Origin of the sequence: Gordonia tangerina, assembly GCF_021556435.1 — a bacterium.
GTDB lineage: Bacteria > Actinomycetota > Actinomycetes > Mycobacteriales > Mycobacteriaceae > Gordonia > Gordonia tangerina.
Genome location: NZ_JAKGCU010000008.1, coordinates 1 through 57671, shown reverse-complemented (window position 1 = coordinate 57671; position 57671 = coordinate 1). Strand labels below are relative to the sequence as shown.

The 57671-nt window shown below is 66.9% G+C and carries 51 protein-coding genes, 1 tRNA gene and 2 pseudogenes (1 of these 54 running past the window's edge); 32 read left to right on the top strand and 22 right to left on the bottom strand.

What is annotated here, in order from left to right:
• Positions 1-829, bottom strand: the 5' portion of a protein-coding gene (locus L1892_RS11085; RefSeq protein ID WP_235723647.1) for an AfsR/SARP family transcriptional regulator. 2453 nt of this gene lie to the left of the window's left edge; only the first 829 of its 3282 coding nucleotides appear in the window; its start codon is at positions 827-829; its stop codon lies beyond the left edge, outside the window.
• Positions 830-932: 103 nt separating this feature from the next.
• Between L1892_RS11085 and L1892_RS11080 the strand changes: the two genes are divergently transcribed.
• Positions 933-1451 (top strand): SRPBCC family protein, encoded by a 519-nt coding sequence (locus L1892_RS11080; RefSeq protein ID WP_235723646.1) that lies wholly within the window; start codon positions 933-935, stop codon positions 1449-1451.
• A gap of 4 nt (positions 1452-1455) precedes the next feature.
• Here the strand turns inward: L1892_RS11080 and ilvA are convergent, their stop codons facing one another.
• Genes ilvA through L1892_RS11065 form a run of 3 tightly spaced genes read right to left on the bottom strand, consistent with a single transcriptional unit; the run spans position 1456 to position 5268 of the window.
• The gene (ilvA, locus tag L1892_RS11075; RefSeq protein ID WP_235723645.1) at positions 1456-2652 is read right to left on the bottom strand and encodes a threonine ammonia-lyase; all 1197 of its coding nucleotides are present in this window, start codon (positions 2650-2652) and stop codon (positions 1456-1458) included.
• A 16-nt stretch (positions 2653-2668) separates the two neighbouring features.
• Positions 2669-3841: a cystathionine gamma-synthase gene (locus tag L1892_RS11070; protein WP_235723644.1), complete on the bottom strand. Its 1173-nt coding sequence runs from the start codon at positions 3839-3841 to the stop codon at positions 2669-2671.
• Positions 3842-3873: 32 nt separating this feature from the next.
• Positions 3874-5268, bottom strand: coding sequence for a cystathionine beta-synthase (locus L1892_RS11065; RefSeq protein ID WP_235723643.1), 1395 nt, complete (start codon positions 5266-5268; stop codon positions 3874-3876).
• 123 nt (positions 5269-5391) lie between these two features.
• Here L1892_RS11065 and L1892_RS11060 point away from each other — a divergent pair, with 123 nt between their 5' ends.
• Together L1892_RS11060 and L1892_RS11055 are read left to right on the top strand one after the other, a co-directional pair.
• Positions 5392-6330: an SGNH/GDSL hydrolase family protein gene (locus L1892_RS11060; RefSeq protein ID WP_235723749.1), complete on the top strand. Its 939-nt coding sequence runs from the start codon at positions 5392-5394 to the stop codon at positions 6328-6330.
• Positions 6331-6340: 10 nt separating this feature from the next.
• Positions 6341-7564: an acetyl-CoA C-acetyltransferase gene (locus L1892_RS11055; RefSeq protein WP_235723642.1), complete on the top strand. Its 1224-nt coding sequence runs from the start codon at positions 6341-6343 to the stop codon at positions 7562-7564.
• Between the two features lie 109 nt (positions 7565-7673).
• On the opposite strand, the gene L1892_RS11050 is transcribed toward L1892_RS11055, so the two are convergent.
• From L1892_RS11050 to L1892_RS11035, 4 genes are all read right to left on the bottom strand, one after another.
• On the bottom strand, positions 7674-9194 hold the full coding sequence (locus L1892_RS11050) for an MDR family MFS transporter (RefSeq protein ID WP_372475000.1): 1521 nt from the start codon (positions 9192-9194) through the stop codon (positions 7674-7676).
• Positions 9195-9434: 240 nt separating this feature from the next.
• Positions 9435-10292 (bottom strand): Bax inhibitor-1/YccA family protein, encoded by an 858-nt coding sequence (locus L1892_RS11045; protein WP_235723640.1) that lies wholly within the window; start codon positions 10290-10292, stop codon positions 9435-9437.
• A 130-nt stretch (positions 10293-10422) separates the two neighbouring features.
• Positions 10423-11109: a TetR/AcrR family transcriptional regulator gene (locus tag L1892_RS11040; protein ID WP_235723639.1), complete on the bottom strand. Its 687-nt coding sequence runs from the start codon at positions 11107-11109 to the stop codon at positions 10423-10425.
• Entirely contained in the window at positions 11063-13366 is a 2304-nt protein-coding gene (locus L1892_RS11035; protein WP_235723638.1) for an MMPL family transporter, read from the bottom strand. The genes L1892_RS11040 and L1892_RS11035 overlap by 47 nt, the downstream gene beginning before the upstream one ends.
• A gap of 180 nt (positions 13367-13546) precedes the next feature.
• On the opposite strand from L1892_RS11035, the gene L1892_RS11030 reads away from it, so the two are divergent.
• Both L1892_RS11030 and L1892_RS11025 read left to right on the top strand, forming a co-directional pair.
• Positions 13547-14665: a phosphotransferase family protein gene (locus L1892_RS11030; RefSeq protein ID WP_235723637.1), complete on the top strand. Its 1119-nt coding sequence runs from the start codon at positions 13547-13549 to the stop codon at positions 14663-14665.
• Positions 14662-15786 carry an Rv3169 family protein gene (locus L1892_RS11025; protein ID WP_235723636.1) on the top strand — a complete coding sequence of 375 codons (1125 nt, stop codon included), beginning with the start codon at positions 14662-14664 and terminating at the stop codon, positions 15784-15786. Before L1892_RS11030 ends, L1892_RS11025 begins: the two co-directional genes overlap by 4 nt.
• A 123-nt stretch (positions 15787-15909) precedes the next feature.
• On the opposite strand, the gene L1892_RS11020 is transcribed toward L1892_RS11025, so the two are convergent.
• On the bottom strand, positions 15910-18177 hold the full coding sequence (locus tag L1892_RS11020; protein WP_235723635.1) for a hypothetical protein: 2268 nt from the start codon (positions 18175-18177) through the stop codon (positions 15910-15912).
• Between the two features lie 421 nt (positions 18178-18598).
• Here L1892_RS11020 and L1892_RS11015 point away from each other — a divergent pair.
• The 4 genes from L1892_RS11015 (at position 18599) to L1892_RS11000 (ending at position 20666) form a co-directional block, all read left to right on the top strand.
• Positions 18599-18672 (top strand) — tRNA-Leu (locus L1892_RS11015).
• Between the two features lie 25 nt (positions 18673-18697).
• The gene (locus L1892_RS11010; protein ID WP_235723634.1) at positions 18698-19327 is read left to right on the top strand and encodes an amidohydrolase family protein; all 630 of its coding nucleotides are present in this window, start codon (positions 18698-18700) and stop codon (positions 19325-19327) included.
• Between the two features lie 421 nt (positions 19328-19748).
• Complete coding sequence (locus L1892_RS11005; RefSeq protein WP_235723633.1) at positions 19749-19919, top strand: hypothetical protein; 171 nt, start codon at positions 19749-19751, stop codon at positions 19917-19919.
• A 249-nt stretch (positions 19920-20168) separates the two neighbouring features.
• Positions 20169-20666, top strand: coding sequence for a hypothetical protein (locus L1892_RS11000; protein ID WP_235723632.1), 498 nt, complete (start codon positions 20169-20171; stop codon positions 20664-20666).
• Positions 20667-20676: 10 nt separating this feature from the next.
• Here the strand turns inward: L1892_RS11000 and L1892_RS25090 are convergent.
• Positions 20677-20811, bottom strand: a pseudogene (locus tag L1892_RS25090) (mycothiol transferase); the annotation flags it as partial.
• Between the two features lie 712 nt (positions 20812-21523).
• Here L1892_RS25090 and L1892_RS10990 point away from each other — a divergent pair.
• The gene (locus L1892_RS10990) at positions 21524-23122 is read left to right on the top strand and encodes a hypothetical protein (protein ID WP_235723631.1); all 1599 of its coding nucleotides are present in this window, start codon (positions 21524-21526) and stop codon (positions 23120-23122) included.
• Between the two features lie 379 nt (positions 23123-23501).
• Positions 23502-24971 carry an alpha/beta hydrolase family protein gene (locus L1892_RS10985; protein WP_235723630.1) on the top strand — a complete coding sequence of 490 codons (1470 nt, stop codon included), beginning with the start codon at positions 23502-23504 and terminating at the stop codon, positions 24969-24971.
• 29 nt (positions 24972-25000) lie between these two features.
• On the opposite strand, the gene L1892_RS10980 is transcribed toward L1892_RS10985, so the two are convergent.
• Positions 25001-25459 (bottom strand): QcrA and Rieske domain-containing protein, encoded by a 459-nt coding sequence (locus L1892_RS10980; protein WP_235723629.1) that lies wholly within the window; start codon positions 25457-25459, stop codon positions 25001-25003.
• 167 nt (positions 25460-25626) lie between these two features.
• Here L1892_RS10980 and L1892_RS10975 point away from each other — a divergent pair, with 167 nt between their 5' ends.
• The 8 genes from L1892_RS10975 to L1892_RS10940 all read left to right on the top strand — a co-directional run bounded on the left by L1892_RS10975 (position 25627) and on the right by L1892_RS10940 (position 33770).
• A complete protein-coding gene (locus L1892_RS10975) occupies positions 25627-26517 on the top strand; it encodes an AAA family ATPase (RefSeq protein ID WP_235723628.1) in 891 nt (296 codons plus the stop codon).
• Positions 26514-27608, top strand: coding sequence for a vWA domain-containing protein (locus L1892_RS10970; RefSeq protein WP_235723627.1), 1095 nt, complete (start codon positions 26514-26516; stop codon positions 27606-27608). The genes L1892_RS10975 and L1892_RS10970 overlap by 4 nt, the downstream gene beginning before the upstream one ends.
• A gap of 161 nt (positions 27609-27769) precedes the next feature.
• Complete coding sequence (locus tag L1892_RS10965) at positions 27770-28249, top strand: (2Fe-2S)-binding protein (RefSeq protein WP_235723626.1); 480 nt, start codon at positions 27770-27772, stop codon at positions 28247-28249.
• A complete protein-coding gene (locus L1892_RS10960) occupies positions 28246-30654 on the top strand; it encodes a xanthine dehydrogenase family protein molybdopterin-binding subunit (RefSeq protein WP_235723625.1) in 2409 nt (802 codons plus the stop codon). Before L1892_RS10965 ends, L1892_RS10960 begins: the two co-directional genes overlap by 4 nt.
• Positions 30651-31505 carry an FAD binding domain-containing protein gene (locus L1892_RS10955; protein ID WP_235723624.1) on the top strand — a complete coding sequence of 285 codons (855 nt, stop codon included), beginning with the start codon at positions 30651-30653 and terminating at the stop codon, positions 31503-31505. The genes L1892_RS10960 and L1892_RS10955 overlap by 4 nt, the downstream gene beginning before the upstream one ends.
• A gap of 2 nt (positions 31506-31507) precedes the next feature.
• Positions 31508-32194, top strand: a complete 687-nt coding sequence (locus L1892_RS10950) for an SRPBCC family protein (RefSeq protein WP_235723623.1) — start codon at positions 31508-31510, stop codon at positions 32192-32194.
• A 110-nt stretch (positions 32195-32304) separates the two neighbouring features.
• Positions 32305-33489 carry an alpha/beta hydrolase gene (locus L1892_RS10945; RefSeq protein WP_235723622.1) on the top strand — a complete coding sequence of 395 codons (1185 nt, stop codon included), beginning with the start codon at positions 32305-32307 and terminating at the stop codon, positions 33487-33489.
• A 50-nt stretch (positions 33490-33539) separates the two neighbouring features.
• A complete protein-coding gene (locus tag L1892_RS10940; RefSeq protein WP_235723621.1) occupies positions 33540-33770 on the top strand; it encodes a hypothetical protein in 231 nt (76 codons plus the stop codon).
• A gap of 25 nt (positions 33771-33795) precedes the next feature.
• On the opposite strand, the gene L1892_RS10935 is transcribed toward L1892_RS10940, so the two are convergent.
• Positions 33796-34704: an alpha/beta hydrolase gene (locus L1892_RS10935; RefSeq protein WP_235723620.1), complete on the bottom strand. Its 909-nt coding sequence runs from the start codon at positions 34702-34704 to the stop codon at positions 33796-33798.
• 64 nt (positions 34705-34768) lie between these two features.
• Between L1892_RS10935 and L1892_RS10930 the strand changes: the two genes are divergently transcribed.
• Positions 34769-35926, top strand: a complete 1158-nt coding sequence (locus L1892_RS10930; protein WP_235723619.1) for an MFS transporter — start codon at positions 34769-34771, stop codon at positions 35924-35926.
• A gap of 18 nt (positions 35927-35944) precedes the next feature.
• Here L1892_RS10930 and L1892_RS10925 read toward each other — a convergent pair whose 3' ends face one another.
• Positions 35945-37081 (bottom strand): TDT family transporter, encoded by a 1137-nt coding sequence (locus L1892_RS10925; protein WP_235723618.1) that lies wholly within the window; start codon positions 37079-37081, stop codon positions 35945-35947.
• Between the two features lie 126 nt (positions 37082-37207).
• On the bottom strand, positions 37208-37528 hold the full coding sequence (locus tag L1892_RS10920; RefSeq protein WP_235723617.1) for a putative quinol monooxygenase: 321 nt from the start codon (positions 37526-37528) through the stop codon (positions 37208-37210).
• A 159-nt stretch (positions 37529-37687) separates the two neighbouring features.
• Here L1892_RS10920 and L1892_RS10915 point away from each other — a divergent pair, with 159 nt between their 5' ends.
• Positions 37688-39112 (top strand): aldehyde dehydrogenase family protein, encoded by a 1425-nt coding sequence (locus L1892_RS10915; RefSeq protein WP_235723748.1) that lies wholly within the window; start codon positions 37688-37690, stop codon positions 39110-39112.
• A 106-nt stretch (positions 39113-39218) separates the two neighbouring features.
• Here L1892_RS10915 and L1892_RS10910 read toward each other — a convergent pair whose 3' ends face one another.
• Positions 39219-40628 carry a carotenoid oxygenase family protein gene (locus L1892_RS10910; protein WP_235723616.1) on the bottom strand — a complete coding sequence of 470 codons (1410 nt, stop codon included), beginning with the start codon at positions 40626-40628 and terminating at the stop codon, positions 39219-39221.
• Positions 40629-40933: 305 nt separating this feature from the next.
• Between L1892_RS10910 and L1892_RS10905 the strand changes: the two genes are divergently transcribed.
• Positions 40934-42427, top strand: coding sequence for an alpha/beta hydrolase (locus L1892_RS10905; RefSeq protein WP_372474999.1), 1494 nt, complete (start codon positions 40934-40936; stop codon positions 42425-42427).
• Between the two features lie 18 nt (positions 42428-42445).
• Here L1892_RS10905 and L1892_RS10900 read toward each other — a convergent pair whose 3' ends face one another.
• Complete coding sequence (locus tag L1892_RS10900) at positions 42446-43279, bottom strand: alpha/beta hydrolase (protein WP_235723615.1); 834 nt, start codon at positions 43277-43279, stop codon at positions 42446-42448.
• 13 nt (positions 43280-43292) lie between these two features.
• Complete coding sequence (locus L1892_RS10895) at positions 43293-43709, bottom strand: hypothetical protein (RefSeq protein ID WP_235723614.1); 417 nt, start codon at positions 43707-43709, stop codon at positions 43293-43295.
• A 136-nt stretch (positions 43710-43845) separates the two neighbouring features.
• Between L1892_RS10895 and L1892_RS10890 the strand changes: the two genes are divergently transcribed.
• The 4 genes and pseudogenes from L1892_RS10890 to L1892_RS24880 all read left to right on the top strand — a co-directional run bounded on the left by L1892_RS10890 (position 43846) and on the right by L1892_RS24880 (position 45610).
• Complete coding sequence (locus L1892_RS10890; protein WP_235723613.1) at positions 43846-44817, top strand: pirin family protein; 972 nt, start codon at positions 43846-43848, stop codon at positions 44815-44817.
• Positions 44814-45266 (top strand): MarR family winged helix-turn-helix transcriptional regulator, encoded by a 453-nt coding sequence (locus L1892_RS10885; protein ID WP_235723612.1) that lies wholly within the window; start codon positions 44814-44816, stop codon positions 45264-45266. The genes L1892_RS10890 and L1892_RS10885 overlap by 4 nt, the downstream gene beginning before the upstream one ends.
• Positions 45263-45370, top strand: a pseudogene (locus L1892_RS25015) (pirin family protein); the annotation flags it as partial. The gene L1892_RS10885 and the pseudogene L1892_RS25015, both read left to right, overlap by 4 nt.
• Positions 45371-45409: 39 nt before the next feature.
• A complete protein-coding gene (locus L1892_RS24880) occupies positions 45410-45610 on the top strand; it encodes a pirin family protein (RefSeq protein ID WP_308191699.1) in 201 nt (66 codons plus the stop codon).
• Between the two features lie 18 nt (positions 45611-45628).
• On the opposite strand, the gene L1892_RS10875 is transcribed toward L1892_RS24880, so the two are convergent.
• The 3 genes from L1892_RS10875 to L1892_RS10865 all read right to left on the bottom strand — a co-directional run bounded on the left by L1892_RS10875 (position 45629) and on the right by L1892_RS10865 (position 48217).
• The gene (locus tag L1892_RS10875; protein WP_235723611.1) at positions 45629-46558 is read right to left on the bottom strand and encodes an LLM class F420-dependent oxidoreductase; all 930 of its coding nucleotides are present in this window, start codon (positions 46556-46558) and stop codon (positions 45629-45631) included.
• A 27-nt stretch (positions 46559-46585) separates the two neighbouring features.
• Entirely contained in the window at positions 46586-47584 is a 999-nt protein-coding gene (locus tag L1892_RS10870) for a cation diffusion facilitator family transporter (RefSeq protein ID WP_372474998.1), read from the bottom strand.
• Between the two features lie 132 nt (positions 47585-47716).
• A complete protein-coding gene (locus L1892_RS10865; protein WP_235723610.1) occupies positions 47717-48217 on the bottom strand; it encodes a mycothiol transferase in 501 nt (166 codons plus the stop codon).
• 82 nt (positions 48218-48299) lie between these two features.
• Between L1892_RS10865 and L1892_RS10860 the strand changes: the two genes are divergently transcribed.
• Positions 48300-49709, top strand: coding sequence for a YibE/F family protein (locus L1892_RS10860; protein WP_235723609.1), 1410 nt, complete (start codon positions 48300-48302; stop codon positions 49707-49709).
• 44 nt (positions 49710-49753) lie between these two features.
• Here L1892_RS10860 and L1892_RS10855 read toward each other — a convergent pair whose 3' ends face one another.
• Together L1892_RS10855 and L1892_RS10850 are read right to left on the bottom strand one after the other, a co-directional pair.
• The gene (locus L1892_RS10855) at positions 49754-50614 is read right to left on the bottom strand and encodes a serine hydrolase (protein ID WP_372475003.1); all 861 of its coding nucleotides are present in this window, start codon (positions 50612-50614) and stop codon (positions 49754-49756) included.
• Between the two features lie 158 nt (positions 50615-50772).
• Entirely contained in the window at positions 50773-51471 is a 699-nt protein-coding gene (locus L1892_RS10850; protein ID WP_372474997.1) for a TetR family transcriptional regulator, read from the bottom strand.
• Between the two features lie 158 nt (positions 51472-51629).
• Here L1892_RS10850 and L1892_RS10845 point away from each other — a divergent pair, with 158 nt between their 5' ends.
• The 5 genes from L1892_RS10845 (at position 51630) to L1892_RS10825 (ending at position 56891) form a co-directional block, all read left to right on the top strand.
• Complete coding sequence (locus L1892_RS10845; RefSeq protein WP_235723607.1) at positions 51630-52706, top strand: ferredoxin reductase; 1077 nt, start codon at positions 51630-51632, stop codon at positions 52704-52706.
• Between the two features lies 1 nt (position 52707).
• A complete protein-coding gene (locus L1892_RS10840; protein ID WP_235723606.1) occupies positions 52708-53910 on the top strand; it encodes a fatty acid desaturase family protein in 1203 nt (400 codons plus the stop codon).
• Positions 53911-53947: 37 nt separating this feature from the next.
• Entirely contained in the window at positions 53948-54436 is a 489-nt protein-coding gene (locus L1892_RS10835; protein WP_235723605.1) for a hypothetical protein, read from the top strand.
• 57 nt (positions 54437-54493) lie between these two features.
• Positions 54494-56326: a DNA helicase RecQ gene (gene recQ, locus L1892_RS10830; protein ID WP_235723744.1), complete on the top strand. Its 1833-nt coding sequence runs from the start codon at positions 54494-54496 to the stop codon at positions 56324-56326.
• Between the two features lie 67 nt (positions 56327-56393).
• Positions 56394-56891 (top strand): DUF4395 domain-containing protein, encoded by a 498-nt coding sequence (locus tag L1892_RS10825; protein WP_235723604.1) that lies wholly within the window; start codon positions 56394-56396, stop codon positions 56889-56891.
• The last annotated feature ends 780 nt before the right edge of the window (positions 56892-57671 follow it).

The following is a 57671-nucleotide window of genomic DNA, read 5'->3' as shown; positions in this document are numbered from 1 at the left end:
CGTCCACCATCAGCCCCACGGTGTGCCCGCGCCGCGGAGCAGACGGGCTCCGCGGCACCGGTGCCGCGGCGTCGCCGGAGCGTTGGTCGGTCGCCAGCAGGTCTGTGTTGAGTGCGATCGCCTGCGGTCCCGGATCGACTCCGAGGTGCTGCGACAGCGTCCGTCGCAGTCGGGTGAATACCGCCAGGGCTTCGGCCACCCGACCCTGCCCGGCCAACGCCCGCATCAGATCCACATGCGCCGTCTCGTCCAATGGGTCAGCGCGACAACGCGAGTCGGCGATCTCGCGGGCCACCGCGAAGTCGCCCTCGGCCAGTGCACGCGCCACGCGTCGCTGGTCGAGCGACGACCGCAATCCGTCCGCGCGACGCCGGATCTCGGCGGTGAGACCTGATCCCGCATCATCGCCGAGATCGTCGCCGGGCACGCCTCGCCACCACCTGGCGACCGCATGCAACGCCGCGCTGTCCGGGTCGTCGAGCAGATCGGCGACGATGTCACAGTCGGTTCGGCAGTCGACGAGGCGATACCCGTTGACCCCACCCTGCAGGCGGCCGGTGCCGAGTAGCGGTCGCAGCCGCGAGATCTGGGTGTGCAGCGCCGACATCGGAGACCGGGGCGGCGCATCTGTCCACACATCGTCGATGAGCCGTTCCGCCGATCGTGTTCGACCGTCCGCGAGCGCAAGCGACGCCAGCAGACGGCGGGCGCGCACACCTGCCACCGTCACCAATGTGTCAGGATCGCGAGCTCCGACGCCCACGGCCACCGGGCCCAGCAATCCGATCACGGTGACCGCGTCGGGGGCCGGCGCCTCGGAGTCAGACACCCAGCCAGATTAGCGCCCGGTCGGATCGGTGCCACATCTCGTTGACCGGCGCAAGGACCGAGCGACCACGGTGAGCCGAGGTGACCGTGTATGAATGAAGGCCATGGCGCGCAGTTACCCACTCGAGTCCATCGACCTCGACTTCTTCGACAACGCCCCGGTCACCTACCGCATCGACGCGCATCTTCCGGTCAGTCCCCGGCGAGCCTGGGTCGAACTGACGCGACAGCACACCCTGGATTGGTGTCGGGCGATCAAGTCGATCGAGTTCGTCTCACCCCCGCCCTACGGTGTCGGCACCAAACGCAAGGCGGCGCTGGGGCCCGGATTCGCCGGGTTGAACGAGCACTTCTTTGTCTGGGACGAGAACGCCGACACCGGCGAGTACCGCAACGCCTTCTACGCCGAGAATGCCTCCACCCCGGGCCTCAAGCGCTTCGGCGAGCTCACCGAGATCTCCCCCGCCGAGGTGGGCTGCCGTCTCGTGTGGTCGTTCGCGCTGGAGCTGTCGACGTCGGCGAAGGCGGTCACGGCCTTCTCCGGTCCGACCGCGGCCACGGTGTTCAAGACCGTCGAGACCGACACGATCCGACACTTCTCGACGCTGTCACCACAGGTCTGAGGCGTCACTCCCGCAGAAAACCGGCGTCGGCCAATGCGCGTCGCACCTCGCGCTGATGCTCGGGGCCGCGGGTTTCCACGCTGACCGTCACCTGCACCTCGTCGAGGTACAGGTCGTCGGCGACCCGAGAGTGCACCACGTCGACGACGCTGGCGCCACGGTCACGGAGCAGTTCGAGCAGGGCGATCAGACCGCCGGGCCGGTCGGAGACCGTCGCGGTGACCGTGAGAAATCGTCCGGCCGCGGTCAGTCCGTGGGTGGTCACATGGCTGAGGAGCAGTGGGTCGATGTTGCCGCCCGAGACGACCACACACACCTTGCCCGACAGGTCGAGGGTCCCGGCGGCCAGTGCGGCGACGCCCGCGGCGCCGGCCGGTTCCACCACGAGTTTGGCGCGCTCGAGCATCAGCAGCAATGCGGTGCTGAGCGATTCCTCGCTGACGGTGACGATGGAGTCGACCAGTTGGGTGATGTGCTCGAACGGCACGTCGCCCGGTCGGGCCACCGCGATGCCGTCGGCCATGGTGTTCATCGCCGCCAACGCCAGTGGGTGGCCGGCGGCCAGCGACTGCGGCCATGCCGCCGCCTGCGCCGCCTGCACGCCGATGACGGTGGTCTCGGGGCGTCGCGCCTTGACCGCCGAGGCGATCCCCGCGAGCAGCCCGCCCCCTCCGGTCGGCACGACGATGGCATCCACGTCGGGCATCTGCTGCAAAATCTCGGCTCCGACGGTGGACTGACCGGCCACGATGTCACGGTGATCGAAGGGGTGGATCAAAATCGCACCGGTCTCGCCGGCGTACCGGCGGGCCGACTCGAGTGCCTCGTCGACGGTCGAACCCTCGAGGATGACCTCGGCTCCATAGGCCTTGGTCGCGGCGATTTTCGGCAGCGCGGCACCGGTCGGCATGTAGACGCGCGCACGGATACCGAGTTCGGCGGCCGACCAGGCCACCCCCTGTGCGTGATTGCCGGCGCTGGCCGCGACGACGCCGCGGGCGCGTTCCTCCGCCGACAATCGGGAGATCCTCAAGTAGGCCCCGCGTGGTTTGAACGACCCGGTGCGCTGGAGGTTCTCGCACTTGAGCCAGACGTCGCAGCCGATCCGTTCGGACAGCACCCGCGAGGCCACTAGCGGCGTGCGTCGCATCACCGTGGACAGCGCGCGCACCGCGTCGTCGACGTCGGCACCGGTCAACATGGCCGCGGCCCTCGCCTCACCCCAGCGCGTTCTCGAGATCGCCGAGCAGGTCGGCGATGTCCTCGATACCGACCGACAGCCGCACCAGGTCGGCAGGCACCTCCAACAGCGAACCCGCGGTCGACGCATGCGTCATCGCTCCCGGGTGCTCGATGAGTGATTCGATCCCACCCAGCGACTCGGCCAACGTGAAGACCTCGGTGCGGGCGCAGAACTCCTGGGCGGCAGCCTGTCCGTCCTTGAGCCGTACGGAGACCATGCCACCGAATCGACGCATCTGCTTACCGGCCACCGTGTGTCCCGAATGTGTCGGGATTCCCGGATAGAGCACACTGTCGATCCTCGGGTGCGACGACAGGAAATCGACCACCTTCTCGGCGTTGTCGCAGTGGCGATCCATGCGCACCGCGAGGGTTTTGATGCCGCGCATGGTGAGGTATGCGTCGAACGGTCCGGGCACCGCGCCGGCACCGTTCTGCAGGAACGCCACCGCCTCGTCGAGTTCCTCGCTGTTGGTGACCAGCGCACCGCCGACGACGTCGGAGTGACCACCCAGATACTTGGTGGTCGAATGCAGCACCACGTCGGCGCCCAGCGTGATCGGTTGCTGCAGATATGGCGAGGCGAAGGTGTTGTCAACCACCAACTGCGCCCCGGCCTCGTGGGCGACCCCGGCGAGCGCCTCGATGTCACCCACGTTCAGCAGCGGATTGGTGGGGGTCTCGATCCACACCAGCTTGGTGGCCGGCGTGATCGCCGCGCGCACCGCATCCACATCGGAGACCGGTGCCGCCGAGTAGGTGATACCCCACTGGCTGAACACCTTGTCGATGAGTCGGAAGGTGCCGCCGTAGGCGTCGTTCGGGATGACCAGGTGATCACCGGGCCGCAGGGTCGCGCGCAACAACGCATCGGTGGCGGCCATGCCGCTGGCGAAACCACGCCCGTAGGTGCCACGTTCGAGAGCGGCGATGTTGGCCTCGAGCACCCGCCGAGTGGGATTGCCGGTTCGGGCGTACTCGAATCCATCACGGAGCCCGCCGACCCCGTCCTGGGCGAACGTGGAACTGGCGTAGATCGGGACGTTGACTGCCCCGGTCTGCGGGTCCGGGTCGTACCCGGCGTGGATGGCCTGGGTGGAGAACCCCTGCCAGCGAGACGAATCCGCAGCGCTGCGCTGTTCACTCACTTCGATGCTCCTCGGGTCGCGTGCCGGCCGGCTCAGCCGACGGTGGGATGGCTGCTGACGAAGGCCAGCAGGTCGTGCCGGGTGATGACGCCGATCGGCTTGCCCTCTTCGACCACCATGAGCGCGTCGCTCTCCGACAGCGCCTTGGTGGCAGCCGACAGCGGTTCACCCGAACCGATCAGCGGGAACGGGTTGCCCATGTGCTCGGCGACCGGATCGGCAAGGTTGGCGCGGCCCTCGAAGACCGCGCTGAGCAGGTCGCGTTCGGTGACCGCGCCGGCCACCTCGCCCGCCATCACGGGTGGCTCGGCGCCGACGACGGGCATCTGGGAGACGCCGTACTCGCGCAGGATCTCGATGGCATCGCGCAGCGTCTCCTGCGGATGGGTGTGCACCAGGTCGGGCAGCGCGCCCGTCTTGCCCCGCAAGACGTCGCCGACCAGCGACTCCTTGGTCTTGCCGTCCAGCGGGGTACGCAGGAAGCCGTAGCTGCTCATCCACTCGTCGTTGAAGATCTTGCCGAGATAGCCGCGTCCCCCGTCGGGCAACAGCACCACGACGACCGCGTCGGGACCCTCCCGCTCGGCGACCTGGAGCGCCGCCACCACGGCCATTCCGCAGGAGCCACCGACCAAGAGACCTTCCTCGCGTGCGAGGCGTCGGGTCATGTCGAACGAGTCGGCGTCGGAGACCGCGATGATCTCGTCGGGCACTGTCGGGTCATAGGCGCTCGGCCAGAAGTCCTCACCGACACCTTCGACCAGGTAAGGCCGGCCGGTGCCACCGGAGTACACCGAACCCTCCGGATCCACGCCGACCACCTGCACCGACCCGTCGGATACCTCTTTGAGGTAGCGGCCGGTGCCGGTGATGGTGCCGCCCGTGCCCACACCAGCGACGAAGTGGGTCACTGTGCCCTCGGTGTCGGCCCAGATCTCCGGGCCGGTGGTCTCGTAGTGACTCTGCGGTCCCGCGGGGTTCGAGTACTGGTCGGGCTTCCAGGCACCATCGATCTCGCGGACGAGCCGGTCGGAAACCGAGTAGTAACTGTCGGGATGCTCCGGCGGCACCGCCGTCGGGCACACCACCACCTCCGCGCCGTAGGCCCGCAAGACGTTGCGCTTGTCTTCACCCACCTTGTCGGGGCACACGAAGACGCACTTGTAGCCACGCTGCTGAGCCACCAGCGCCAAACCCACACCGGTGTTGCCGGAAGTGGGCTCGACGATGGTGCCACCGGGCTTGAGCGCCCCGGACTTCTCTGCCGCATCCACCATCCGCACCGCGATCCGGTCCTTGCTGCTGCCGCCCGGATTGAGGTATTCGAGTTTGGCCGCAACCAGTCCCGAACCGGGTTTGGTCACCGAGTTGAGTTTGACCAGCGGGGTGTCGCCCACCAGATCCACGACGTGATCAGCGATACGCATGTGTCCATGGTCCCAGAGGCATGGGAACGACTCGAACTCGGACTAAGCTGGCTGCCGTGTCGCGCAGGTGTCATCGGTCTCTTCTCCGGTCAACTCACCGGTTCGCCCGCAAGTCAGGTCAGCATGGACAGCAACCGAATCCTGCGTGACGTGGGCGCCACGGTGGCGGCGACCGCGGCCAGCGCCGGCGCCTCGTGGGCGGCCTACAACTATCTCAACGGTCAAGCGGCCGAAGCTCGTACGGTGATCCCCCATCGCACCGACGACGCCCCCAACGGCGACGGGATCTACTGGCCCGACGGCACCGGACCCCACCGCTACACGCGCGACGCCGCGGTCGATCTGTTCCTCGCTGTCTTCGGGGATTCCACCGCGGCGGGCCTGGGCGCCGACATCGCCGACGAAACGCCGGGGGTGCAGGTGGCGCGGCGGGTCGCCGCGGAGACCGGCAAAACCGTCCGGTACGCGAACAAAGCCATCGTGGGCGCCACGTCCAAGGGGTTGGCGGCGCAGATCGACGCGATGTTCATCACCGGCGAGCGTCCGGATCTCGCGGTCATCCTGGTCGGGGCCAACGATGTCACCGCCCGCAACGGCATCCGTACCTCGGCACGGCGCCTCGGCGAGGCAGTCGCGCTGCTGGTGGCGCAGGAGGCGGAGGTCGTGGTGGGCACGTGTCCCGATCTGGGCGTCATCACTGCTATCCCACAGCCGTTGCGCACCGTCTTGCGCCGTTGGGGACTCTCGCTGGCCGCAGCCCAACGGGGTGCGGTGCGAGCGGCAGGCGGACGTGCGGTGCCGATGGCCGATCTGCTCGCCAGTGAGTTCCTGGCCAAACCCGAGCACCTGTTCTCGCCTGATCAGTACCACCCGTCGGCGGCCGGATACGCGCTGGCCGCCGACATCCTGCTGCCCGAGGTCCTTGCGGCCATCGATGAGTGGGGCCCCACACCGTTGCCGCACCCCCCCGAGGTGTCCGAGGCCGTGGAGCAGCGTCGGATCATCACCCGGGTGCGCCACCTGCTCGGCCGGACTCACGACCGCGTAACGACCGGGGAGTAACGTGACGCACATGCCTGAAGCAGTCATCGTCGCCCATGCCCGCTCCCCGATCGGTCGCGCCGGAAAGGGATCCCTCAAAGACGTCCGCCCGGACGAATTGTCCCGGCAGATGGTCGCCGCGGCCCTGGCCAAGGTGCCCGAACTCGATCCGCGCGACATCGAGGACATCCATTGGGGAATCGGACAGCCCGGCGGCCAGGGCGGCTACAACATCGCGCGCGTGATCGCGGTCGAGCTCGGCTACGACCACATCCCCGGGGTCTCGGTGAACCGCTACTGCTCTTCGTCGTTGCAGACCACCCGGATGGCGCTGCACGCCATCAAGGCGGGCGAAGCCGACGTGTTGATCTCCGGTGGCGTCGAGAGCGTCTCGAGCTTCGGAATCTCCGGTGGCGCCGACGGCGCACCGAACTCCAAGAACCCGGTGTTCGACGAGGCCATGGCCCGCACCGAGAAGTCCGCCGAGGGTGGTGCCGGAACCTGGCACGACCCGCGCCAAGACGACCTGATCCCCGACGTGTACATCGCGATGGGTCAGACAGCGGAGAACGTCGCGAGTTTCACCGGCATCTCCCGCGAAGATCAGGATCGCTGGGGTGTGCAGAGCCAGAACCGCGCCGAAGAGGCCATCAAGGCCGGATTCTTCGAGCGTGAGATCGACCCGGTCACGCTGCCCGACGGCACGAGCGTGACCACCGACGACGGCCCGCGCGCGGGCACCACCTACGAGAAGGTCAGCCAGCTCAAGCCGGTGTTCCGTCCGGACGGCACCATCACCGCGGGCAATGCCTGCCCGCTCAACGACGGGGCTGCCGCGCTGGTCATCATGAGCGACACCAAGGCAAAGGAGCTGGGGCTGACGCCGCTGGCGCGGGTCGTGGCGACCGCCGCGACCGGCCTGTCGCCGGAGATCATGGGCCTCGGCCCGATCGAGGCGATCCGCAAGGTGCTGCGCATCTCCGGGATGTCGATCTCCGACATCGACCTCGTGGAGATCAACGAGGCCTTTGCGGTGCAGGTGCTCGGGTCGGCGAACGAACTCGGCATCGACCACGACAAGCTGAACGTGTCCGGCGGCGCCATTGCTCTGGGTCACCCGTTCGGGATGACCGGCGCACGTATCACCACCACCCTGCTCAACAACCTGCAGACCCACGACAAGACCTTCGGAATCGAGTCGATGTGTGTGGGTGGCGGTCAGGGCATGGCGATGGTGCTCGAGCGGCTCAGCTGAGCGAGCGGCCACAAGCCCACCGCTGACGGTTTTTACCCCAGAAGTGGCCGAGCCCTCCACGCGTTTGTGGAGGGCTCGGTCATACCCGGGGGGAGAGAGAAACCGCGGGTCAGCGGTCGACGGCCACCGATTCGGGTAGATCCGCGGTCGCGTGGGATTCCGGCTCGTCCACCGCGTGCGGCTTCCGCACGAAACAAACGATCGCGATCAGTACGAAGCTGAGCACCCCGGCGACCGTGAACACGCGCTGCACACCGTGGCTGATCGCTTCGGCCTCGACGATTCCGGCATCCTGATCCGCGGTGGCCACCACCGTCATCACCGTGATGAACAAGGCGGTGCCCGCTGCGCCGGCAACCTGCTGAAAGGTGCCCAGGACGGCAGAGCCGTGTGAATACAACCGCGGCTCCACCGACCCGAGCCCCAGCGTCATCAACGGCGTGAACGTGGCGGCAAGCCCGAGGCACAGCAGCGCGTTGGCACTCATCAACAGCCACGGCGATGTCGAGGGGTTCACGCCGACGAGCAACCACACACCCGCGCTCACCGTCATGGTGCCGGGGATCGCCAGCACGCGTGGACCCTTCGCGTCGTAGATGCGACCGACCAATGGTCCGGCCAAGCCCATGATCAGGCCGCCCGGCAGCGTCAGCAGCCCGGTGGTCAGCGGGTCCAGACCCAGCACCGTCTGCGCGAAGTACGGGACGACGATGAAGGTGCCCAGCATCGTGGCCATCGCGACCACCATCGCGCCCATGGCCAACGAGAACTGTGCGGAACCGAAAACGCGCAGATCCAGCAAAGCGCGATCACTGCGCTGCAGCACCAGCTGCCGGGTGAGGAACGCGGTCAGCGCCACGACGCCGACGGTGAACGGAATCCACACCGGCACGGCGGCATCGGCCTCGGCCGACTCACCGACCCCGGCCAGGCCGTAGACGAGACCACCGAAACCGAACACGGCCAACGGGATCGACAGGTAGTCGATGGGCGCGGCCACCCGCTCCCCAACCGGGCGGACCAACACCGCCCCGACGATCAACGCGAGCACTGCGATCGGCGCGACGAAACCGAAGATCCACCGCCAACCGAAATGATCCAGGATGAAGCCCGACACCGTCGGCCCCAGCGCCGGCGCCACCGCGATGACCACGGAGATGTTGCCCATCATCACGCCACGCCGATGTTCGGGCACCACGGTCATGACGGTGGTCATCAACAGCGGCAGCATGATCGCGGTACCCACCGCCTGAATGACCCTGGCCACCAGCAGGATCTCGAAACCCGGGGCGAGACCGGCCACCACCGTCCCGATGCTGAACGCAGACATCGCGACGATGAACAGGGTGCGCGCTCCCACGCGCTGGATGAGGAACCCGGTCAGCGGGATGACCACCGCCATGGTCAGCATGAACGCCGTCGTCAGCCACTGACCCACGCTGGGCGGGACGTCGAGGTCGCGCTGCAGCACCGGGATGGCGATGGTCATGACGGTCTCGTTGAGGATGACCACGAATGTCGCGACCAGCAGAACAGTGATCAGCAACAGGTCGGGTCGGGAGAGCGCGTCGGCGCGACGTGTGGGTAGAGGGTGAGCAGCAGTCACCGATGAGGTCCTTTCGTGCGGCATGAAGTGTTGACCGATGTGGCCGGCGCGATTCATCGCCGACCGGTGACTGCTCAGCACATGAGAGCGAACGCTACCAAGACCACACGATGTGATGCGAGAACATTTTGCGTGCCTCGGGTCGCCGGGCTGACCTCGGTGGTGGCGCGCGACCCGCTGTTTCCCATACGGCCGCCGAGCCGGACACGCAGCCGGGCCCCGCACCAACAGTGCGGGGCCCGGCTGTGCAGGGTCGGGTCGGACCTACTCGGAGTTGAAGTAGCTCAGCAGACGCAGGATCTCGACGTAGAGCCAGACCAAGGTGACCGTCAGGCCGAGTGCGACGCCCCAGGCGGCGCGCTCCGGTGCGCCGGCCCGGATCAGCCGGTCGGCGGCGTCGAAGTCGAGCAGGAAGCTGAAGGCCGCCAGGGCGATGCACACCAGCGAGAAGATGATCGCCAGCGGGCCGCCGTCACGCAGGCCGAACCCCTCGCCGCCGTTGAAGAAGCCGATCACGAGGTTGCCCAGCATCAGGACGATGACGCCGATCATGCCCGCGAAGAGCATGCGGGTAAAGCGCGGGGTGACGCGGATGGCGCCGACCTTGTACACCAGCAGCATCCCGAAGAACACACCAAACGTGCCGAGCACGGCCTGCCCGATCAGTGCTCCGGCCGACGTGTCACCGGACACCATCCAATTCGCGAACACAAACGAGATGGAACCGACGAACAGACCCTCGAGCAGTGCGTAACCGAGCACGATCGCCGGGTTGTCCTGCTTCCGGCCGAAGGTCGCGACGAGGACCAGGGCGAGGCCGCCGAGCGCGCCGACGAGCATCAGCGGCGTGGCGAGCGCTTCGTTGGAGTTCACCAGGAAGTACGAGACGATCGCGGAGATCGTCAGCACCCCCAGAGTCATTGCGGTCTTGGTGACCACATCGTCGATGGTCAGCTGGCGGCTGACCGACGGCGCCTGCTGCGTGTACGGGTCGGCTTGCTGCCCGTACTGATTCCACATGGCACCCTGACCGGCGGCGGCCGTCCCGGCGCCGAACCCGGCGGGGCCGGTCTGGTTATCGCGGACCACGCCGCGCATAACCGGGTTGCTGCTCTTTCGCACCTACGTGCTCCTTCGTGCTCGATTGGTCTGTGGTGACGTCTGCAGTGACAACGTGTACAGCTGCCGTCAGGTTCCGACTTTACCTTCTCTTGACCCGGACCGTCTCTCGCTGCTCCCCGCGGGCGCCCGGTCAGGGCTGCACACGCCGCAACGCACCCAACCAGCTGCGCGCTTCGTCGCACCGGAGGTCCAGGCCGAGCATGCCCAGGGTGGTCCGCCCCAGACACACCGAGCGCAGCAACGTCTCGGCCAGGCGGAGATCGGGGCCCCAGGACAGCTCTGGTTTTGCCAACATCAGCGACGCGACACCGTGCGCCGCGGCCCACAGCTCGAGCACCACCTCGCCGACGTCGGATTCCGGAAAGAAGCCCTCGTCAGCGAGCTCACCGACCGTCGCCGCGATGCGGGTGAAAGCCGACGCGGAGAGCACCTCGTCGACCTTCGACAACCCGGGCTCCGACTGCCGGAACGCAATCCGGTAGAGCACCGGGGTCGACATCGCGAACCGCACGTACGCCATGCCCAGTTGCAGTGCGCGTTCGAGCGGATCATCGAGCCCAGCGGCGACCGCTGCGAACTCGCCGTCGAGTTGCTCGAAGTAGCGGGCACACACCGCGTCGAGCAACGCGTCCTTGTCGGCGAAATGCAGATAGATCGACGGCGGTGTCACACCGACGCGCGAGGCAACGGCGCGGATCGACACCGCTGCGTCATCCCCATGCTCGACCAGCAACTCGGTTGCCGAGGAGATGATCTCCTCGGCGAGCAGTTCACCCGATCCGCGGGGTGATCTGCTCCTCTTCGGAATGCTCTGCACTGTGCTCCTGTGTCGATGGTCGGCGTGCGACCGGCGCGTCCGGCCCGGGTCCCTCCGACAACCCGATCCTGTCGTGCAGCTGTCGTAGCGGCCCCGGTGCCCACCAGTTCGCCCGGCCGGCCAGCCGCATGAACGCCGGCACCAACAGCATCCGGATGATGGTGGCATCCATGAGGACCGCGAGAGTCAGTCCCACCCCGAACATACGCATGAACGACACCTCGGATGCCGCGATCCCGGCGAACACGATGCTCATCAGTAGCGCCGCCGCGGTGACCACCCGGCCCGTGCGGGCCAGTCCCACCGCCACGGCGTGATCGCTGTCGGCCCGTGTGCGCTGCGAGGCGAGCCACTCCTCACGGATGCGCCCGAGCAGGAACACCTCGTAGTCCATCGACAGGCCGAAGGCGATACAGAACATCAGGACCGGCATCGTCGCGACCAGATAGCCGGTCGCCGTGGTACCCAGGCCGGCGGCATGTCCGTCCTGGAAGAACCAGACCATCGCACCGAACGTCGCCGAGAGCGACAAGATGTTGAGCACCAGCGCCTTCAGCGGCAGCACGACGCTGCCGGTGAACAGGAACAACAGCACGAATGTGGCCACCGCGATAGAGCCGAGCACCCATGGCAGATGCGCGTAGATCGAGTCGACCGTGTCGGCGTTCGTCGCAGCGAGGCCGGTGAACAGCACCTCCACGCCATCCGGTGACTCGACGGCCCGCAACGCGTCGAGCTGATCTCGTCCGTCTTCACGCATCGGTTCGGCGCTCGACGCCACCGAGACGATCGACACGTCACCGCGCTGGTCGCCGGTCGAGCCCGGCCCCACGGCCTGTCCGTCGACGAAAGTGCCTGTCGGGGTGGTCACCGAGTCGACGCCGGACACCTGGGACAGCTCACCGGCATACCCAGACAGCGAGTGCGAATCCCCGACACCCGAGGCCACGATCGTCACCGTCGACGACAGATCCTGGGCGAAATCGTCGCGGACCTCCTGCGCGATCACATGCGCCGACGCCGAGGGGGGCAGGACGCGATCGTCAGGGAACCCGAACCGGATACCCAGGAACGGCGCTCCCAGGACGAGCAAGATCGCCGTCACCACGAGCGCGACCGGTAGTGCGTGGCGCAGCACGAACTGCACCATCCGATACCAGCGGGTCTGTTCGATCGGCTGCGGTGTCGGTGCCGCGCGGCCGAACAACCGCCGAACCGGTCGCCGCACATCGAGGGCATCCACCCGCGGACCGAGCACCATCAGCAGTGCTGGGGTGAGGATGAGCGCGGCGGCCGCAGCGACCACCACGACACCGACGCCGGCATAGGCGAACGAGCGCAGGAAGTACATCGGGAAGATCGCGAGCGCGACGAGCGCCAGCGCAACGGTCACCGCCGAAAAGGCCACGGTCCGTCCCGCTGTCGCCATCGTCGTCACGATTGCGGCCGGGCGATCCGACCCCCGCGTGACCTCCTCGCGATAGCGGGTCACGAGGAGCAAGGTGTAGTCGATGGCCAGGGCCAGGCCGAGTGCCGTCGTGAGGTTGAGCGCGAAGATCGACACATCGGTGAGTTCGGCGATGACACGCAGCAACGCGAAGGTCCCGACGATGGCGACGATTCCGATGACCACCGGCAGGGCTGCGGCGACCAGACCGCCGAACACCACGATCAGCACCAGGAAGCTGATCGGGATGGCAATCCCCTCGGCTATCGCCAGATCCTTCGTAGTCTGTTCGTTGACCTGGTTGAACACCAGCCCCTGCCCGCCCACGCGAACCGAGATCCCGTCCCGGTCACCGGTGAGCTGCTCTTCGATCTCACTGGCGTAGGCGGGGGCGTCCTCTTCCCCGCCGTCCAGCGTGGCGATCACGAGTGTCGACGACGAGTCCTCACTGACGAGCGCCGGTGCGAGTTCCGGGTTGCCCCAGACCGACAGGATCGGTCGCTGCACATAATTTTTGGCGGCGAGCTCGGCGACGATGGAGTTGCCCACCTGTTGCGCCTGCGGGTCGGTGGACATGTCCATACCCGGCGGGCCATCGAGTTTCACCACTACCTGCATGCCCCCACGACCGAATGTGTCATCCAGGATCTCGTCGGCACGGGCCGAGGCCGACGTCGGATCGCTGTAACCACCGGACAGCAGGTGCTGCGCGGCCGTCGCCCCATACAGCCCGGCCAGCACGAGCAACAGCACCGCCCCGGCGAGCACCGCTCGCGGGGCGCGTAGGACCAGCGCCGTCGTCTTCGCCATATCACTACCCCCCGGAGCGTTTGGTTATCGCCGTTAAGTTATCAGCATTAATCGAACGGGGTCAATCGTTCCATCGGACGAAAAAGCATGTGCGGTATCGATCACGCGGAACCCCCCCGCCGCTCAAGTGAAACGTGTTCTAATTCACTCCGCCTACCCCCTCGTCCGATGGATGTACCGATGCCCTCTATCGAGTCGCCCGATCCCAGCGAGATCGCGCGCCCCACGTCATCCCGCCGCGATCCGGGGTGGCTTCGTGACCGCCTCGACGATTGGCTCCCCGCGACAGTCGGCGGACCGGCGACCATCACCCGCCTCGAGATCCCCTCGGCCAACGGTATGTCCAGCGAGACGATCGTGCTGGACGCCCAGTGGTCGGGAAGCGCCCACGAACTGGTGGTACGCGTCGCCCCACTCCCGCAGAGCGATCCCGTGTTCCCCACCTACGATCTCGATCGGCAGTTCCGGATCATCGAGCACGTCGCTGCCACCACCGGCGCGGCGGTGCCTCCGCTGTACTGGTCCGAACCCGACCCGGAGCCACTGGGCGCGCCGTTCTTCGTGATGGGCCGGATCGACGGCCTCGTGCCACCGGACGTGATGCCCTACACCTTCGGCTCATGGTTGACCGAGGCCGACGACGACCAACGACGCACCCTCGCCGAGACGACGATCGCCACTGTGGCGATGATCCATTCCGCACCGGTCCCCAAGGAGTCGCTCGACCTCCCGGGCCCGGGCGAGACGCCCCTGGCCGCCCATGTTCGCCGGCTGCGCGAGTTCTATACCTGGACCTCGGCCGGACGCGCGGGTTCCCCGCTGATCGAGCGTGGATTCGATTGGGTGATGGCGCATCTGCCCGACGAATCGGACCCGGTGCTGACCTGGGGGGACGCCCGGATCGGCAACGTCATCTACCGGGACTTCACGCCGACCGCGGTGCTGGACTGGGAGATGGCGGCCTACGGCCCTCGGGAACTCGACGTGGCCTGGTTGATCTTCCTGCACAGATTCTTCCAGGACCTCACCGAGATGGCGGGCATGCCGGGACTTCCCGACTTCTTGGCACGCGACGACGTCGCGGCGACGTACACGCGAGTCAGCGGCCACGAGCTCCGTGACCTGGACTTCTATCTGACCTATGCGGCGCTGATCCACGCCGTCGTGATGTTTCGTATCCAGTCCCGCGCCATCCACTTCGGGCAGGCCGAACAACCCGATGACACCGACGACATGATCATGCATCGCGCCACGCTCGAGGCGATGCTCGCCGGAACATACTGGGAGAACGTGCGATGACGCTGTCCCCGATGGACGACTACCCCATTCATCAGGTCGCCGAGGTCATCCGCCATGTGCAGACCTCCGATCGCAACTTCTACGACCGCTACTACTTCAACTGCCACGGCCCGAGTGCGGATTTGCCGTGGTTGATCATCGGACTGGGCGTCTACCCGAATCTCGGTGTGGCGGACTGTTTCGCAGTGGTGCGTCATCACGACGAACACATCGTCGTGCGCGCATCCCGGGCGCTGGGAGCCGATCGTAGCGATCTGCGGATCGGCCCGTTCATCATCGAGATCATCGAAGGGCTGCACCGTCTTCGGGTTGCGCTCGACCGCGGACACGGCGACCTCGCGTTCGACCTCGTCTTCGACGCGGCCGGCCCTGCGGTTCTCGAACCGCGCCATTTTCAGCGGCAGATCGAGCGGGTGTTCTTCGACACTCAACGATTTGTGCAGACGGGCACCTGGCGCGGGGCATTGACCGTCGACGGCGAGTCGTTCGAGGTCACCGGCCCCGACTGGCGCGGCAACCGCGATCGATCCTGGGGTGTGCGACCGGTGGGCGAGGCAGAGCCACCCGGCCGGAAGGCCGACGCGAACGTGTCCGGGACGTTCTTCTGGATCTACTCGGTGATGCGGTTCGCCGACTTCTCGATCGTCGTCGTGGTTCAGGAGACCGAGACGGGCGAACGAGTGATGGACGACGCGCGCCGCGTCTGGGATGACCCGGATCGCGAACCCGAGTGGCTCGGCCATGTGGCCCATGACATCTCGTTCGTTCCGGGTACCCGCGACGTCGCCGCCGCCACCCTCCGCTTCACCCGCCCGACCGGGGTGGTCACGACCGTGGCCTGTCGGCCCCAGCTGGCCAATCACCTCGCGTTCGGCACCGGCTATGGCCTGGAACCGGATTGGCGTCACGGTATGTGGCAGGGCGAGCTGAAGGTCGAAGACCTCCACCTCAAGGTGTCCGAACTCGATCCCACGATGAAGATGTTCTGTGTCACCGACCATCTCACCCAGTTCGTCGCAACGATCGACGACGCAGCGGTCAGCGGCGATGGGCTGTTCGAATTCGCCGCGATCGGGCCGCACGAACAATACGGATTCACCGACTACACCGATACGGCGTAGCGAGGCCCGCGGCCAACAAATCTACGACGGTGTGGGGATCGCCACGATAAATCGCGCCCCCTGACCAGAGGTCAACGCCGACACGACCGATCAAAGCGTGTCGGCGTTGATCCCCGCCACCGATCAGGCGGCAGCACCGTCACCGCTGTCGGAGCCACTGCTGTCAGAGGTTCCGACGTCCGCGCTGCCGTCGGGGCCGGCAGCGCTGGAGCTGCCGGTATCCGAGCTGCTGCTGCCTGCGTCCGCGGCGTCTGCGCCGGCGGTGTCTGCGCTGCCGCTATCCGAGTTGCCCGTGTCGGACCCGGCGGTGACGGTGCCGGCATCCGAGCCCGTCCCCTCAGAACCGACATCGGTGGTGGCGTCATCGTTCGCGGCGTCTGACGACTCCCCATCATCGGCACGGTGGCGCCCGACGTATGTCGTCGAGGCATCCGTTGTGTCGGTCGGTGCGTACCGTTCGTCGGGCAAGGCATGGCGACCCACGCTCGACGGTACGGCGGTCTCGACCGCGCTCGGTTCGACAACGTCCTGCGGAGTCACCGCCAATTGACTGGCACTCTCTGTGGCGTCAGCGAGCTCGGAGGTGACGTCGGCGGCCTTTGCGGAGGCTGCGGCGATGGCGCTCGAGCCCTGGTTGACGGCCTCGGTGGCGGCGTCGGCGATGGCCTGAGACACCTCGGTGGCCGTCGGGGTCACGTACTTGGTGAACAGCGGGCTGAGTACCGACTCGAGCGTGCCGATCGGGTCGCTCAGGACTCCGCCGGTCGGATCTTCGATCTGTGCCAGCTGGAACAGCATCTCCGGTGTGAGAGTGATGACCGAGGTGGGAACGTCGCCGAGCAGTTGGGAGATGGCATCTGGGATGGTCGACGATACGGAGCCAGAGGGGGCGGACCCCACTTGGAATCCCGGTAGACCCACACCCATGATCGACGGCCCGCTCACGCCGAACCCGTTGGGACCGACGTTGACCGAACCCAGCGAGTACACCACCGGCACCGTCACATCACCGAGAGTGATGGCCGCGATCGTCCATCCCGAGTTGTAGGAGAAACCATCGGGTCCGAGGTGCGAGGACTCCAGCAGGGACGTCTGTTGGGCACCGACTCCCAACGCGGGAAGTGACCAGGTGGAGGTGCTACTCCCGAGAACCGAGTCCACCGACTGTCCGCTGGTCGTCACCAGGCCGGGGCTGAGCTGCATGCCGGTGGTGAACAGGCCGTCGGGCAGGCTGATGCCTGCGGCGTAGACGGGGACCGTCGCGACATAGTCGTCGGCTCCGCTGCTCCCGGGCACCACCACCTGGGTCGCGGCGGCCAACCATCCGGCCTGGCCGCCGAGCGCTCCGGTGTAGGAGCCGCCGGCCTCACGCTGGGTGATGGTGAATCCGCCGACATCGATGCCGTCGAGAGCCGACAACGCGTCAGCGACTCCTGCGTTCGGATCGTAGATGGTGGTGTGCACCTGGTTACCGTCGCCGTCGGTCTCGCCAATCCACACGTAGTCGTACTTGGGTATACAGATGCCCCACCTGCAGGTTTCACCGACCTTGACCAGTTCCTTCGATCCGTTGGAGACCACCAGCGCATCCGGCTGATTCAAATTCTGCCCGAACAACGCCGTGAGCTGTTCGGAGGTGATTCCGTCCATCCTCACCTGGTCCTGGCTGATCCAGGTGGTACCGCTGGCGCCCAACCAGTTGACGGTTCCCGTCCAGTTCGAGGTGGTGCGGCTACCGGTCCAGAAGCCCAGCGCGTCGTCGATCGACGGAATTCCGGTGAGCTGACCGGCATCCTGGTCGACTTTGTTGCCGCCGAGGAGCTCCGCCGCGTCGGCGAGGCCGTTTTGGATACCCGTGTCGAGGTTGACGAGGTTCAGTCCGACCAGCGCCGTTCCCATCTTCGAGTACACCGTCGCCCCGCTGCCGAGCGTGTCGGCCAGCGGCAGCGCCGACAACGCCTGCGCCACCTGCGGGCTGATCCCCGACAGCGCAGTAGACGCGCCGGGGACGTGACTGGTGTCGGGCACGGCGAGCAACAGCTGCCCACCCTGGGTGAGCGCCTCCAGGAAGTTGAGTTGCTCGGTGCTGGTCGAGTACTCGCTGGTGACGACCGGAACCCAGCCATCGGGCAACACTGATGCGGCCGGTGCCAGCATGGCAACCTGGGTACGCCCGAGGTTGTCGGCGATGACGATCAGATTCTCAACAGTTGTGTAGCTGTTCTCGGCGATCGCCTGCGACCCGATCGTCTCGGCACCAGCGGCTCCCGCAGCACCGACGCCCACCGCGATACCGGCGCTCAGGGCCACCACCGCCTTTTGCACCCGACGCGACTTACGCGCTTCGCTCCGCTCCCGCGCCCGCCGCTGTTTCCGGTTGTCTGCCAACATGATCGTTCCCTCCGCACCGCCGCTTCACGCGCCTCAACACGCGCGATTGAAGATATACAGCACCGAGTTAGCAATCGGAAACTTCGGGCAGCTAATTAGATCCTTTGGGGAACGGGCCGGGTCGCGAACTGGCAAACGATCCAGGCGCAAGGACCCGGCAATCAGCCGATGGAACGTCACACCTGCTGACTTGTATCGATTCGCCTTTGGTTTACTGGCGATCTGTGATCAGCCCCTCCCGGGAGGTGATCAACAAGAGGAGGAAGAGGCTGCCGCCATGTGGGTCGGCAATCTGGTGTGCGTCTCGGAATCATGCAGCCATTCGCAGGAGTTCTCCCGCTCTGGGAACGCGCCGCACCGTCGAGCGCCTGGGCGCGCCCGGAGGCGGCTCATTCTTCGTGCATGGCATGCTGTCATCCGGGCCCCCATAGCCCAATTGGCAGAGGCAGCGGACTTAAAATCCGCCCAGTGTCGGTTCGAGTCCGACTGGGGGCACCGCATCAGCGCAGGTAGAAGGACTATGAGCCTGGCCAGGGCGCTCAGCCTCCGCGACCGCGGTCCTACCCCGGCGCGTAAGCGGTTTACGCCGTGGATTGTCGGTGGCGCGTGGCAGCATCTGGTGAAGTGGCTTCTCCGCCGACAAAGAAGGAGCGCCAGGTGCTCAACCTCACCGCCGCGGCGTACGACGTTCCTGCGTAACCGGCGTGTCGGAAGCTGTGCGTCAGAAACCAGCCTTCGACACCTTAGATGCGATCGCTCCAGATCCGCGCGGAGAAGATGGACGATCGCATCGCGCACCGGCGCGAGCAGGCAGCCCGGAAGCCAGTCGGGCAGCGTGGCCGCCACCGACCTTCTCGACCGCGGACTGCTGCACATTCTGTCGTCCGACTATGTGCCGTCGAGCCCACTGCAAGCGGTGTTTCAATTGGCTGCCGACGGCGTGCTTCAGCTGACCGACGGCGCCCGACTGGTCAGCGGGAACCCGGCTCCAGCAGTCGGCTTGCACGACAGAGGGCAGATTGCCGTCGGTAAGCGCGCCGACTTGGTTCGTATTGCGGCGCATACGGTGTCGACGACACCCAGCCACCTGCGCGGACGGCAGGTACCGGTCGTTCGAGCGGTCTATCGCGAAGGCATCCGAGTCTCGTGAGTGCGCTGGGGCCGGGAGCGTTCGTAGCTGTCGTGGGCGCCAGCGGCGTCGGCAAGGACTCGCTCATCGACTACGCCAAGGCCCGTTGCGACGCCACGTTAGTGCGCAGAGTGATCACCCGCCCTCCCGGTGACGGTGAGGTGCATCAACCGGTGAGCGTCGCGGAATTTGAAGCACGGTGTGCGCGTGGCGAGTTCGCGGTCCGCTGGACGGCTCACGGCTTGCGCTACGACATCCCACACACGTCGACGATGCCGTGCGGACCGGACGCACCGTCGTCGCCAACGTGTCACGCGGTGTGCTCGAGGAGCTGGCGACACGCTATGCACGGCTGGCCGCGTGCGGGTGAGCGTGTCCGACCCGGTGCGCCGAGCGCGCCTGCAGGGCCGCGGACGCGAATCGGCGCGACGTCACCGACCGCTTGGCACGACCCGACCCGGCACCCGAGCACAGTGGCGACTTCGTCATCCACAACGACGGCGCTCTCGACGATGCCGGCGACGAGTTCGTGCGAGTGCTACGCACGGTTTCCCACCCCGTGCAGGCCGTCGGTGACACCCGACTGAACACCCCGCGTCGACCACTCGAATGACAGACCCGATTCGGGTATAACGCCACCGCCTCGCGCGTCGATATCCATCATGAGCGACCCAACCATCCCGCACCGGAGGCACTCATGCACCATCGCAGAGTTTTTGCCGCAGTCGTTGTTCTGACGCCGCTCATTGCGGCCGTCGCAGCCTGCAACACAAGTCAGTCCACCCCCGCGGCTGAACCAGCGCACACGGTCACCGTTACCGAGTCCGGCGCGCCCGACACGGCGGCTACATCCGGCGCTCCGGTGGCTCCGACGTCTGCCGACTCGACCAAGTTGGCACCGGGGACAACACGTACCGACCAGCAGCAACACCGTCCCGTCACCGGCACACCGACAAAACCATCGCGCGACGACGCCAATGTCGACGCCCGCGATTTCGAAACGGCACCGGGGCAGTACTTCTTCCGCTCCCCCAGCGGCAACGTGTGGTGCGCCATCCGCGTCGACGGCGACGACAACCCGCCCTTCGGCTGCCAGGCGGCGTCGTCGGTGCCGGCTTCTTCGGGAGTCACCTGCCGCAACACGGCCAACCATTCGTATGCCGTTCGCATCGACGGTGACAAAGTCACGCAGTTCTGCACCTCTCAGGGCATCTTCACCGCGCCGAGTCCACGCACCCTCGCCTACGGCCAGACGATCATGGTGCGTGGCAACTCATGTACCTCAACTACGGCGGGCATGACCTGTTATGGGCGCAGCGGTTTCATCATCTCGCGCGATGTGAACCGGGTGCTGCCCTAAATACGGACACCTACAGCAGCCCACGAATGTAGGCGGCCTGCCCGATGTGTTGCGCGTCGTCGTCGAGCACACTGACCAGTCGCACCCCCATGGTGACCGCGGGAGTCCAGTTATCGTCGACGACGACGTCGAGGTCGGCGTCGGTTGGGTCAGCACCCGAATGGCCGGTGAAACCACCGGGCGGTGGTGACTTTTCGCCCGGTGGGAGCGGTATCACGCCGGGCCACCCCGGATTGCGATAGACCGGCGCAGCCGCGCCGTAGCCTGACACGTTCTCGTGTAGGGTGAATTATGTTGGTGTGCACTGATTTCAACCGAGCGGCGGCGCTTCGGCCCTGGCGTAGAATTCATGAACGAGCCTTCATAGATGTTGGTTTGAGTTTCGGCTGGTAACCGTGGGCACGGCCCCAGGTATGGGTAAGCCCCTGGTGTGGTGGGGTTTCGGCCCTAAGCCTCGATCCACCGATCGAGGTTAAGATGCCCTGGAGACCGTCTGCCGTCAGCACAACTGCTGCCAGACAGAGTTTATGGCGCCCATGCGGGGACGAAGTCGCAGGTTCGGACGGTTCGCTCGCGAGCGGGTCGTAAGTACTTAAGATCCGCCCAGTGTCGGTTCGAGTCCGACTGGGGGCACTGTGTTGGCGTCCGATCCACGATTGTTCGATCGGGCGGCAACGGAGCCGACGACCATTGCTCCAACTATTGTCGTACCCCGTCGATACTCTGGATCTGTTCGATGACGCCGCGCCGGTGCCGCATCCTCCGATGCTGGTGGATCGTTGTTGTCGGACCCCATCGTTAGCCTGATTGTGGTTGCTGATTCGTTGCCCGCCGCCGTCTCATAGAAGGGTCGTCTGGTGTTCTCCTTCACCGATCACGACGCCGATGACACCGTGTTGTCGGCGCCGCTCGATGGTGTCGCCGACCAGATGGCCTACGCCGACGGAGTGCGCGACACGCTGCGCTTGAGCCGCCAATCCGAGGCCCGCACCGTGCTCGGTGCCGGCATGATCGGCGACCGCGCCTACAACGACCGCCTGAACAGCCACGGCCCACACGCCAACTCCGGCTCCCACACCAAAGCCCACAAATACGCCATCGGCGAGATCTCCCTGCAACTGGGCATCACCCGCGGCAAAGCCGGCGAATGGGCCTCACTGGCACACATGCTGGCCGACCTGCCCAAAATCCGGTTGGCCTACCTCGCCGGCGACTTCAGCACCCACCGCGTCACCGAACTGGCCACCAGCTCGCAGACCGCCCCCAAAGGCAACCTGCGACCACGCCTCAACGACATCCTCGACCAAGCGCTCGGTCCCCGACCCGACACCCCAGTCGAGGAACCCACCCCAGACGCAGACGCGTGCGCCGACGGTGACGGTGACGCGAGCGTTGACGGCGACAGCGACCCGGACGGCCGCGACGAGACACCCCAGGACCCGGCCGAAGCGCCCGTCGATTTCGAAGACATCGCCCTGGAACTGGCCTACCGGCCCACCCCCGACACCGTGCTGCGCGACGAACTCGACAGCGCACTGATCAGCCTGGACCCCGACGCGCACGCCCAAGCCCGCGAAGACGTCGCCCAAGCCTTCCAGAACGTCACCTTCGCCAAAGAAGCCTTCGGCCACATGCAAATGTCGGCCTGCCTGAGCGCCGAACACGCCATCCACCTCCAACACCGCATCGCCGACCTCATCGCCGAACGCGTCTGCCGCCGCGACCCCCGCCGCGTCGGACACCGACGCGCCATCGCCCTCGCCGAAATCCACAGCGTCCCCGACGTGCGCCTGGAATGCGCATGCGGCTACGACACCTGCACCGCCCGCACCCGCAAGCGGGCCGCCGACGCGACCCCGTCGGTGGCGGTCGACGACAACGCGGTCACACCCGAGACCACGGCCACGCCCGTCGACGAGAGCACGGACTCCGCCGGCACCGATGAGCCCACCGAACCCGACACCACTACGGTCGAACCTTCTGCCGCACAGTCGACTTCCACCGACACCGCCGCTGATCCGACATCCGACGACGACCCCGGCGACGGTAGCGAATCAACAACGTGGACCGCGCGATGCGATGCACCGACCCCCGACGTGCGCGGACCGTCAGCCGACTGCCCCGACAACGTGGGGTCTGCACACAACCCCACCGAGGTCGACCCGCTCGCACACCACCACGTCGCCGAACACACAGTCGACGACGAAAGCCCAGGCCACCAAAGCCCACCCGACGGAAAACGACGCCCAGTCAACGGGAAACAGCGCCCAGTCGACGGGAAACGACGCCCAGTCAACGGAGAACAGCGCCCACTCGACGTGCGGCGGGTGCGCTGGAACGAGTCGGTACCTGCCGTCCTCGCACCGGCACCGGCGGTGCTCGAGCCCCGCTGCGCGGCGACCCCGCGCGTCCACCGGATCTTTCGCTACCGCGACTATCGCTGCCGACACCCGTAGGCGCAGGGCCGTCTCGCACGCGAGGCACAGCTATGCGCGGCGTCCACACCCGACCGCAGGGGCCGGGCGTTGACGCATGCACATCTGACGGCCATGACCCGACTACGAGCCCCCAGAAATGGGGTCAGTCATCTACATTGACGATTCAGGTTCATACATTTGGTCGATAGATTTGCGATTTCGAATCTCCGTAACGTCATCAGAGGTATCGGGCATCGCACGGTACGAAGCATTGCTGCACTCAGCCCCGCAGCACCTATGTGACGGAGAAATGACATTGGCGCACCGCGGTAAGCATCGCCGACCAGCACAGTTGTCAACGAACCGATTCCGGAGCACATCGACGCGCGCGACAGCGGTATCGGCCGTCGCCGGAGCCGTGTGCATCGCGACGCTCGGTCCGCTCGGACCCGCATCGGCGGGCGCCACCGCCGTCGTCGACGACCTGATCGACGACGGCATCGTCTACGACGCGACCGACGACACCAACGGCCTCGACTTCCTTGACGACGTGCCCGGAAGCGCGATCATCGTCGTGACCCCGGGGACCGATGACGCAACGCTCTTCCCGCGCATCTATCCACTCATGGGCAGCCGGACCACCCTGGTGGTCAACTATCCCGAGTCGTTCGGTCCCATCATCGCCGGCAAGACCGGGACACTGCCCTTCCTGGCGCCGCTCTATGACGACTCGAAAGACGTGGCAGTCGACCGCAATCTCGACGTCATGCGCGCGTTCGCCGGCGCAGCGCCGGGAGGGCCTCCGATGGTGGTCTACACCGGCTACTCGCAGGGCGCCGACGCCGTCGGCAATGCAGCCGAAATCGCCCACGAGGGTGGCTACCTCGATCCCACACGGACACGGATCGTCTTGGTCTCCGATCCGCGCAGCCCGTGGGGGATCAAGTCGTGGCTGGCCGATACGCCGATTCTGCCGCAGATCGCCGGCGTGATCGGCATCGAATCCGACGGGGCCCGCAACCCCGGCGCGACCGGGAACACTCCCGTGACGTCGGTGATCGTCGTCGGCGACCCCGTCGCCAACTTCCAGTGGGTGTGGTACCGGCCCGTGTCGTCGCTGATCGTCGACGCCGCAGGGTTTCTCACCGTCCACAGCGGCAACGGACCGCAGACATACGCCGACATCAACCGGTTCGACGACCCGACGGTCTACCACAGCGTCGACGGCAACACACGCTACGAGGTGTACGACGTCGGACATCCACTCGCGCTGGCCATCCAATGGGTGCACGACGAACTGGGCATCCCCTACACCGCCGATGATGTCGAGGACTGGAACCGGGCGGCCGAAGCCTTCTATCCGATGCAGCGACCCGGAGTCGAGGACTCGGCCGTCCCGGTCACGGCTGCCCCCACCCCATACAGCGTGACGATGACCTCCGCCGCGGCCACCGGTGCGCCTGATACGGGAGCCGACCAGAGACAGTCCCGCGCTGCCACAGACACATCGGCGACTGATCCCACCGATGATCCGTCTCCCACATCCGCCCGAATCAGTCCGAGCACGTCGGAGATCGCCGCGGCACCAGACCCGGTACCGCAAGCACCAGAGCCGACGCCGCCCACGACACAGTCCACGCCGCCGTCCGTCGACACCGGGCCGAGCGTCGACAACCAGGTACCGGCCCCGACCGTCGTCGCGGACTCCCCGGACGACCACGCCGACAACACGCCGGACACGACCGGACCCAGTGCTGAGTCCGCGTCGGGCAGTGCCGATCCGGACAGCGGGGTCGCGCCCGACACCGTCAGTTCACCGGAGACGGACACCTCGCCGGAAACTGCGGCGTCCACCGACGACGCCTCGGCGGGCTCGACCGAGAACTGACCGGCGGCGACGAACAACGCCGCCGGGCGTCAGCCCAGCGTGACCTTCCCGTCGGCGACGCTGATCGGTCGCGATGCCAACGGCTCGGTCGCGGGGCCTTCGATGACACTGCCGTCCTCGGCGGAGAACTTGCTGCCGTGACAGGGGCAGATGATCTCGTTGTCGGTGACATCGCTGACCGTGCAGCCCTTGTGGGTGCAGACCGCGGAGAATGCGTTGTACTCCCCGTCGGCAGGGTGGGTGACGACCGTCTTCACCGCCTCCATCACCACACCCCCACCGACGGCGATAGAGGCGGCATCGGGCAGCAGCCCGCCATCCCCGGACGATTCGGCACCGGACGAATCGGCATCGGCCGTGGTGGTGGACGCCGAATCGGTGTTGTCGTCGGACCCGCAGGCCGCGAGTGCGGCCGCACCGGCAACGGCGGCCGCACCGCCGAGCACCTTGCGTCGTCCGATCGTAATGGGCATGTTGACGTTGCTCATGACTCTCCCGGGCTGTGGGTAACTGGCATGACCTCGCGTTCATCGTGCCAAACATCGGGAGCCGCCACACCCGGGCCGCAGGATTGGCCGCAACGCGATCTCCCGGACGTCACGGCGATGTGCGCGGTCCCGACCTACCGGGCCGCGTCTGGGCATAGGCTCGCGAGGTGACCGACGCACGACCCGCCGCCGGATCGCCGCGCGAACTCGCGGCGGCTCTCGAGTCCACCGGCTATCTCGCCGATGACGGTCTGGCCATGGCCGCCTTCCTCGCCTTGCGAATGGGACGACCCCTGTTCTGCGAGGGCGAACCGGGCACCGGCAAGACCTCACTCGCGGTAGCACTGGCCGAGGCGTTGCAACTGCCACTGATCCGGCTGCAATGTCACGAGGGCATCGATGCCTCGCAGGCTCTCTACGACTGGGACTTCCCGCGTCAACTGCTGCACCTGCGCACACTCGAAGCGGCCAGCGGCGGCGCTCTGGACGCCGACGCAGCCGAATCCTCGCTCTACACCGAACGTTTCCTGCTCGCCCGGCCGCTCCTTCAGGCACTTACCGACGCGCCCTGTGTACTCCTCGTCGACGAGATCGACCGCGCCGACGACGAGTTCGAGGCGTTCCTGCTCGAGTTGCTGGACGAGAACGCGGTGACGATCCCCGAACTCGGACACATCCGGGCCGCAACGCCGCCACTGACGATCCTGACCTCCAACCGGACCCGTGAGGTGCACGACGCGCTCAAACGCCGATGCCTCTATCACTGGCTACAACACCCCGACCTGGACCGCGAGATCGCCATCATGCATCGCCGGGTACCGGGCATCGCCGACGACCTGGCCACCCAGGTGGCACAGGCAGTGCACGTCCTGCGCGGCCTGGAGTTGCTGAAACCACCGGGCGTGGCCGAGACCCTGGATTGGGCACGCGCCCTGCGCGAACTCGATCGTGATGTGCTCGACGCCGAGATCGCCGCCGCCACCCTCGGTACCGTCCTGAAGTACCGCGAAGATCTCGATCGCGTCGCCCGCGCCGGGCTGGACCGTCTGCTCGCATGACCGGCGAGCTGGTCGGCGTCGCTGGGTTCGCGCGGACCCTGACACACGCCGGGCTGCCGGTCGCGACCGACTCCGTCGAAACGTTCCTCCGCGCGCTGCGCGAGATCGACCTCGCCGACGTCGACGCGGTGTATTGGGCCGGCCGGGCAACCCTGTGCCGTGACCCGGACGACCAGCCGCGCTTCGATCTCGCCTTCGACGCCTGGTTCGGCGATCAGGTCCCACGCGCCACCCGACGCCCCACCCAGCCCAAGCACAGCCCGATGGCCGCGCTTCAGACCGCCGGCGAACAGCGCACGGACGGATCGGGGCCACAGCTGGCGGTGGCCGCCGACGACACCGAGGTGCTGCGCCACCGCGACATCTCCTCGCTGTCGGCGGCCGAACGCGCCCACCTCGCCGAACTCATCGCGGAGTTGCGGCCGCGCCCGCCGCGGCGGGCCGCCCTACGTCGTACCCCGGCCCGGCGGGGACGGGTCGATCCACGACGCACCGTGCGCGACATGCTCGCCGCCGGGGGCGAACCGGTACGTCCGAGCCACCATCGATCCGCCACCCGGCCACGCCGCGTGGTACTGCTGTTGGATGTCTCCGGATCGATGAGCCCCTACGCCGATGCCCTGCTGCGCTTCGCGCATGTGGTGACCCGCGCGAACCCGTCCGGGACCGAGGTGTTCTCCCTCGGCACCCGGCTCACGCGACTCTCGGTGGCGTTACGCGCCCGCGATCCCGAACTGGCACTCGCCGCTGCCGGTCGCGCCGTGCCGGACTGGGCGGGCGGAACCCGGCTCGGCGACACACTGCAGGCTTTTCTGGACCGGTGGGGTCGACGGGGATTGGCGCGTGGCGCGGTGGTGGTGATCTTCTCCGACGGTTGGGAGCGCGGCGATCCGGCGCTGCTCGGGCAACAGATGGCACACCTGCATCGCCTCGCCAAGGCTGTGTTGTGGGTCAACCCGCACGCCGGTGCGCCCGGCTATCAGCCCGTGCAGGGCGGGATCGCCGCCGCACTACCCCACCTCGACCTGCTGCTCGCCGGACACTCGCTGGCGACGTTGCAGGAACTGCTGGTTGCGGTCCGCGAGGCCTGATTCGTGTCCCGCAGGACACCAGCTCATAACGGCGACGAATCCGAGGCGCCGAGTACGGATTCCGCGATTTCGGTGATCTGGGACACAGTGGTGGCGCAGAGTGACGGTGGAAGGTTTCGCCCGGCGCCAGCCCACGATTGCCGGCATGCATTGGAGGCCCCATGCGCATCACCCTCACCGTCGACGGCACAACCTACACCGACGACGTCGAACCACGGACGCTACTCGTCCATCACCTACGCAATCAGCTGGGCAAGGTCGGCACCGTGGTCGGTTGCGACACGAGCAACTGCGGCGCCTGCACCGTCCTGCTGAACGGACACAGCGTCAAGTCCTGCTCGGTCCTGGCCGTGCAGGCCGACGGCGCCGACGTCACCACCGTCGAAGGGCTCGCCCGCGACGGCGCGTTGCATCCCGTGCAGGCGGCATTCCGCGACAACCACGGCCTGCAATGCGGTTACTGCACTCCCGGCATGATCATGTCGACGATCGATCTGCTCGGCGACAACCCGAGTCCCGATGAGCACGCGGTACGCGAAGGCCTCGAAGGCAACCTGTGCCGCTGCACCGGCTACCAGAACATCGTCGCCGCCGTCCTCGACGCCGCCGACAAAATGCAGGCCACGGGAGGTGCCCAGTGACCGCGACCGTCGAACCGAGCGCTGCCGCCGAACACGAGATCGGCAAGGCCCGCGTCCGCAAGGAAGACGACCATCTCATCACCGGCCGTACCCGCTGGACCGACAACATCGTGCTGCCCGGCATGCTGCACATCGCGATCCTGCGCAGTCCGATGGCGCACGCACGCATCGCAAGCATCGATGCCGAGGCGGCCAAGCAGATGCCCGGCGTCGTCGCCGTCTACACCGGTGCCGACCTCGCCGAGGAGCAAGCCTCCCTGCCCAACGCGATGCAGATCACTCCGGATATGAAAGTCCCGCCGGCCCCGTCGCTCGCAGTCGACACCGTCCGGTTCGCCGGCGAGGCGGTCGCGATCGTCGTGGCCCGTGATCCGTACGCCGCGCACGACGCGTTGGAGAGCATCGACATCGACTACGACGACCTGCCTGTCGTCCTCGATCTGGCCGCCGCCGCGCAGGACGGAGCCGACCTGGTCTATCCGGACATGGGCACCAACGTCCAGGCGGTGTGGGTGTTCGACTCGGCCGAGGCGGGCACCGGCAGCAGTGTGGAGGACGCGATCCGCGATTCCGAGGTCGTCGTGGAACGCACGCTGCGCCAACAACGCCTGATCCCCGCGTTCATGGAGCCGCGGTCGGCGGTCGTCGACCCGACGGGCCCCCAGATCACCATGTGGTCGGCCACCCAGGTCCCGCACATCCTGCGATTGATGCTCGCGATGACACTCGGCATCCCCGAACACAAGTTGCGCGTCATCGCCCCCGATGTCGGCGGCGGATTCGGCGGCAAGCTGCAGGTGTGCCCGGAAGAGGTGCTCGCACTGCTGATCGCCCGGCGCCTGGGCAAGCCGGTGAAATACACCGAGTCGCGCAGTGAGTCGATGCAGGCCGCCCACCACGGCCGCGACCAGATCCAGAAGCTCACCCTGTCGGCGAAACGTGATGGCACGGTCACCGGCATGAAAGTCGAGTTGCTCGCCGACATGGGCGCCACCCTGCGGGTGTTCACCGCTGCGGTGCCCATCCTGGGCGCGTTCATGTACAACAGCATCTACAAGTTCCCGGCTTATCACTTCTCCTGCACCAATGTCTTCACCAACAAAGTGCCCACCGACGCCTATCGCGGTGCCGGACGTCCGGAGGCCACCTTCGCCATCGAGCGGATGATGGACGAGCTCGCCACCGAACTCGACATGGATCCACTCGCGCTCCGCGAGAAGAACTGGATCCGCCACGAGGAGTTCCCGTTCGACACCGTCGCCGGATTGACCTATGACACCGGCAATTACGAGGCGGCGACCGAAAAGGCGAAGGAGCTGTTCGACTACGAGGGACTACGTCGCGAACAGGCGCAGCGCCGCGAACGCGGCGACACGGTGCAACTGGGCATCGGCGTATCCACCTTCACCGAGATGTGTGGCCTCGCGCCGTCGCGGATCATGGGTCAGCTCGGCGGCGGTGCCGGCGGGTGGGAACACGCCGCGATCCGGATGCTGCCGACCGGCAAGGTCGAGGTGGTCACCGGCAGCTCAGCCCACGGCCAGGGTCACGAGACGGCGTGGAGCCAGATCGTCGCCGACCGACTCGGCGTGCCCTTCGAGGACGTCGAGGTCTTACACGGCGACACCCAGACCTCGCCACGCGGACTCGACACCTACGGTTCGCGCTCCCTCGCGGTCGGTGGCATGGCCGTCGTCAAGGCAGCCGAGAAAGTGGTCGACAAGGCGCGTCCCATCGCCGCGCACCTGATGGAGGCGGCCGAGGACGACCTCGAGTTCACCGACGGCAAGTTCACGGTGAAGGGCACCGAGAAAGCGGTCGGCATCACCGATGTGGCGCTCGCCGTGTTCGCCGCGCACGACATGCCCGAAGGCGTTGAGCCGAACCTCGATTCGGAGGCGACATTCGATCCGGAGAACTTCTCGTTCCCACATGGCACGCATCTGTGCGCCGTCGAGGTGGATACCGAGACGGGGTTCGTGAAGATCCGCAAGTACGTGTGCGTCGACGACATCGGCAGCGTGGTCAATCCACTCATCGTGGAAGGACAGGTGCACGGCGGTCTCGCCCAGGGCATCGCGCAGGCCCTGTACGAGGACGCGATCTACGACGAGTCGGGCACGCTGCTGTCCGGATCGTTCGCGGAGTATCTGGTGCCGGGCACTCCGGATCTGCCGCACTTCATCACCGACCGCACCGAGACCCCGGCCACCGGAAATGTGCTGGGCGTCAAGGGGGTCGGCGAGGCAGGCACCATCGCCTCGACACCCGCGGTGGTCAACTCGGTCCTCGACGCGCTGCGCCACCTCGGGGTGACCGAGGTCGAGATGCCGTGCAGTCCGATGCGGGTGTGGAAAGCCATCGAGGCGGCCCGCTCCTCGTCCACCCAGGGAGGTGCCAAGTGATTCCGTCCGAGTTCGAGTACGTCGCCCCGACCAGCCTGGCCGAGGCGCTGTCCGCACTGGCCGACGCCGGCGAGGACGCCAAGGTCATCGCCGGTGGGCAGAGCCTGATGCCGGTGTTGCGGCTGCGGTTGAACTCACCCAGCACGATCATCGATCTCGGCCGGATCGAGGAACTGCGTGGGGTGCGCGATGACGGCGACGCGCTCGTCGTCGGGGCGATGACCACCCATCACGACGTCATGACCGATGCTCTCGTCGGCCAACACGCCACGCTGCTCGCCGAGGCCACCGCGACGGTGGCCGACCCGCAGATCCGCCACCGCGGCACATTCGGCGGTTCACTCGCCCACGCCGACCCGGCCGGCGATCTCGGCGCGGTGGCCGTCGCTCTCGACACCACCATGACCGTCGCCGGGCCCAACGGCCGACGCAGCCTCGGTGCCGAAGAGTTCTTCACCGACATCTTCACCACCGCACTCGAACCCGACGAGATCCTGGTCGACATCCGCATCCCCAAGCACACCGGTTGGCGCGCCCACTACGAGAAGTTCCACCGGGTGTCACAGAGTTGGTCGATGGTCGCGGTCGCCGCGACCGTCGACGTCGACGGCGGGACCATCCGCAACGCCGCGGTCGCACTGACCAACATGGGCGCGGTACCGGTCAGGGCCCGCGGAGTGGAGCAGGCGCTGGTAGGGCAGTCCGCAGACATCGACGTGATCCGGGCGGCCGCCGACCATGCCGCCGAGGGCGCCGAACCGATGAGCGACACCAACGCCGACGCCGAGTACCGCACCCACCTGGCGAAGGTGCTCACACGCCGAGCCGTCGTCACCGCAGCGGGAGTCTGACCATGCAGCTTGAACACGCCTTCTCCGTCGACGCACCGATCGACGACGTCTGGAATGCCCTGATCGATCCCGAGAGGGTCACCGGGTGCATGCCCGGTGCCAGCCTGACCGGGGTCGATGGGGACAGCTTCACCGGCCAGATCAAAGTGAAGATCGGCCCGGTTGCCCTGGTGTACAAAGGCACCGGGACCTTCGTCGAGAAAGACGAGAGTGCCCACCGCGCGGTGATCGAGGGCAACGCCAAGGAATCCCGCGGCCAGGGCACCGCCAAGGCATCGGTCACGATGACGCTGAAGGATGAGGGCGACCAGACCACCGGGACCGTTGTCACCGACCTGGCCATCACCGGCAAACCTGCCCAGTTCGGTCGGGGCATGCTGTCGGATGTCGGCGGCAAGATCATCGACCAGTTCTCGTCCTGCCTGTCGAAGAAACTCGGTGAACCGGCGCCGGCCGCGCAACCGGCAGCCACACCACCGTCAGGCGGGCAGCCGGCTGAATCCGAGGGCGCCGGGGCTGCCGCAGCCACCACCCCGGTCCAGCCGTCCACCGAGCCGCACGCCGAGGCAGAGGCGCTTGACCTCATGCAGTACGCCGGCGGCTCGGTGGCCAAGCGCGCGGCGCCGCTCGTCGGTGCGTTGGTTCTCGGCGCGATCGTGTTCATCCTGGTACGCCGTCTCCGTAGCTGAGATCGATTCCCCCATCCGGTTGAATCGCGCGGACAACGGCCCGCCGCCGGTGTAGCGTCTGCGACGCAGACCCTGCCGGTCCGGAACCGGGTGGGGACACGGGGGTGATCGTGGCAATTCGGACGACGTTGTGCCGCATGGTCGCCGGCGGTGCATCGATCATGGTGGCCTGGGCCGCCGCCGCGCCGACACAGGCGGCGCCCACGCAGGCGGTACCCACCGTTGTCGCCGCGGAGGTGATCGCCGACGGCCCGATGGTCGTCGACGGCGCGAGCACCACCTCACGCATCCGATACACCTCCACCTCGGTGCGCGGCGTGCGCACCGAGATGACCGGCACCCTCACGCTGCCGAGCGCACCGGCCCCGGACTCCGGATGGCCACTGGCGGTGTGGAATCACATGACCGTCGGCGGCGCGGATCACTGCGCCCCGTCTACCGCGACCACCACGCATCCGGAGCTGCCTCGGATGACCTCCGGTGATCGGGTCATCGCCCATCTGCTCGACGCCGGATTCGCGGTGGTGCGCCCGGATTTCGAGGGTATCGGTGGTTCCGGACCGCATCCGTACCTCATCGCGGGATCATTGGCGCGTTCGACCATCGACGCAGCGGTCGCGGTCTCTCGGTACGACTCCCGGATCAGCCACGACGTGGTGGTCGCCGGCCACTCGGAGGGCGCGGTCGCCGCGTTGTCGGCCGGCGCCCGCGAGGCGGCACAGTGGAATGGGTTACGGCTTCGTGCCGTCGCCGCACTGGCCCCACCGACGGAGGTGGCCGCAATCCTCGACGCATTGTCCGGCGTACCGCTGGCGGGCCCCGCGATCAATGAACTGGTCGGCCTGGCCGCGCTGTTGGGCAGTGGCGCGGCAGCAGCGGATCCGGATTTCGCCGACCTGATGACGCGCGGTGGTCTCAGTCGATCCGCGACCGTGCTGCTGCCCCACATCGAGGATCGATGCTATGCCGAACTCACCGAGCCCGGCTCCTTCGGCGGACTCGCACCGACCCAGCTACTCGGCCCCGCGGGCGCGCAGATGAAGGCGAAGCTGGTGGAGATACTCGAGCGCAACGACGTGCGGAATCTGCATATCCCCGCGCAGATTCCGGTTCGCGTGGATGCCGGATTCACCGACACGGTGGCACCGCAGCCTCTCGTCACGCGATTGGTCGACACCTACCGCCACAACGGAATGTCGGTGACCTACGTCGAGCATCCGGTCGGCCACGCCGGCGTGGCAACCGAGCCGGGTGCGGCCACCGACATCGCGCGGTGGTTGATCGCACAGGTGTGAAGCCCGGGCAGCACCCGAGCACCGCACCACCCGCGTGATGTACTCGTGCGATGACCACGTTCCCCGCCCTGACAGAGACACCGCTGGCGATGGCGGACGCGAATGCCGCCGGGCTCACCCTCGGCATCGCCGTCTATGCTGCGGCGATCCTGATCGGCATCGGCGTCGGCATCAACGCCGTGACCACCGGGCGCCGACGTCGTGCGGTGATCGCCGCGACCGTGGTGCTGGTGCTCACCCTCGCCGGCCTGGTGATCGCGATCGCGAGCAGTATCGGCTAGTCGGGTCGCCCCGGGCCGGTGCACCTCACGCCGATGCGGCGAATGCCGCGCGGAGCGCCGCCGTCTGCATCCGGAAGAACTCCTTGGACACCGGCGCGTTCGTCTGGATCAGGTCGAAGGCGTGATAGGCGCCGGGGATCACCTCCAGCGCGCAGTCCACCCCGGACTCGCGTAGGCGCTTCGCGTAGGCCACATCTTCATCATGGAAGAGGTCGAGTTCGCCGACGCCGATCCACGCCGGTGCAAGTCCGGTGAGATCGTCGCGACGAGCCGGCGCGACGATCTCGGGCGCGGCGCCGCCCAGGTAAGCCCCCCACCCGAACCGGTTGGAACTGCTGTTCCACATCCTGAATCGGTTCTCGATCGGCGACGGTCCGGCGGCGCCGGTGCGGTCGTCGAGCATCGGGTAGGCCAGCAGCTGCAGGACCGGTGCGCTCTCGCGACGTTCTTTGACCCGCAACGCCACCTGGGCGGCCAAACCACCGCCGGCACTCGCGCCGCCGATCGCCACCCGGGACGCATCCACACCATCGGTCTCGTAGGCGAGCTGCAGGGCCTCGTGGCAGTCGTCGAGTGCCGCCGGGAACGGATTTTCGGGCGCCAATCGATAGTCCACCGAGATCACGACGGCGCCGATTTCGGCGCACAATCGCCGGCACAGGTCGTCGTCCTGCCGGGCCTCGCCGAGCACGAATCCACCGCCGTGGATCCACACCAGGGCCGGCGCCACCGCACGCCCACCGGTAGGCCGGAAGATGCGCACCCCGCCGCCGGAGGGCAGTGACCTCACCTCGACACCGCGATCGCGCTGCAGCCGGGCGAGCGAGCCCTGTAGGAAGCGGACGATCCGCAGGCTTCGCGGGCCGGCGAGCCCGCGCGGCAACACACGTGCCGAACGCGCCAGGTCGGGATGAAACTCGTGCTGTGCGGTCATGGTCGACGCTCACCTTTCGCTGCGATTGGTTGAATCCAGGTATAACGCGGCAGAATCTCGCCCGATGAACATCGACGAGATCGGCACACGACGCTTTGCCCTCCCCGCGGTTCTGCTGGTGCTGTTCACCACTGGATGGGGCGCCAATCACTTCGCGTCGATGATCCCGGTCCTGCGGGTCGACAAGGGATTGTCCTCAACTGTGCTCACCGGCGCGTTCGGCATCTACGCACTCGGGCTGCTGCCGGGCCTGTTCGGCGGCGGCACGCTGTCGGATCGGACCGGCCGGCGGCCGGTGGTGTTGACCGGCGCGGTCCTGGCCGGGATCGGAAATCTGATGATGATCGTCTGGCACGAGGAGGCCGGAGTGCTCGTCGGTCGCCTCGTCGTCGGGCTCGGGGCCGGACTCACCATCAGCGCCGGCACCGCCTGGGCTGCGGACCTGCGCGGCCGATCCGGAGCGACGCTGGCAGGGGCCATCCTGACCACCGGCTTCGCCCTCGGCCCCGTCATCACCGGTCTGCTCGCCGAGTTCGTCCCGCATCGACTCGAGATGCCGTTCGCGGTGTCCGGGATCGCGTCGATCGCCGTGGCCGCGGCGGCAGTGGCACTCACGCCCGCGACCCCGGCACCCACCGCGCACGGCGCATCCGTCGACGATCCAGGGCGACGATCTGTGGGTGCCGCGTTGTCCTGGTCGGTGCCGATGGCGCTGTGGGTGTTCTCGTCGGTGACCGTCGCCGTCGTGGTGATGGCCGAGCGCATCGCCGACCGCTACGACGGCGCGTGGGTGCCCGGCCTGGCGGCCGCGTTGAGTCTGGGGTCGGGAGTGATCATCCAGTTCGTGGTGCGCCGACTGCACAGCGGCCCGTCGGCCGGGGTCGTAGGGGCAGCGCTGGCAGCCGCAGGCTTCCTGCTCGCAGCCGCGGGAGGCGCGCACCCGAGTATGGCTCTGTTCGTGATCACCGCGATCGTGTTGGGTCTTGCCTACGGTCTGTGTCTGCGCGACGGACTGATGGATGTCGAGACGATGACACCGTCGGAGCACCGGGGTGCGGTGACCGGGATGTTCTATGTCGCCTGCTACCTGGGGTTCGGATTGCCGGTGCTACTCACCAGCATTCGGCCCTCGACCGGTGTCGTCGCCCCGCTGGTCGTCCTGGCGGCCGCCGCCGCAGTGGCGTCGCTCGCCCGTGCCCTGCGCCTGCGCCGACGCGTCTGACCGGCTCGCGACGCAGCGTCACGCAGGCAAGAAGACGCGCCCACCTATCGCACCCCGTACGGTCCGGGCGGCCACGGTCACCCAGGCCGCGAGCAGAACGACGTAGAGCGCGGCACCCAGATCGCGAATCGGCGTGGAGTCCAGGGCGAACCCCAACGCGCACAGGCCCGTCACACAGGTGCCGACGGGAAAGGTGAAGCTCCACCAGGTCAGCGCAAACGGCAGCCCGCGGCGCACAGTTCGTACGGTGACGGCCACGGCGAGTGTGAACATGGCGATGCCGAAGCCACCCATCACCAACCCGTAAACGATGCCGAACACGGTCAGCCCGACCGCGATCGGTGCGTGCTCACCGGTGAACACCAGATGCGACTGGACTGCGAGGAGGTTGGCGGCGGTGATCGACTGGCCGACCATGCCGAGCGTGATCCAGATCGTCGGGGCCGACCGCGACACCGGCACCCCACCGCGGAGCAGTCGGGCATAGATCAACGTCATGGTCATCAATCCGAGGATCAAACTCATGCCGAACAGTGCATAACAGCCGGCCAGCATCGTCAGTCGCAGCTGTCCAGCCGGAACGTAGGCCACCAGTGCGGCGCCCGTGGACGCCGACACCATCGGGGGCACCACCGGCATCAGCCAGGCGGGCAGGGCCGCGTGTTCGGAGTTCTGCTCGGCGGTCATCATCGCGAACGGCACCCAGACCGCGGTCGCCACGCCGATTGCGGTGCCGGCTGCCCACAGCACGCCACTGATCGACAGTGCGACCGCGCCGCCCAGGATCGGCTCACCGAGATGCAGGGTGCCCGCGCCGACGGTGAGCAGAGCCATCGGCAACGCACCGTAGAACTGCGACATCACCGGGTCGGTGGCATACCGGCGCGCGGTCTCGCCGTGGCGACGCCAATGCACGGCGAACGCGGCGCTGATCGCGACGAGCAGCACCGACGCGAGCAGCCAGATCGCGGTCGCGAACGCGGTGATGATCGCCGACTGCACCGGCAGCACGATCGCCGCGTTCGCGACGATCCCGGTGCCCATCACCGCAGCGAACCAGTTCGGCGTCAGGTGCTCGAACACCTGACGCGGATGGTCGAGATCGGGAAGGAGACGACGACGGACAACTCCGGTGCGCTCGAGCGTGGCGGTCATGGCTCCACTGTCGAGGAATCGCGCGTCCTCCGGCAGAGGGCCCGACCTTGTGTGCCCACAACCACCAATTGTGGGGCGCCACCGTCCCCGCTTGTGACCTCCGCGCCGTATCGGCGGCAGACGGGATCAGTCCACCGACATCTCCCCCAGCTCCGACCAGCCGTCCTGATCGAGCGTGACGTTGATGATGTCGGGCGTGCGCTGCAGATACTTCGGCAACTCGGTCGTCGCGACCTGGAAGTGCGAGCTGTTCACATGCGCCTCGGCGGCGTCATCGTCGAACGCCTCGGTGAGCACGTAGGTGTTCGGATCGTCGAGACTGCGCGCCCACTCGAAGAACCTATTGCCCGGCTCGGCGCGGGTGGCCTCGGTAAAACTCTGTACGAGATCAGGCCATTGATCGGCGAATTCGGGCTTGATGGGCCACTTTGCCACGATGAAGATCATGCTCCCACTGTAATGATCCCAGCCCTGTCCACCACCTCGTCGCCGTCTCAATCAGAGACGGATATATCTGACAACCACCGTTTCCCGGAAGCCTTGTCGGCGATACCCGGAGGCGGCATAGTGTGGTGGAGACAACACGTGTCGAGTCGGAGGTACTACATGCGCGAGATCACCAGGTTCTACATCGACGGTTCATGGGCCGAGCCCGCCGAGCTCAACCTCATCGACGTGATCAATCCGGCCACCGAGAAGGCCGCCGGCCACGTCGCCCTGGGCACCGCCGCCGACGTCGACAAGGCCGTCGACGCCGCCCGCAAGGCGTTTGTGACCTGGAGCCAAACGTCGGTGGACGAACGGGTCACCATCCTCAACGCCGTCGTCGCCGAGTACCAGAAGCGGATGCCCGATCTCGCCGCGGCAGTCACCGAGGAGATGGGCGCGCCCAGCGGCCTGGCCAACAACGTCCAGGTACCGATCGGACTGGCGCATTTGATGACCGCGGCCGCCCAGCTACCCACCTTCAGCTTCAGTGAGGATCGCGGGACCTCGCGGATCGTCAAGGAGCCGATTGGCGTGTGCGGCTTCATCACCCCGTGGAACTGGCCGCTCAACCAGGTCATGTGCAAGGTGGCCCCGGCGCTCGCGACCGGCTGCACCATGGTGCTCAAGCCGTCAGAGGTGGCCCCGTTCAGTGCCGCGATCGTCGCCGAGATCTTCGATGCCGCAGGCGTTCCCGCCGGCGTGTTCAACCTTGTCAACGGCGACGGCCCGGGCGTCGGCACCGCACTGGCCGCGCACCCGGGGATCGACATGGTCTCGTTCACCGGTAGCACCCGCGCCGGCATCGAGGTGGCCAAGAACGCCGCACCGACCGTCAAGCGCGTGGCCCAGGAACTCGGCGGCAAGAGCCCGAACATCATCCTCGACGACGAAGATTTCGCCGCCAACGTTGCCGGCGGTGTCGCAGCGATGATGATGAACTCCGGCCAGTCCTGCAACGCACCCACCCGAATGCTGGTCCCCTCGTCCCGGATGGCCGAGGCCGAGGAGGCGGCGAAGTCGGTCGAGGCCACCCTCACCGTCGGCGACCCGAGCGGTGACGTCCGGTTGGGTCCGGTGGTGTCCGAGCCGCAGTTCACCAAGATCCAGGGACTCATCGACCGCGGTGTAGCCGAGGGTGCCAAGGTGGTGTTCGGCGGGCCGGGACGCCCCGACGACCTGCCCACCGGCTACTACGTCCGCCCCACCGTGTTCTCCGAGGTCACCAACGACATGGAGATCGCACGCACCGAGATCTTCGGCCCGGTGCTGGTGATGATCGGCTACGACTCGCTCGACAATGCGATCGAGATCGCCAACGACACCGAGTACGGACTGGCCGGCTATGTGTCCGGCAAGGACGTCGACGAGGTACGCAAGGTGGGCTCACGCATCCGCGCCGGTTCCATCTCACTCAACGGCGCACAACTCGATCCGGTGGCGCCGTTCGGCGGCTACAAGCAGAGCGGCAACGGCCGTGAGTGGGGCGACTACGCCTTCGACGAGTTCCTCGAGGTGAAGTCGCTACTCGGCTACGACGCCTGACGCACCTGCTCGGGTCCGCCTCTCACGACCCGGGCTCTCCTCTCCCGACGACCGTTCTCGTGTCACCTGCGAGGGCGGTCGTCGTGCGTCTCGGGTCGTCTCGGCGTCACGTTCCGGGCAGCCACGCCCCGTGCAGCCCGGCCGGCACCCTGATCGGCATGTGCACGGTCGCGAGCGGACCGGCGGCCGGATCGTCGGCGGGCAGGATGTAGAAGTGCGACGACATGTCTGCCGGATCGGTGCCGAACGCGCCCCAGTAGTCGTGCTCGGTCCCGGGCAGATAGATGGGCTCGCCGATCGCCACCCCTGGGCGCCAACAGGACTCGCTGCCGGAGGAGAGGTCGTGAAACCAAAGGCTGTCGAGGTCGCCGGAATCGCCGTCACTCTTGCCGACCGTCGCCACCTGCGCATGTGACCGGGTGAGCATCCGGTCGTCGACTCGTGGGAACTCGACGTTCACACTGGCGCCCATGGTGGTCCGGACGATGGTGCCGCGGGCCGGATCGAGTACCGCCCGAACCAGAGCGGAGGTCGCCGGAGTCGGCATGTCGGCGAAGCCACCCGGGTAGGTCCACTCGACGTAGTCGACGGTCACCGTGTCCGCGCCCGGCGTGTCGAACCCATTCGCGAAGTGCCATACCCACATCGGCTCGGCGTCGATCCAACCGATCGCGGAACCGTCCCGCGGGATCAGCGCGATGCGGGTACCGGAGTCCGGTCGCCACTGCAGCAACCCGCCACCACTGAGCAGCGCCTCGATGTCGAAGACCAACGGGCACAGGAACAGCACGATGTAGCGCGACGTCAAGGCCATGTCATGGATCATCAGGGGTCGGTCCACACCGTCCACCGGTGTCGGCGGTCGGAGTGTCTGACCGTCGCGGCCGATCACCGCCCACGTGAGGTACGGCGCCTCCAGTACGTAGTTGAACAGCACCAGCTCACCGGTCTCGGGGTCGAGTTTCGGGTGCGCGGTACTGCCGACCGCCATCGCGCCGTCACAGTCGTCGCGCGCGATGGTGGCCAGATCGGCCGGGTCGAGCCGGTAGGGCTGATCGGATTCGGCCATCGCGAGCAGCCGGCCACCGTGTTCGACGACGTTGATGTCGGGCAGCTGACGGAACGTCCCGGCGAGCTCTGGCCCCACCTCGGAGGCGGGCGGCGTGTATCCGTCGGTCAGGCCCGACCAGATGGCATGGTCGGCCTTCTCCTCGGCCACCACCATCGGTGTGCGGACGAAACGGTTGCGATAGTGCGCGGCGCCGTCGCCGATGTCGAGTCGGTGCACCATCGCGTCGCCGTCGAGCGGATAGACGTAGGAGCCGATCGGATCGAACCGAGGATTGGGTCCGTTGCGCAGATAACTGCCCTGCAGGTCGTCGGGGATCTCGCCGGACACCGAAAGATCGCTGACGTCGACCTCTTGGCGTTGCGGCGCGAAGACACCGGACAGATGCGCGTGGTGCGCCATGTCCACGGGTGCGGGGCGAGTTGGTGCAGTCTGCTCGGCGGACATCTGGATCCCCACTGTCGTTGCGATCGCCCACGACGACGTCCGGTCCGGCGCCACCGGGGCACGGCCGCCCGAAGGGTACGGCCGCTCCCAGTGTCCCGCCTGGCACAGGCGTGCGCTGGTCAATCGCGAAACGCTTGCCGCTGCCCGCCCGGTGGTCGCTGCCTCGCAGCAGATGCGCAGTCGACGGGCATGCAACGATCGGTAACGCCCGCCTGCCCGGCAACGACAGACCGGGCAGCGCACGCCAGGACCGCCGCGAGGTGAGTCGTCGTGCATCGGGGGAAGTCGTAGATGTCAGGAGTCACATGCCCAGCCAACCGGAACAGCCGGATTCGTCCATGATCGCCGACGGGTGGCGGATGGCGCCCGACGCCACTGCCCCGGCGCCCCGGCGCAGTATCCGACGTCGGGTCGCGGGCCTGTCCGCCGTGGTGGTGCTGAGCCTGGGCCTGTTCGGCGTGGGATCGCTGTTCTCCGGTGGCAACACGGCATCAGCCATGGCGGGACATCCCGAGGTGTTACGTGAGGGCTGCACCTGGGATTCTTCGGGCAATTACGTGCAGAACTGCAAGGTCTGGTCGGAGTCGCAGAACAAGTTCGTCACCGTCCAGATCCGAGCCTCCAACGGCAGCGACCAGGGTATCTACCTGCTCGACGGCATGCGCGCGCAAGAGGATCGCTCCGCGTGGACCAACGATGTGCAGGCCGCCCAGGTATACGACGGCAACACCGACACCACCCTGGTGATGCCGGTCGGCGGAGCGTCGTCGTTCTACACCGATTGGGAAGGCGGTGCCGGCGCGGAGAACACCACCATCGCGCAGGAGACCTTCCTCACCGAGGAGCTCCCCGACTACCTCGCCGAGAACTTCGGCGTCAGCAAGAACAACAACGCGATCGTCGGCCTGTCCATGTCGGGTGGCCCCGCGGTGACACTCGCCGAGCGTCATCCGGACCAGTTCAAGGTCGTGCAGGCGATGTCGGGTTACTACCAGACCGACAACCCGATCGGTGCGCTCGGCGTGTTCGCCAGCCAGACAATCGTGTCGAACTACACCAACGGCATCGTCAACATGTGGGGCGCGCCCGGTAGTCAGCGGTGGACCGACAACGATCCGTCGAAGAACGTCAACAAACTCAACGAGAACGGGCAGGTGCTGATCATCTCGTCCGGCAACGGATTCCTCACCTCGAGCGAGATGGCCAAACTGTCCCAGCAGGATCAGATCAGTGCGATGGCCCTCGAGATGCTCTCCGCGGTGTCGACGGTCCTCATGCAACTACAGGCCGCACAGAGCGGCGCATCGGTGATCTCGCTGCCCAACTACGGGGGCCACACCTGGGAGAACTGGGGTCGCGGTCTCGCCGACGGCAAGGACCACGTTCTCGAGGCGCTGCGCAACAACCCGCCGGTCACCGAGAAGGTGCAGGTGGTCGACGCCTCCGGTACCCCCGACCCCGAGGGTTCCACCAAGGCCACCCAGGCCGCCCTGCTCGCCGCTGAGTCCACGCCGGTGCTCGACACCGTCGACCTATCGGCCGACCCGAGCACGTCGGCACAGTCCGCGGCATCGAGCACATCGACCGATTCGACGTCGGCGTCGGCCACCGAGCCCGGGGTGTCGTCGACATCCTCGGCCGCCGACGACACCCAGCCCAGCGCGTCCACGCCGAGTACGGAGTCGCCGACTTCCGAGTCCGGTGCCGACACCGGTGAGTCGACGGTCCCGCCGAGTACTACCCCGTCGGTCCCGATCCCGGCACAATCATCGATCCCGACGACGACGCCGGTGCCCTGATCCGGACTGAGATGACGCTCAGGCCGGGGTGTGCGCCACCAGCCAGTCGACAACGTCGGTGATCACCCGGTCGCGCTCGGGTTCGTTGAAGATCTCGTGATACAGGCCGTCATAGATGGTCAACGTCTTGTCCGACGACCCGGCGAGGCGATCGACCAGTTCGCTGCCCGCCGGGCTGGTCAGCACGTCGTCACCGCCGTGCATGACCAGCAGAGGCAGCTGCAGTCGCGGTAGTCGGCGTGGAAAGGACTGCATGGTGGTGAGCATCGCGGCCCCGAGGTCGGCCGGGATCTTGCTGCGGATGACCAGCGGATCGGCGTTGTAGTCGGCGACCACCTGCGGATCACGCGAAATGGCGCTCGCGTCGAGTGCCGTGGTGGGCAGCCCCGGGGCCACCCGGGCGAGCACCGGCGCCAGCTTCATCGCGATGGGCGACATGTCGTCGCCCGGCACCACGGCCGCGCCGGACAGCACGAGCCCGGCCAGTTGATCCTGGTGGTCGAGCGCATAGTCCAGCGCGATACACCCACCCATGCTGTGCCCGACCAGAAAGGTCGGCCGGTCCGCGACGGCGGTCTCGCCTATCACGCGGTCGAGATCGTCGGTGAAGTCGGCAAAGCGCCGCAGTCGCAGACGTTTGCCGCCCGAGCGACCGTGACCCAGATGGTCGGGCACCACGGTCCGGTTGCCCGCAGCCACCAGTCGATCAACGACGTGGGTGTAGCGGCGACCGTGTTCGCCGAGGCCGTGCGCGATGACGACCACCGCCCGCGGCTGATCGATCGGGTCGATGACGTCGTAGGTGATCGTCTCGCCATGGCCGCCGACAAAATTGTGTTCCGCGCGCTGCATATCCACTCCCGTCTCAGCTTCCGATGCCGAGCCTCGACGCGACGCTGCGGCCCGCCGACTCGATCGCGCCCAACGGCCGCAGCGCGGCCTCGCCGATACTTACGAGCGCCTCCACCCTGGTGACCACCTGTTCCAACCGCGCGACGATGTCTCCCATCGACGCCACCGTGCTGTCGACCTGATCAAGCGTCACCGACAGCTTGGACAGCGTGTCGTCCATCGTGTCGATGGCCCCGTCGAGACCGCTGATGGTCTTGTTCATGTCGACGAGCGTCTCCCCGAGGTCGGCGAGAATCCCCTCGACCTGATCGACGGTCATGTCCGCGTTCAACGCCGCCTGCGCGAGCTTCTTGAACCGCTGGCGTTCGGGTCCGCGCGTGTCGGCGCCCCTGCCCCCGATGTCCCGATATCCCAGTCCCTTGTCGGCCATGGCCTCGATTATTCACGCTCGACCGTCTGCGGCGAGACGTTATGAACCCGTCAGGGCATTCGCCTGGAATAAGTCTCGACACGGCCGGGTTGAGCACGATATAGCTCAGATTTGAGCTACCTGGAAGGAGCTGGACATGCCTGCTGTCACCGCCGATACCCTCACCCTGCCCCGTGTGCGCACCGCCGCCCCCGACGAGGTCGAACGCCCGGTGAAGTCGGTCACCACCGGTCCCCGCGGCTACGAAGGTGAGGGGTTCCCCGTCGTCCGTGCGTTCGCCGGTGTCTCGTCGGCCGACCTCGACCCGTTCGTCCACATGGACCAGATGGGCGAGGTCGACTACGAGCCGGGCGAACCGAAGGGAACCTCGTGGCATCCGCATCGTGGCTTCGAGACCGTGACCTACATGATCGACGGACGGTTCCAGCATCAGGATTCCACCGGTGGCGGCGGGCTCATCGAAAATGGTGCCACCCAGTGGATGACCGCAGGTGCGGGCATCCTCCACATCGAGACGCCACCGGCCGAACTGGTCGACTCCGGCGGCCTGTTCCACGGCATCCAGCTCTGGGTGAATCTGCCGGCGGCGGACAAATTCCTGGCACCCAAGTACCAGAATTTGGAGGGCGCCCAGGTGGGACTGCTCAGTTCTGATGACGGCGGCGCCTTGATCCGTGTTGTTGCAGGCGACGTCGACGGCCACACCGGTCCGGGATCGACCCACACCCCGATCACGTTCGCGCACGCCACCGTCTCCCCCGGTGCGCGGCTGTCGATCCCGTGGCGCCCCGATTTCAACGCACTGGTGTACGTGCTCTCCGGCCGCGGTACCGTCGGCGCCGAGGCACGCCCGATCCGGCAGGGCCAACTCGCTGTGTTCGGCACGGGTGACCGCATCACCGCGACCGCCGACGCCGGCCAGGACTCGAATCGTCCGGCGCTGGAGCTGCTGATACTCGGTGGACGCCCCATCCGCGAGCCGGTGGTCCAGTACGGGCCGTTCGTCATGAACACGCGTCAGCAGCTGATGGAGGCCATCGAGGACTTCCAGGCGGGCCGTCTCGGCGTCATCCCGCCGGACGCGTTGATGCCCCACACCAGCCGGTGAGCGCCGATCCACGCCCGGCGGCCTGGCAGAACTTCATCGAGACCAGTGCCCGCCTGCAGACCGTCCTCGACGAGGATCTCAAGACCACCGCGGACATGTCGCTGGCGGACTATCAGCTGCTGATGTTGCTGTACAACGATCCGCAACGCCGGCTACGCATGCGCGAGTTGTCCGACCGACTTGTCTTCTCCACCTCGCGCTTGTCGTATCAGGTCGACACGCTCGTCCGACGCGGCTGGCTGTGTCGCGAGCGGGCCGACGAGGACAGACGCGGCAGCTATGCCGTGCTCACCGCAGCCGGAGCCGCCGCCTTCCATTCCGCCGCAACAGATCACTTGCGCTGCGTGCAGAAGCTCTTCTTCGACGCGCTGTCCATGGACGACGGTGCGGTCCTGCTCGACATCATGATGCGACTGTCTGCGCACCTCTCCGAGAAGGGAGCCCGATAACGCAGATAATCCGCGCCCACGAGCGAAGCCACTGGCGCAACGAGTGGCTCGATTCGCGACAGTCCTTTCCGGCCACCGGCAATTTCGATCTGGCCGGCCCGGCGAAATCCAGCGGATGACCGCGGGACGCGGTATCCGACACAGTGTCCATCACCCTGCCGGGCGCGCCATTCGGACACCTGTTCGTGGCCGTGGGACACGTATCCGTCGCTGATATCACCGGCAACATCAACCTGGAGGCCGGCGATGCCATCCGGTTCACCGGCCACGATGATATCCGGCTCACGGCACAGAACGACGCAGAGATCCTCTACTGGCAGATGGAGTCGACAGTGGCCAGGTGACGGGACCGGGCCAACACATCAGCCGAGGTGCGGCATGACGTCGGCCGCCACCACGGCCAGGTGGTCGAGGTCGCTCAGGTCAAGGGTCTGCAGGTAGATGCGGCCCACACCGGCCTCCCGGTACCGTTGGATCTTCTCCACGACCTCGCCCGGGGTGCCGGCCGCCCCGTTCTCGCGCAGCTCGTCCACCTCCCGGCCGATCGCCTCGGCTCGGCGCGCCAATTCGGCGTCGGTCCGCCCACAGCACAGCACGAGCGCAGCGGAGAAGGTCATGGTCTCGGGACGACGGCCGGCGGTGGCGCATGCCGCCCGCACCCGACCGATCTGCTCGGTAGCGGTATCGACGGGTGCGAACGCCACGTTGAACTCGTCGGCGAAGCGGGCGGCCAACGCCGGGGTGCGCTTCTTTCCGGCGCCGCCGATGATGATCGGCGGCCGGGGTTGCTGCACGGGTTTGGGCAGGGCGGGCGAATCGGACAGCGCGAAGTGTTTGCCCCGGTGGTCAAATCGACGGCCCGCCGGGGTGCCCCACAGACCGGTGATGATCTCCAGCGACTCCTCGAGCCGGTCGAAGCGTTCGCGCAGCGGTGGGAAGGGAATGCCGTAGGCGGCATGTTCGGCCTCGAACCAGCCGGCTCCGAGCCCCAGTTCGACTCGCCCGCCTGACATCTGATCGACCTGCGCAACCGAGATGGCCAGCGGGCCGGGCAGCCGGAAGGTCGCCGAGGTGACCAGCGTTCCGAGCCGGATGCGCGACGTCTCGCGCGCGAGCCCGGCCAGCGTCAGCCATGCATCGGTCGGTCCCGGCATGCCCTCGACGTTCATCGCCAGGTAGTGGTCCGAACGGAAGAAGGCGTCGAACCCCAGATCCTCGGTCGCCCGCGCCACACGCAAGAGGTCGTCGTAGGTTGCACCCTGCTGGGGTTCGGTGAAGATGCGTAAGTCCACGGTTGCCAACCTACGCGCCGGGCGATGTCACGGCATCAGCGATGGTTCGGCCGTGGTGGACAGGGTCAGTACCGCCTCGACGATCGGCTCGTGCGCCTCGATCTCACGCTCCACTCGACGCAAACGTTCGGCAAGTTCGTGCTCGGCGAGATCCCCGACCATGTCGACGGCGGCAACCAGGTAGTACTGCATCGGTCCCACATACTCGATGTGCAGATAGGTGATCCGCTCGATGTCGGGATGCTCGAGCATCTTTCGGAGGATGGACGATCGAGTCCGCGGCATCGCCGTCTGCCCCAGCAGGAACTCGCTGTTGCGTTTGATCAGGAAGATCGCGATCACGCCCAGCAGGGTGCCGACGAGTATGGACCCGATCGCATCCCAGACCGCCGACCCGGTGATCTGATGCAAAGCCATACCGAGCGCAGCGATCGCGAGCCCGGTCAACGCCGCGGCGTCCTCGAAGAACACCGCCCGCAGGGTCGTGTTGGACGTCCGGTTGAGGAAGCGGAGCGGATGGATGGCGAACCGCTCACCCGCCACCCGCGCCTGACGAATCGACTGCGCAAACGAAACACCTTCCAGTACAGCCGATATCGCCAAGACGAGGTAGCCGATGAGATAGTTGGCGTCGGGCTCGGGTTCGGTCAACGACGTGATGCCGTGCATCACCGACACCGCCGCGCCGACGGCGAACAGTCCGAAGCCGGCGAACAGCGACCAGATGTAGGTCTCTCGCCCGTAGCCGAAGGGATGGCGTTCGTCGCGGCCACGCGAACCGCGACGTTCGGCGATCAGCAGAAACACTTCGTTGCCGGCGTCGGCCCACGAATGCGCGGACTCTGCCAGCATCGACGCCGACCCGGTGATGGCCGCCGCAATCGTCTTGGCGATCGCGATGAGCACGTTCATCACGAACGCGATGACCACGGTCAGCATCGAGTCGCCTGACGCTCCCGAGTCGTCGTCGACAGTCGGTTCTGCCGCCGATTTGACCGACTCGGGCGGCGTGGAGGGCTCGGTCATGCGCCGATCGTCTCACGGGCCTGCCGACCTCTCACGCCCTGATCCGGCAGACCCCGTCCGATTCGCCGATACCTCGTCCAGGCCAGATGCCCTGGCACCCATCCATCTCGACAGCTGCCGGCAGTTGTCGACTCAGCCCACCAGACCTCGGATGTAGGCGGCCTGCCCGACGTGTTGGGCGTCGTCGTCGAGAACGCTGACCAGACGGACGCCGAGGGTCACCGGCGGATCCCAGTTCTCGTCGATCACCCGTTCGAGATCGTCATCGGAGAGTGTGCGCAGGTAGCCGACCGTCGCGGCGTGGGCGGCGTCGTGATATTCCGCGAGCAGCCCGGGCTCGACGATGACCTGAGCCACCTCGTCGGGGGATTGGCCGTAGCCGGATGCCGACCGGTCGAAGGGCAGCGCGAATCGGTCATAGAAGCCGGCCGAGGTCCACACCTCGTCGGCGACGGCGACGTCGGCGACCTGCGCGTCTTGGACCCGGGAGATGTGCCAGATCAGCCAGGCGATCGTGTTCGCCTCAGGCGCCACCCGTTCGACGAGCTGTTCGGAGGTGATGCCGTCGAGGACGGCGTGGACGTTCTCCGACACGCGGCCGAAACCGTCGATCAAGATGTCTGTAGAGCGCATACTTCCACTTCTACTCCTCGATTCACGCCCGCATGGCCGTCTGCGAGGGCCGCGGGCGACGACCCACCGCTAAGGTGTCGACGTGAGTCATCCAGGTCGCGGACACGGTCACGGTCATACGCACAACCTGTCGGAGATTCCCGCGGTGCTGTCGCCGTTGGCACGATGGTTCGTGATCGCCACGCTCAGCGTGATCGGCGTGGGTGTGGTGGTCGGCGCCGTCGTGCTGTGGCCCTCGGACGGCGAGCACAGCATTCCCATGCAATTCCGCTCCGCCGACGGTGGATCGATCCAGACCGTCGACGCCCATGTCGTCGACACCCAACGAGCGGACTGCCTCAATCCGCTGACCGGCACCGTGCAGGACGGCGCCGAGTTCCAGCTGCCCGGCGCCTCGCCGACCGGGCCGTGTATCGCGGCGACCGTACAGCTCGACGACGGCGACGATCGGGGACGACACACGCTGCTGGAGATCCCCACCAACCGAGCGCAATCCGGATCCGAACCCGGTGCGCTCGCCCCGTCGGCAGACCAGCTCGACCAGCCGCAGGCGGGACAACCCACCCTTGCGGTCGGGGACAAGATCCGGCTCAGCGTGGTCCCGGGCCCGGATGGCAACACGCGCTATACCTTTTTCGACTATCAGCGCACGATACCGACCATCATCTGGGCGTTGCTGTTCGTCGGTGCGGTGGTGCTCGTCGCGGCCTGGCGCGGGCTCCGGTCGATCATCGGGCTGGTCTTCGCGTTCCTGGTCCTCGGCATCTTCACCCTGCCGGCCATCCTGGACGGGAAGTCGCCGGTGGCGGTCGCGGTGGTGTCGTCGGCGGCCATCTTGTTCGTGGTGCTCTACCTCGCGCACGGCATCAGCCTGCGAACGAGTTCGGCGCTGTTGGGGACCTTGATGTCGTTGGTGCTCGCCGGCGTGCTGAGTTGGCTGTCCATCGAGACGATGCATATCACCGGTCTGTCGGGGGATCAGACTGTCAACCTGCAGGTGTATCAGAGCAGTATCTCGATCAGTGGGCTGCTGCTCGCCGGGTTCATCATCGGCACCCTCGGCGTGCTCAACGACGTCACGATCACCCAGGCCTCGGCAGCGTTCGAACTCGCTGCCGCCGGTGAGCCCACTCGGCTGGCGACCTTCCGCGCGGCGATGCGGGTGGGCCGCGACCATATCGCCAGCACGGTGTACACGCTGGTGTTCGCATACGCGGGCAGTGCGCTGCCCCTGTTGCTGCTGTTCTCGGTGGCCCAACAACCCTTCGGCTCGCTGGTCACCACCGATGCGATCGCGGTGGAATTGGCCCGCTCGTTCGTGGGCGGCATCGCGATCGCGTTGTCGGTTCCACTCACCACGGTCATCGCAGCCGCGCTGACCCGCCCCGCCGGCGCCACACCGGCCGGTCCGGGATCGGAGCCGCCCCCGCCGCCTCCTGCGCCGACAGCGACGCCACGCCCGGGTGGCCGCCACGCACGCCCCGACCTCTGACCGTCACGCAGCCGCCGTTGGTCGACACCTTTTGCGTGCGCGAGTCAGCATCGTCCCGTCGGCAGTTGTGGGAGGTTGCGCTCCAGCCAGTCCCCCACCCGATTGAGCATCCGGGTGCCCGTGGTGAACGAGCCGTTGCGCGGAATGGCCGCCATCGAGACCGCGACATCACCGCGGGTGGTCGTGATCACCGCGAGCTGCCGGACCAGGTACCCCGCCGACCGGGAGGTCGCCGGTCCCCAGCCACCCTTCACCGCCGTCACCGCCCCCTTGTTCGGCGCCATCGTCGCCACACCCCACTGCTGGTTGGCCGCCACGTTGCTCATCAGCCGGATCACATCCTCGCTACCAGGCATACAGGGCAGATGCGCCCCGAAACGTGCCTGGTCGGCCAACGCCCACGGGGTGTAGCCGGGGTAGGACGGCGGGTCATCCGCCTCCGAACTGACCTGCGTGCGGGTGTCATGCCCTTCGCGCAGTACCGCGGTCACCGCGTCGACCGAACTCTGGCCACCCCCTAACGCACCCCACAGCTCGCCGGCGGCGTCATTGTCGGAGAACGTGATCGCCTTGTCTTCCTCTGCGGCCACGGCCGCACCGTACCGGCGCTGCGCGGCCAGCGACACCGGCACTTTCAAGGTCGACCACGCACGGCCGGTGGTGAGGTCACCCATCGTGATGACGCGATCGGAACCAACCGCCACGATCGCCAGTCCCACCTTGCCCGGTTGTGATCTGCGCATGCTCTTCTGCATCTTCGCGAAACTGCTGATGAGCTTCTTCTCGGTGGGCACCGGCGGCTCGAGGAACTTCGCGATCTGCGGCGGCAGCGGCGGGAGTTGAGGTGGCCACCACGCGGGTGAGGCAGCAGCAGTCGCCGATCCGAGGAGCAACGAACCGGCGATTGTCACGGCGGTCACCGTGACAATCAACTTCACACGAGTCACTTGCGTCTCCCTAGTCACATCAGTAACAGGAGACTAAACGGGATCACCCCTCGATGCCCAGCTCGATACGAAGTTGTAGTAATCCGCTCACCTGCCACGCTCGTGGCGATACGACACTAATCCGTACGAACTCGCCACTGCCCCATGCCGAGGAACACCATGACCAACTGGCGCTCGGTCCGGGCGACGATATCGCGCTCGGCCTCTCGACCGCGGTAATCGTTGTCGAGGAGGTCGGCGACCGCGGTCAGCATGATCGTGACGATGAGTTCGGCGGCCAGTTCCAGATCTTCCGGCGACCACTGCGCCAGGTCGGGCAGCCGCGACAGATCGATGGCGAGTTCCTTGGAGAACAACCGCAACTCGGTGTCGATGGCACGACGGATCTCGGCGATACCGCCGTGCTGCTCGCGTACCAGAAACCGGAACTGCGCCTCGTTGTCGTGGACGTGGCGCAGCAGGATCGCCAGCGAGTTCTGCGCCGTCGGCAGAGCTTGCCGAGCGGCGAGATCGCGCCGCCCTTCGCGCAGCGTGCGCCGCAACACCCGCATCGAATCCTCGACCAGCGTGACGCCCAGATCCTCCATAGAGGCGAAATGCCGATAGAACGCGGTCGGCACGATGCCTGCACCCCGCGCCACCTCGCGCAGACTGATGCTGCCGAAGCTGCGCTCGGCGACGAGTTCCATCGTCGCGTCGAGCAGACCCTGCCGGGTACGACTCTTACGCTCGGCCCGACTCTCCGAAGTCCGCCCATCCGGCTCGCCGACAGCACGTGACGGACGCTGCCGCGCGGTGTGTCGAGACCTGGTCACGGTCCGAGTCTAGAGCGGGATGACTCCGCCGCCGGAGACCGCGTCAGCCCCAGTGACAGCCGTCACAACAAAAGTCCTTGACGACACCGGCGCCGAACATGCCACACTGTTTTGTGTACATATGTTCACTCAAGTGAGCACACGAACGGAGCCAGCCCATGAGCATCCGCCTTCCCTCGGTCCTCGGGACCATTGTCGAGAGCGCCCTCTCGCCACATCCCGTCGACCGCTATCTCGAACTGATCGATCCGATGCTGACCTGGCGCGACATCCGTGCCAAGGTCGTCGCGGTGGACCGCCCGACCAGCCGGGCCGTCCGACTCACTCTTCGCCCCACACACCAGTGGACCGGCCACCTTCCCGGACAGTATGTCCAGCTCAGTACCGTTATCGACGGCGTCCGGCACACCCGGTGCTTTTCCCCCGCGAACGCTCCGTCACCCCGCGGGGATCTCGAGTTGACGGTGACCGCCCACGAGGGCGGGTTCGTCTCGCGGCACCTGTTCGACCACGCGCACGTCGGCATGGTCGTCGGACTGTCGGCGGCGACCGGCGAGTTCGTCCTACCTGCCGAGCGCCCCCGTTCGGCAGTCTTCATCAGCGGCGGCAGTGGTATTACACCCGTACTCTCGATGATGCGAACGCTCGTAGCCGAGGGCCACCAGGGAGCCATCACCTTTCTGCACTACGCACGCACACCGGATGACGTGGCCTACCGGACGGACCTGGCCGCGATCGCCGCGAACCACCCGAGGGTCGACCTGCGGGTGCACTACACCCGCGACGCCCACGGCGAGCATTTCACCGGCGCACATCTCGACGACATCGACCATTTCGCAGATGCCGAGTTGTTCGTGTGCGGACCGGCCGCACTGATGGACGCCGTCGAGCGCCATCACGACGCGGCCGGACTGACCCAACCGCTGCACCGCGAGGCGTTCACGCTGGCAGTACCGATCTCCGTCGACCCCGACGCACCCGTCGACGGCGAGCTGACCTTCCTGCGATCCGGCAGATCGGCGACCAACGACGGCCGCACCATCCTCGACCAGGCGGAATCGGCCGGGCTCCGGCCCGACTCCGGCTGCCGGATGGGGATCTGTTTCTCCTGCACTGCGATCAAGAAATCCGGTTGCACCCGCAACGTGCTGACCGGAGACACCGACAGCGAAGCCGACACGCAGATCCAACTCTGTATCAATGCGCCCGTCGGCGACGTGGAAATCGAGGTTTGACATGACCATCATCGACCACCCCACCACCGACACCGCCCTGGTCGGTATCGACGCACCCGTCCCGGACGAGCCCACCACCGTCGACGACCCCAAACACATCGTGCTCAGCTACGAGCAAGTGGAGGCACTGGGCCGCGAACTCGACGAACTCAAGGCACGGGTCGTCGCCGACCTCGGCGAGAAGGATCGCGAATACCTCTACTCGGTCATCCGCGCCCAGCGTGGCTTCGAGATCGCCGGTCGCGCACTGATGTATCTCGGCTTCTTCCCGCCCGCGTGGGTGGCCGCGGTCGGCGCACTGTCGGTGTCGAAGATCCTCGACAACATGGAGATCGGCCACAACGTCATGCACGGCCAGTACGACTGGATGCGTGAGGACACCTACAACTCACGCGAATTCGAATGGGACACCGTGTGCCCGGCCGACCAATGGCGCCACAGCCACAACTACATGCACCACACCTTCACCAACATCATCGGCGAGGACCGCGACATCGGCTACGGCATTCTGCGGATGGATCGCGACCAGAAATGGAATCCCTACTACCTCGGTAACCTTGGCTATGCGACCGCGCTGATGCTGCTGTTCGAATGGGGCGTGATGCTCCATGACCTGGAGGTCGAGAACATCGTCGCCGGCAAACGCAAATGGTATGACGTCAAAGGTCTCGTCAAGGGTATGTGGCGCAAGGCCGGTCGACAGGTCCTCAAGGACTACGTGGTGTTCCCCGCCCTCACCGGCCCCCTGTTCGTGACCACGCTGCTGGGTAACGCCTCAGCCAACCTCGTTCGCAACCTGTGGACCTTCTCGATCATCTTCTGCGGCCACTTCCCCAGCGGCGCCCAGACCTTCACGGCCGAGGAGTGCGCCGACGAGACGCGCGGCCAGTGGTACCTGCGACAGATGCTGGGCTCGGCGAACATCACCGGCAGCCCGCTGTTCCACATCATGAGTGGCAACCTTTCGCATCAGATCGAGCATCACCTGTTCCCCGACATCCCCGCCAGCCGGTATCCGGAGATCTCCGGAGAGGTTCGCGAGATCTGCGAACGTTACGGTCTGCCGTACAACACGGGTTCGCTGAGCCACCAGTTGGCCTCGACCTGGAAAAAGATCGCCAAACTCTCGCTACCGAACTTCCTGACCCGCGACGACAACGACCTGGTGGTGACCGTGGAGCGCTCGCCGTCGGCTGTTGCGTGAGGCACGGTCTGCCGGTCCCGGTGGCAGAATACTGAGCATGGTCGACAGCATCGAACGCAACAAGGACCTCGTCCAGGAACTCGTGGAGTCGACGGCCACGCACGTCGGCCGGATCGCCACCATCATCACCGGCGCTGTCGCCGATGTCGCCCGCGAGATCGGCGATCTCGTCACCGACGGCTTCGAGATGCGCGACGCGGCGCGTCGGGCCCGCGACGACGAAGAGCGCGACATCATCGACGTCGAGGAACACAACGACATCGGCGACGGGCCCGTCGTTCTCGAAGAGGTCGAGCTCGAACAGGCCCAAATCGAAGCCACCGACCCCGGCGTCGGCGATCCCGAGGGCGTTGCACCCGGAGAGGCCAAACCCGCGGCCGACCTCGAATCGTTCGAATCCGGCGAGGACGTCCTACCCGGTAATCCGGTGGATCTCGGCGAGATCAACGAAGCCGAGCTCGGCAGCGCCGAGGCGGTCCCGGAAGAGCCGGTCGATCTCGGGGAGATCCCGGGGCAGGCGCCCTGAGGACCGGCCGGCCGGTTCGGTCGGCTCCCGCCAGTAACGTGGTGCCCTGTGGCAGACATGTGGCACGTACTGGCATCGACCTTCGGTTACGAGTCGTTCCGCGGTGATCAGGAACAGATCGTCGATCATGTGGTCTCCGGCGGAGATGCAGTTGTCCTGATGCCCACCGGCGGCGGCAAGAGTCTCTGCTACCAGGTGCCCGCACTGGTCCGGGAGGGCTGCGGGGTCGTCGTCTCACCGCTGATCGCGTTGATGTCCGATCAGGTCGCCGCGCTGCGCGAACTCGGGGTGCACGCGGCGTATCTGAACTCAACGCAGACTTCCGAACAGCGCGCCGAGGTCGAATCGGCTTTTCGCAGCGGTGAACTCGACATGCTCTATGTCGCACCGGAACGCCTCAACACCGCAGGCTGCCGGGCCTTGTTGCAGAGCGGTCGGATCTCGCTGTTCGCGATCGACGAGGCCCACTGCGTCTCGCAATGGGGACACGACTTCCGGCCGGATTACCTCGCACTCGGCGAGCTCGCCGAACTGTGGCCGGATGTCCCGCGCATCGCGTTGACCGCGACCGCCACCCGCCGCACGCACGCCGAAATCACCGAACGCCTGCACCTCGCTGACGCCCGGCACTTTGTCGCCGATTTCGACCGTCCCAACATCACCTACCGCATCGTCACCAAATCTGAACCCCGCAAACAACTTCTCGACTTCATCCGCACCGACGGCCACGTCGACGGGCAACCGGCCACCGGGATCGTCTACGCACTGAGCCGCGCCTCGGTGGAGAAGACGGCGGCGTTCCTGGCGGCCAACGGCGTCGACGCGATGCCGTATCACGCCGGCCTCGATCGCGAAGTCCGCCACGACACCCTGGAGCGATTCCTGCGCGCCGACGGCGTCGTCGTGGTCGCGACCATCGCCTTCGGCATGGGTATCGACAAACCCGACGTGCGGTTCGTCGCCCACATCGATCTACCCAAGAGCGTGGAGGGCTATTACCAGGAGACCGGTCGAGCCGGGCGCGACGGTCTGCCGTCGGTGGCGTGGATGACCTACGGGTTGGCCGATGTCATGCAGCAGCGTCGACTCATCGACCAGTCCGACGGCGACGCGAATCACCGGCGGGTCCAACAGCAGCACCTCGACGCGATGCTCGCGCTGTGCGAGACCGTGGACTGCCGACGCGCTCAACTCCTGAGGTATTTCGGGCAGGACGCACAGGCATGCGGCAATTGCGACACGTGCCTGACCCCACCGAAGACCTTCGACGGCACCGTGCCGGCGCAGAAATTGCTCTCGACGATGGTGCGGCTGCAGCGGGATCTGGGCGATCCGCCCTACGGCGCCGGCCACCTCATCGACATCCTGCGCGGCGCCGACACCGCCCGCATCCGAGAGCGCGGACACACGCGGCTGACCACCTACGGCATCGGCACCGACCTCGACGCCGCCGCCTGGCGCAGCGTGATCCGTCAGCTGGTGGCCTCGGGGATCATCGCACCTCAGGGCGACTACGGGGTGCTGACCCTCACCGACAAGAGCGGGCCCGTGTTGCGCGGCGAAACCACCGTGATGTTGCGGACCGATCCGGCGCGACCGGCCGGCGGGCGCAGCACCCGCGGATCACGCTCAGCACCCGACCTGCCCGACGCCGACCGCGGTTTGTTCGAACACCTGCGTGCGTGGCGCAAGGCCGAGGCATCGCGGCGCGGTGTGCCGCCGTATGTGGTGTTCAACGACGCCACCCTGCGTGAACTGGCGGCGCTGCGGCCGGCGTCGACGACGCAGTTGCGATCGGTATCGGGCATCGGCGACGCCAAACTCGAGCAGTACGGCGACGACGTACTCGCCGCGATCTCGGGGTTCGATGCGGAATCCGAACCGGCGTGAGCGGAATCATTGCCCGGGGTCGCGACGTTGTCTACCTTCGGCAGAGCTGTTCTTCAGGAGGTTTTCGGTGTCCCCAACGTTGCCGTCGGCGCTGACGTTTCCCAATCCGGTCAACGACTACGCGGCCCGTTCGACCGCGGGTCTGGTGATCGCGCTCGCCGTGGTGGCGATCGTGGTCGACCACCCGGTGCCCTACGCCCTGCTCGCACTCGGCTTTCTGCTGCGGGTGATGGCAGGTCCTCGGTTCTCTCCGTTCGGCCAGCTGTCGGTGCGGTTCATCGCACCGAAGATCTGGCGCAAGACCAAACTCGTGCCCGGCCCGCCCAAGCGGTTCGCCCAGACCATCGGGCTCGTGTTCAGCGGCAGCGCGTTGGTGCTGTCGCTGCTCGGCCTCGGCGTCGCGGCCCAGATCGTAACCGGCGTGCTCATCGTGGCGGCGTCCCTGGAGTTCGTGTTCGGCCTGTGCCTCGGGTGCGTCGCCTTCGGGTTCCTGCAGCGACGCGGGATCATCCCCGAGACAGTGTGCGAGGTGTGCAACGATCTCTCGCTGCGCTTGGCTGCGTAGACCACACCCCAACCGCGGGTGCAGCCGTCCGCGCACACCCGCATTCGCTGGTCGAGTAGCCCGCGAACGAAGTGAGCGAGCGTATCGAGACCTCTTGCGCCTGACAGCATCTCACCAAATCTCGATACCCCGACTCGCTGGCGGTCGCCGACTACTCGATCAACGGGTAAGTCCCGGCCACTCGATCAACGAGCCAACAGCCCGCGCACCCCAACCGCTGGTCGAGTAGCCCGCGAACGAAGTGAGCGAGCGTATCGAGACCTCTTGCGCCTGACAGCATCTCACCAGATCTCGATACGCCGACTCGCTGCCGCTCGCCGACTACTCGACCAACGGGTAAGTCCCGGCCACTCGATCAACCAGCGAACAGCCCGCACCCCAACCGCTGGTCGAGTAGCCCGCGAACGAAGTGAGCGAGCGTATCGAGACCCCCGGCGCCCGACAGCATCTCACCAAATCTCGATACGCCGACTCGCTGCCGCTCGCCGACTACTCGACCAACGGGTAAGTCCCGGCCACTCGATCAACCAGCGAACAGCCCGCGCACCCCAACCGCTGGTCGAGTAGCCCGCGAACGAAGTGAGCGAGCGTATCGAGACCTCCGGCGCCTGACAGCATCTCACCAAATCTCGATACGCCGACTCGCTGCCGCTCGCCGACTACTAATGGGAGCTACTGGGTCTGGTCGTGAGTTTGGGTCAGACTTGGTGTTGGTGGCTGCTGCTGGGTGAGCACTCGTGGCTACGGAACCGTTGATGGCGAGTTCTGGATCGAGACCGT

Bases quoted from the DNA above. Each gene is read 5' to 3' on its own strand.
- L1892_RS11080 (WP_235723646.1), top strand. From the start codon at position 933: ATGGCGCGCAGTTACCCACTCGAGTCCATCGACCTCGACTTCTTCGAC.
- ilvA (WP_235723645.1), bottom strand. From the start codon at position 2,652: ATGTTGACCGGTGCCGACGTCGACGACGCGGTGCGCGCGCTGTCCACG.
- L1892_RS11065 (WP_235723643.1), bottom strand. From the start codon at position 5,268: ATGCGTATCGCTGATCACGTCGTGGATCTGGTGGGCGACACCCCGCTG.
- L1892_RS11060 (WP_235723749.1), top strand. From the start codon at position 5,392: ATGGACAGCAACCGAATCCTGCGTGACGTGGGCGCCACGGTGGCGGCG.
- L1892_RS11055 (WP_235723642.1), top strand. From the start codon at position 6,341: ATGCCTGAAGCAGTCATCGTCGCCCATGCCCGCTCCCCGATCGGTCGC.
- L1892_RS11050 (WP_372475000.1), bottom strand. From the start codon at position 9,194: ATGCCGCACGAAAGGACCTCATCGGTGACTGCTGCTCACCCTCTACCC.
- L1892_RS11035 (WP_235723638.1), bottom strand. From the start codon at position 13,366: ATGGCGAAGACGACGGCGCTGGTCCTACGCGCCCCGCGAGCGGTGCTC.
- L1892_RS11030 (WP_235723637.1), top strand. From the start codon at position 13,547: ATGCCCTCTATCGAGTCGCCCGATCCCAGCGAGATCGCGCGCCCCACG.
- L1892_RS11025 (WP_235723636.1), top strand. From the start codon at position 14,662: ATGACGCTGTCCCCGATGGACGACTACCCCATTCATCAGGTCGCCGAG.
- L1892_RS11020 (WP_235723635.1), bottom strand. From the start codon at position 18,177: ATGTTGGCAGACAACCGGAAACAGCGGCGGGCGCGGGAGCGGAGCGAA.
- L1892_RS11010 (WP_235723634.1), top strand. From the start codon at position 18,698: ATGAGCCTGGCCAGGGCGCTCAGCCTCCGCGACCGCGGTCCTACCCCG.
- L1892_RS10980 (WP_235723629.1), bottom strand. From the start codon at position 25,459: ATGAGCAACGTCAACATGCCCATTACGATCGGACGACGCAAGGTGCTC.
- L1892_RS10970 (WP_235723627.1), top strand. From the start codon at position 26,514: ATGACCGGCGAGCTGGTCGGCGTCGCTGGGTTCGCGCGGACCCTGACA.
- L1892_RS10965 (WP_235723626.1), top strand. From the start codon at position 27,770: ATGCGCATCACCCTCACCGTCGACGGCACAACCTACACCGACGACGTC.
- L1892_RS10950 (WP_235723623.1), top strand. From the start codon at position 31,508: ATGCAGCTTGAACACGCCTTCTCCGTCGACGCACCGATCGACGACGTC.
- L1892_RS10940 (WP_235723621.1), top strand. From the start codon at position 33,540: ATGACCACGTTCCCCGCCCTGACAGAGACACCGCTGGCGATGGCGGAC.
- L1892_RS10935 (WP_235723620.1), bottom strand. From the start codon at position 34,704: ATGACCGCACAGCACGAGTTTCATCCCGACCTGGCGCGTTCGGCACGT.
- L1892_RS10930 (WP_235723619.1), top strand. From the start codon at position 34,769: ATGAACATCGACGAGATCGGCACACGACGCTTTGCCCTCCCCGCGGTT.
- L1892_RS10925 (WP_235723618.1), bottom strand. From the start codon at position 37,081: ATGACCGCCACGCTCGAGCGCACCGGAGTTGTCCGTCGTCGTCTCCTT.
- L1892_RS10920 (WP_235723617.1), bottom strand. From the start codon at position 37,528: ATGATCTTCATCGTGGCAAAGTGGCCCATCAAGCCCGAATTCGCCGAT.
- L1892_RS10915 (WP_235723748.1), top strand. From the start codon at position 37,688: ATGCGCGAGATCACCAGGTTCTACATCGACGGTTCATGGGCCGAGCCC.
- L1892_RS10910 (WP_235723616.1), bottom strand. From the start codon at position 40,628: ATGTCCGCCGAGCAGACTGCACCAACTCGCCCCGCACCCGTGGACATG.
- L1892_RS10905 (WP_372474999.1), top strand. From the start codon at position 40,934: ATGCCCAGCCAACCGGAACAGCCGGATTCGTCCATGATCGCCGACGGG.
- L1892_RS10900 (WP_235723615.1), bottom strand. From the start codon at position 43,279: ATGCAGCGCGCGGAACACAATTTTGTCGGCGGCCATGGCGAGACGATC.
- L1892_RS10895 (WP_235723614.1), bottom strand. From the start codon at position 43,709: ATGGCCGACAAGGGACTGGGATATCGGGACATCGGGGGCAGGGGCGCC.
- L1892_RS10890 (WP_235723613.1), top strand. From the start codon at position 43,846: ATGCCTGCTGTCACCGCCGATACCCTCACCCTGCCCCGTGTGCGCACC.
- L1892_RS10870 (WP_372474998.1), bottom strand. From the start codon at position 47,584: ATGACCGAGCCCTCCACGCCGCCCGAGTCGGTCAAATCGGCGGCAGAA.
- L1892_RS10865 (WP_235723610.1), bottom strand. From the start codon at position 48,217: ATGCGCTCTACAGACATCTTGATCGACGGTTTCGGCCGCGTGTCGGAG.
- L1892_RS10845 (WP_235723607.1), top strand. From the start codon at position 51,630: ATGAGCATCCGCCTTCCCTCGGTCCTCGGGACCATTGTCGAGAGCGCC.
- L1892_RS10840 (WP_235723606.1), top strand. From the start codon at position 52,708: ATGACCATCATCGACCACCCCACCACCGACACCGCCCTGGTCGGTATC.
- L1892_RS10835 (WP_235723605.1), top strand. From the start codon at position 53,948: ATGGTCGACAGCATCGAACGCAACAAGGACCTCGTCCAGGAACTCGTG.
- recQ (WP_235723744.1), top strand. From the start codon at position 54,494: ATGTGGCACGTACTGGCATCGACCTTCGGTTACGAGTCGTTCCGCGGT.